This is a genomic window from Rhizobium sp. Root483D2, from assembly GCF_001426685.1.
In the GTDB taxonomy this organism is placed as follows: Bacteria; Pseudomonadota; Alphaproteobacteria; order Rhizobiales; family Rhizobiaceae; genus Pararhizobium; species Pararhizobium qamdonense.
In genome coordinates this window covers 83,410-139,342 of sequence record NZ_LMFB01000044.1, presented here as the reverse complement: position 1 = coordinate 139,342, position 55,933 = coordinate 83,410, and the positions used below count along the sequence as shown (strand labels likewise).

Here is a 55,933-nt window from a genome sequence, read left to right as displayed (position 1 = left end):
ATGACCATACTTCTGGGCGTTATCGCATGCGGGTTGCTTTCGGTGGTCTATGCCATCTGGGCGACGCGGTCGGTGCTGTCTGCCGATCAGGGCAATGCCCGCATGCAAGAGATTGCAGGCTTCATACGCGAGGGGGCGCAGGCCTATCTCACACGTCAATATATGACCATTGCCATCGTCGGTGCCGTCGTCTTTGTCGGTGCCTGGCTCCTTCTCTCCGTCACAGCCGCCATCGGCTTCCTGATCGGCGCTATTTTGTCGGGTGCGGCCGGTTTCATCGGCATGCATGTGTCGGTTAGAGCCAATGTGCGCACGGCGCAGGCTTCCTCCGTCAGTCTTGCGGCAGGTCTCGATATCGCCTTCAAGTCCGGTGCGATCACCGGCATGCTGGTGGCTGGCCTAGCACTGCTCGGCGTCACCATCTACTATCTCATCCTGACGGTCGGCCTTGGCCTTGCCGAAGGCTCGCGTGAGGTGATCGACGCTCTCGTGTCGCTCGGCTTCGGCGCCTCGCTGATCTCGATCTTCGCCCGTCTCGGCGGCGGTATCTTCACCAAGGGTGCCGATGTCGGCGGCGATCTCGTCGGCAAGGTGGAAGCGGGCATTCCCGAAGACGATCCGCGCAACCCCGCCACCATCGCCGACAATGTCGGTGATAACGTCGGCGATTGCGCCGGCATGGCGGCCGACCTGTTCGAAACCTATGCCGTCTCGATTGTTGCCACCATGGTTCTGGCGGCGATCTTCTTTGCCGGCGCGGCCAATCTCAGCCTCGTGATGAGCTATCCGCTCGCCATCTGCGGCACCTGCATCATCACCTCGATCATCGGCGCTTTCTTCGTCAAGCTCGGCTCGAACGGCTCGATCATGGGCGCGCTCTACAAGGGCCTGATCGTCACCGGCCTGTTGTCAATCGTCGGCCTTGCCGTCGCTACGTCATTGACCATCGGCTGGGGCTCGATCGGCACCGTCGAGGGCAAGGACATTACCGGCACCAACCTGTTCATCTGTGGCATTCTCGGCCTCGTGGTCACCGCGCTGATCGTTGTCATCACCGAATACTATACCGGCACCAACAAGCGGCCGGTCAATTCCATCGCCCAGGCGTCCGTCAGCGGCCATGGCACCAACGTTATCCAGGGCCTTGCCGTGTCGCTGGAATCGACGGCGCTTCCGGCGATCGTCATCGTTGGCGGCATCATCTCGACCTACCAGCTGGCAGGCCTGTTCGGCACCGGCATCGCCGTCACCGCCATGCTCGGCATTGCCGGCATGATCGTGGCACTGGATGCTTTCGGCCCGGTCACCGACAATGCCGGTGGTATCGCCGAAATGGCCGGTCTTCCCCCGGAAGTCCGCAAATCGACCGACGCGCTGGACGCGGTCGGCAACACGACCAAGGCGGTGACCAAGGGGTATGCGATCGGCTCTGCCGGTCTCGGCGCCCTGGTGCTGTTTGCCGCCTATTCGAACGACTTGAAATATTTTGCCGCCAATGGCGACAAATACCCGTATTTCGCCGATGTCGGAACGATCTCCTTTGATCTGTCCAACCCTTATGTCGTCGCCGGCCTGATCTTCGGCGGTCTCATCCCCTACCTGTTCGGCGGTATCGCCATGACGGCCGTCGGCCGTGCAGCCGGTGCCGTGGTCGAGGAAGTCCGCCGCCAGTTCCGCGAAAAGCCTGGCATCATGGCGGGAACTGACCGTCCGGACTATGGCCGTGCCGTCGATATGCTGACGAAGGCGGCGATCCGCGAAATGATCGTGCCGTCGCTTCTGCCGGTCCTGGCGCCCGTCGTCGTCTATTTCGGTGTGCTGCTCATCTCCGGCTCCAAGGCGTCTGCCTTTGCAGCCCTCGGTGCCTCGCTGCTCGGCGTGATCGTCAACGGCATCTTCGTGGCGATTTCGATGACCTCTGGCGGTGGCGCCTGGGACAATGCCAAGAAGAGCTTCGAGGATGGCTTCGTCGATAAGGACGGCACACGCCATATGAAGGGGTCGGAAGCCCACAAGGCCTCCGTCACCGGCGATACGGTCGGGGATCCCTACAAGGATACGGCAGGTCCCGCCGTCAATCCGGCGATCAAGATCACCAATATCGTGGCGCTTCTGCTTCTTGCGGTTCTTGCGGGATAAGTAGCCTGAAATTGATACTCCGCGGCACCGGAGGTGCCGCGGAGTATGAGACTGGAAACCGATCGGAACGGCAATCGCCGTACGGGCTTTCGCTTTTAGCGGTTCCGGCTGGTGCTGTTATTTCCAAACACCGAATTCGCCATGCTCTTGCCGATACCATTGCCGGAGAGAACCTGGCTGAGGAAGGTCATTTCCTTGCCGCCGGTCGGCGTCGTGCGGGAAATCATGTCGAAGACCTTGCCATCCTGCAGCGTGTAATGCGCCAGCTGCGTGACGACGCCATCCTTGTCGAAATAGACGGCGAGTACGCTCTGTTCGACCAGCTTCGGCTTCATGAAGGCGACCGGGCGCTGACGCTTCTGCGAAATGTAGTAGAACACCTCATTGTCGAAGGTCGCCGTGGTCGATGGCGTGCCAAGCGACAGGACCACCTGCTCGCGGCTGGAGCCGACAGGCGCAAGCGCCAACGTCTCCTGATCGACCACATAGCCCTGATTGAGGGTTTCGCCGGTATTCAGCATCTCGGCCGTCTTGCAGCCGGAAAGGGTGGTTACGCAAATTGCCAATGTAAAAGCGACGTTGTTCAGAAATTTCATGTCTGACCTGAAATACCGTTTCGTCAACGACATCTCCCTCAAGGTAACGCTGGCAGATGCGCCATTGCATTTCGTGCCTGCTTCGGTAAACCAGCTTCCGCAATCATGCAATAACAGGATATGCGCGCTTGCGCATTTTGAAGCAGTCAAACTTGGGCTTTATGATGATCTTCGGACTGTTCGGTAAAAAAAACGGCAATGCGGCCATAGTTAAGCGTCAATATGCGCTTTTGACCGCCGCCGCCCGCCGTCCGTATCTTTATACCGATCTTGATGTTCCAGACACCGTGATGGGCCGTTTCGAGATGCTGTCGGCATCGCTGATCCTCTATTTCCGCCGCACCCGCAGCTCGCAACGCGCCGGTCAGGAGATCGCCCAGGAGATCATCGACGCGTTCTTCGAGGATGTCGATCACTCGATCCGCGAACTCGGCGTCGGCGATGTCGGCGTGCCCAAGCGCATGAAGAAGCTGGCCTCGATGTTCTACGGCCGGCTGGAAAGCTATGCCGCTGCCTTGGAGCGCCGCGATCGCGATGAACTGGCGGCCGCCTTGAAGCGCAATTTTCATCCCGAGACAGACGATCAGGCGCTGTCGATGCTTAGCCTTGCTGACTATCTTCTGTCCGCCGAGGCCCAGCTTGCGCAGCAAGGCGAGGATGTCGTAGAAACTGGCCGGATCGACCTGCCGCCGGCGGCCGCCTGATCGTCGGCGCAAGACGCAAGGTCGGCGCTTCGCAATGGCCGCAAGCACTATCTTGGGCGGTATCGCCGCCCGAAAGGACCAGACCATGCACCATGACGAAAAGCCCGCATTTTCCTATCCCGTGAAGGTCGGCAATATCTCAGCCAACGCCGTGACGGTGCGTCTGACAGCCGACGAGGCCGAACTGAAGGCGCTGCGCGACCTTTGGAATGTGCTGGAGGTCAAGTCGCTGACATCGGAGCTGCAGATCGCGCGCTGGAAGCGGGATGGCGTCAAGATCAAGGGCCGGGTCAAGGCAAAGATCGTCCAGGCCTGCGTCGTCACGCTGGAGCCGGTGGAATCAGACATTGACGAGCCCGTCGAAGCGATCTTCGTGCCGGAAGGATCGCGGCTGGCGCGCATTGCCGCCAACGATAGCGGCGAGATGATTCTCGATCCGGAAGGCCCGGACCTTCCCGACATGTTCAGCGGCGACACCATCGATGTCGGTCTGGCCGTGACCGAACACGCGGCACTGGCCATCGACCCCTATCCGCGCAAGCAGGGCGCGAGCTTTGGCGAACGGATCGAAAGCAGCGAAAAAGACGATGTCCGCCCAAATCCCTTCGCAGCCCTCAAGGATTGGAAAAAGGACTGAGTCCGCAACGGCAGTGGCACAAATCGGTTGTCACGTCAGCGAAAAACGGTATTTTGGCCGAAATCCAGCCCGTTGGGCCGTTTTGTCCCGTGAGTGGGGCCGTTACGTCTCAAACGTCATGAAAACACGTGTGTCTCCATCGCCCAGACTGATTGCGCCGGAACGAAACATGCAGTGTGGCAGGAAAAAAGGATAGGGCACGCGTGGTCAGAATTTCTCTTGATGTGATGGGCGGCGACTTCGGTCCGCAGGTCGTCATTCCAGGCGCCGCCAAGGCGCTCGAGCGGCATCCCGATATCCGTTTTGCGCTCTACGGTCTTGAAGAGCAATGTGCTCCCCTTCTGGAAAAATATCCGAAGCTCAAGGCCAGCAGCACCTTTCATGCCTCGGAACTGGCGATCGCCATGGACGAGAAGCCGAGCCAGGCGCTGCGGCGCGGCCGTGGCAAGGCCAGCATGTGGCAGGCGATCGAGGCCGTCAACAAGGGCGAGGCCGATGTGGTCGTCTCCGCCGGCAATACCGGCGCGCTGATGGCGATGTCGGTGTTTTGCCTGCGGATGATGCAGGGCATCCAGCGCCCCGCCATCGCGGCCATCTGGCCGACGCTGAAGGGCGAAAGCATCGTGCTCGATGTCGGCGCGACGATCGGTGCCGATGCTCAGCAGCTGATGGATTTCGCCCTGATGGGCGGCGCCATGGCGCGCGCGCTGTTTGAGGTGGAGCGTCCGACGCTCGGTCTGCTCAATGTCGGCGTGGAAGAGATCAAGGGCCAGGAGCAGGTCAAGGAAGCCGGACGCCTGCTGCGTGAAGCGGGCATCGACAGCATCGATTATTTCGGTTTCGTCGAGGGTGACGATATCGGCCGCGGCACGGTCGATGTGGTGGTCACCGAAGGCTTTTCCGGCAATATCGCGCTGAAGGCTGCCGAAGGCACGGCGCGCCAGATCGCCGAATATCTGCGGGCTGCAATGTCGCGGACGCTTCTGGCCAAGATCGGCTATATCCTCGCCAAGGGCGCCTTCGACCGGCTGCGCGAAAAGATGGATCCCAGAAAGGTGAACGGCGGCGTCTTCCTTGGCCTTAATGGTGTCGTGATCAAGAGCCATGGAGGAACGGATGCGGAAGGTTTCGCAGCCGCCATCGACGTGGGCTATGACATGGTCCGCAACGGCCTGAAGGCCAAGATCGAAAACGATTTGCAAAAATACCATGCCTCGCGCCCTATCGAAGGTGCAGCGACCGGCACGGCAGACGAGGTTTGAAAAGTATGATCCGTTCTGTGGTTCGCGGTTTCGGGGCATCACTCCCGCAGCGGGTGATGACCAATCGCGAAATGGAAGACAAGGTCGACACGTCCGACGAATGGATCGTGCAGCGCACCGGGATACGCCAGCGCTACATCGCCGGCGAAGGCGAGACCACGGCGTCGCTCGGCGAAGGGGCTGCCCGCGCAGCGCTTGCCAATGCAGGCCTCACGCCCGCCGATATCGACGTGATCATCGTTGCGACCTCGACGCCCGACAACACCTTTCCGGCCACCGCCGTCAATATCCAGAACCGCCTTGGCATGCATCATGGCGCAGCGTTCGACCTGCAGGCGGTCTGTTCCGGCTTCATCTTTGCCGTCACCACCGCCGATGCCTATATTCGCGGCGGGCTTGCCAAGCGGATTCTGGTGATCGGCGCCGAAACCTTCTCGCGCATTCTCGACTGGAACGACCGCACGACCTGCGTGCTGTTTGGCGATGGCGCCGGTGCGCTGATCCTCGAGGCCCAGGAAGGCGAGGGCACGACCGCCGATCGCGGCGTCCTGACCACGCAGCTGCGCTCCGACGGCGCCCACAGGGAAAAACTCTATGTGGACGGCGGTCCCTCGACCACCGGCACGGTCGGCCATCTGCGCATGGAAGGCCGCGAAGTCTTCAAGCATGCGGTCGGCATGATCACCGACGTGATCGAGGCCGCCTTCGAGGCGACCGGCACGACGGCCGATGATCTCGACTGGCTGGTTCCGCATCAGGCCAACCGCCGCATCATCGACGGTTCGGCGAAGAAACTGGGTATTCCGCTGGAGAAAGTGGTTGTCACCGTCGATCTCCACGGCAACACTTCGGCAGCCTCCATTCCGTTGGCGCTGAATGTCGCAGCCTCCGACGGCCGCATCAAAAAGGGTGATCTCGTCCTCCTTGAGGCGATGGGGGGTGGCTTCACCTGGGGTTCCGTGCTGCTGCGCTGGTAAAAAAATGTGATATGGTGCAGACGCTTGACCGGAATGGACAAGGGCAATACTCTTTCCGGGCTAATCGATATTACAAGAAAATCGGTGGGGGAAGATGAGCGGAAAAACGGTAACACGAGCAGACCTGGCCGAATCGGTTTTTCGCAAGGTCGGTCTTTCCCGAACGGAATCGGCCGAACTGGTGGAGACCGTGATCGATGAAATCTGTAACGCCATCGTGCGCGGCGAAAGCGTCAAGCTTTCCTCCTTCGCGACGTTCCAGGTTCGCGACAAGAACGAGCGCATCGGGCGAAACCCGAAAACCGGCGAGGAAGTGCCGATTTCCCCGCGCCGCGTCATGACGTTCAAGGCATCCAACGTGCTGAAACAGCGCGTGCTCAAGGCGCATCTGCAGCGCAAGGCCAAGTTGAAACCGCAATCCCCAGCGCTCTAATTTCATCCTCAATCATTAAAGTGGTTGAAAACACGTCCTTAAGCCGTTGAAATGCGCATGATTCGTGTAATCATCCGCAACGACGGCGGTTTAGACTCGGGGTGCAAGGCCGCGAGCCGGATGCGCATGATCGATCGCACGATGCGGAATGGGGGAAGACATGGACAAGAGCCCGGATGCATTTCGCACCATCAGTGAGGTGGCCGACGATCTCGACCTGCCGCAGCATGTGCTGCGGTTCTGGGAGACGCGCTTCCTGCAGATCAAGCCGATGAAGCGCGGCGGCGGCCGCCGCTATTACCGGCCGGAAGACGTCGATCTGCTCAAGGGCATCCGCCATCTGCTTTACGATCACGGCTATACGATCAAGGGCGTGCAGAAGCTGTTGAAGATGAACGGCAACAAGTTCGTCGCGGCCATCGCCAGCGGCGACCTGGCAACGGTCGAAGCGCTGGCGGCGGCCAATATCGAAGAGCAGGTGCAGCCGAAACTCGGCAATCCCGAAGAAGACCAGATCGTCGGCCGCGCCAAGGCACCGGCCAGCCGCCGCTTCTTCTCCTTCGTGGGCGGCAATGACGAAACGCCTGAGATCTCCGTCGGAAAGACCTCCGTCGGCAAGGAGGACAGGGCGCTTTTGCAGGAAGCGCTCTATGATCTGCTCGAATGCAAGCGCCTGCTCGACCAGGTGCGCTGAGCCCGCCTCACCGCAGCGGCCGGCCTTGTGCGCCGCCGCTTTCCCCTCGTGCCGCCCTGCCGTTCATGGTAGGAACCCCGACCGAATTTGTGAGCAAGGCGAGACGATGGAAAAGCCCTGGACGAAAAGCGTGACGCTTGCCCTGGAAGGGCCGGGCAAATACGTGACCATCTCGAACACGACGGAGGCTTCCTGGGCGATGATCGAGGATTGGCCGCTGGAGGATGCACCGGCGCTCGACCGGGCACTGGGGATCTGCGCCGAGGTCGTCGAAGGCAAGCGCCCCGCAGAAGACGCGCGAAAAGCGTTTCTGGCGGCAGCCGCCGAAGCGGAAATTGCGGTTCAGGACTGACGCATCACCAAGATACTGCATAGGGAGGTCTTTTGGCCTTGCCCTCAGTCGGGTAGCTTAGTTCCGGTGAACCGGCTATCGTCTCCCCGGCATGCGATTGAGAGAGAACAGGATGAACAGGACCCTGCAGGCGAAATTTCACGGCGAGATGCTGGCGCTCTACGATCACTGCGCCCGCATCGGCTTCCGGCCAGTCCTGTTTCGCCGCCTGGTCATCCTCAAGGGCGGCGTCGAGGCTGCCAGGGAACTCGTGTTCAAGCCCGGCACCACCGGCCTGGAACGGCTCATCGAGGCAAAGAAAACCGACCTCTCGATGGAGGCGGCAATGACGAGCGCGCAGTACCGCTGTCTGTTTTCGCCGCTTGAAATCAAGGAAGCCGCCAAGCGGCTCGAAGGCATCGCCACCCGCGAACGCTCCCGGAGCCGCCTGACGGCGACAGCTTCGCCCCGTTCCAAACAAGATGCGGCCAATCAGCATGCGGCCAAACAGGATGCAGCCAAACAGGATGTGCAGGAGCCGCTGTAGCAGTTCAACTATGCTGAAACTTTCTTTGAACCGGAACCGGTTTGAGGAATTATACAGTGTCACCAACGCGAAACAGGCATGATGACCATGACGAAGAAGCAAAAGCTCGAACATTCCGATTTTTCCGGCGAATTCACCGAAGACGACATCACCGTGCTGGTCGATATCTTCCGCACGGAAGGCAGCACCGGCGGCTGGACCATGGAAGTGATCGATCAGGATGAAGGCCTGACCGTCTGGGAAGAACCCTTCGCCACCGACAAGGAAGCCTTCGAGGAATTTCTGGCCACCGTCGAACGCGATGGGATTGAATCGTTCTTGGAAGAGCCGGAGACGGATATTTCGGTTCATTGAAGCCAGACCGCCAGTCTCCCATACAACGCAGAATAAACACTTAGAGCTATCAGCACGTCTTCAGGTCGACCGATCGGCAATTCCCTGTATATTATGAAATACTCATATATAGGCTTGGCTGTGGAGGGTGAGATGGCCGTTGTCAGTGGTGGGACTGCATTTCCGATTAAATTCAACACGCTGCAGGTTGATGGCCTGTACGATTACGATCTATCGGCGGTCTCGCCGGTATCGGCAAAATATTTCGACAATGCGAAGAATTACACGCTGTTCAAGGGCAGCGGCTTCACTTTTGATGCCTCTGACGTGCCGACCGGCGGCACCGTTTCGTCGGTGCGATATGTGGTCAACGGCAGCACCGCGCTGCTGGTGACAGGGCTGAAAATTGCCGCCACCGACGTTCACGCGTTCGCGTCGCAAAACAACACGCAAGGGCTCCTGAGCCTTGCCTTGAACGGTGACGACACGCTGAACGGGACGCCGCTCGCCGACGTTCTTTCCGGTTTCGGCGGCAACGATATCCTCAAGGGCGCTGGCGGCAAGGATGTGCTTGACGGCGGTGCGGGCATCGACACGGCGCTCTATACCGACAAGACCGGGTCCGTCGTGGTAACCCTCAAGGGCGCGGCCAATACAACGGTCACCGTCGGCGGGATCGCTGAAGACACGATCCGCAATATCGAGAATATCACCGGCGGATCGGGGGCCGACAAGTTGACCGGCAATGGCGGGCACAATGTCCTGAACGGTGGCGCTGGCAACGATACGATCAAGGGCGGCGGCGGTGCCGACACGCTGATCGGTGGCCGGGGCAATGACAACCTGAATGGCAATTCCGGCTCGGATACCGTCGATTACAGTCGAGACGCCGCAAGCGGCGGAACGCGCGGCGTCACCGTCAACCTGCTCGGCAATGGAAAGCAGGGCGGCCTGGCAGCCGATACCGCCAAGGACGGGTTTGGAAATACCGACACAGTGAAGAACATACCGAATGTCATCGGAACCAAGTTCAATGATCAGATCTTTGGCGGCAACCATGCCAACGACCTGTCGGGCGGCGCGGGCAACGATTTGATCGGTGGCGGCCTTGGAAACGATGTCTTGCGCGGCGGAACCGGCAACGATACGTTTTTCTTCAACAGCCGGCTTGGGTCGGCAAATATCGACGCGATTACCGACTTCTCCGTGGCAAACGACACCATACGGCTTGAAAACGCGGTGTTCACGGCCCTCAGCGTCACCGGCAAGCTTGCCGCCGCCGCCTTTCATATCGGTTCCGCAGCTGCCGACGCGTCCGACCGGATCATCTACGATGCAACGACCGGCGCCGTCAGTTACGATAAGGACGGCACAGGTGCCGCAGCAGCCGTTCAATTTGCCACGGTCGGCCATGACCTTACGATGACCAACGCCGATTTCTTCATCGTATAGCAGCGGTGCTGCGATCTGCGGCGCATGGCGTAGCGGATTGCAGACTATCGCTGAGCGGAATGTTGGAGCGGGATTTTTACGGCAGTTTCGGCTGCCGCAGTGCCCATCCACGCTTTTTCTTCCGGTAGAAAAGAAAAAGGTAACAGGTGCTGAGCTGGGAATATCAAGGAGAAAATGGTCGGAGCGGCGGGATTCGAACCCACGACCCCTTGACCCCCAGTCAAGTGCGCTACCGGGCTGCGCTACGCTCCGAACCGAAAAGAGGCGTATATAATCGGGACTTGGCGCGCAAGTGCTGATTTTGGAAAATGCGGTAAATCGCCGGAAAAAGCGGGAGGTTTTTCGTGGTTGGGGAAATTGCGGCAAACGGGCGTGCCAGGCCGCAGATTTTCCCGATGCTTAAAGTTTTCGGCAATCCCTTGCCGCGATAATGCGCGGGCGAAAAGGGGATTTGGGATGGCGAAGACGGCGGTCAGGAAAGGTCAGAAGCGGCGCACGAGCCACAAGCAGGCCAGGACGAGCATGTGGCCGTGGTATCTGGCCGGCGTGTTGTCGGTGGGTGCAGTGCTTGGCTATGAGCACCGGGCGCAGATATTACCGATGACCGCCCCGTTCTACACCGCGTCCATCGGCAAGCAGCCGGCAGTGGAAAAACGGTCTGCCCCTGAAAGACGTGCAGAGACACCACAACACTCGGTCAGGCCTGCGCTGGCGATGCCTTCGGTGCGGCCCGTTGAGCAGCCGGCCGTTGATGTCAGCGCATTGAAGACCGTGGACGAGCCGGCAGCAGCCCGCAAGCCTGGGGCTTTTTACTTCTGCACCGAAACGCTGGAAAACTGCGTCGTCGATGGCGGCACGTTCTGGTATGGACGCAAGAAGATCCAGATCGCCGATATCCAGGCGCCCAGAATCAAACAGGCCAAATGTGACGGCGAGCGCAAGCTCGGCTCCCTGGCGAAGAAACGGCTGTGGGAAATTCTCAATGCCGGTGAGGTGCAGTTGGCCGGCGTCTCCGGTCAGAATGCCAAGGTGACCGTCGGGCAGGGACGTTCGATCGGCGATATCCTGGTGTCCGAAGGGCTCGCCCATCCGTCCGGCGGCAAGGCGGGCTGGTGCGCGCAGGGATAGTTACGTCAATCATTGCGCCCACAATGGCATGACGGCATTTCAGATTTCGACGACCATAATTTGCGAAAGGTATCGCGCCGGTGCCAGATCGCGTACCGCCCCGCGCGGGGTGACCGCCTATCTTGCTGCGGCCAGCCTGCGGTAGACGGCTTCGGTCTTGTCGATCATCTGCCCCATCGAGAAATTCGCCATCCGTGACAGTGCCGCCTCGCTCAGCTGGCGGTAGCGGGTGGGATCCGCACTTTCCACCATGGCATTGGCGAGCTTGGCGCTGTCGCCGTCATTGGGCACGATCAGGCCGCTCTTATCTTTGTCGATGGCGGTCGAGGCGCCGCCGACATCGGTGGAAACGATCGGCTTTCCCGTCGCCGCAGCCTCCAGCATGACATAGGACATCGCTTCATAACGGCTCGGCATCACAAGGACATTGAACGCCGGAACGGCCTGCGGGCCGGTAAAGGCCGAGGTCAGGCGGATGCGTTTCTGCATGCCGCTTTCGGCGATGGCCTTGCGGACCTCCTGTTCGAGTTCGCCGGAGCCGACCATAATCAGCTCGGCGCCGGGCAGTCTGGAGGCGGCGTTGCGAAAGGCCTCGATCAGGCGCTCCGGCGCCTTTTGATAGGATAACCGGCCGACAAAGCCGAAGACGAAGGCATCCGCCGCAATGCCGAAGCTCGCACGCACCGTATGCGCCATGTCGAGCGGTGGCGGCGAAACACCGTTGATGATGACGGAGAGTTTGCGCGCCGGCATGCCGAGCGACAGCGCATGCGCATATTCATCGTCGGACACGCAGACCAGGTGATCGGTGAACAGCTTGGCCAGGATGGTTTCGATCGTGGCAAAGATCAGCCGTCCGGTTCGCCCAAGCGTCGGGTCCATCGTGCGGAAGGCATGCGGGGTGTAAACGCGCGGCGCATGGACGCCGGGTAGGCGAAGGCGCGTCAGCGCGCCGGCCTTCGAGCTGTGCCCGTGCACGATGTCGAAGGGGATGCCGCCGCCGATGATGCGGCGCAAGGCGCGATGGGCGGCGAAATCCGATAGTCCGGGCGAGCGCTTCATGGCAACGGCGTGCACGGCAGGCAAGGCAAGCGATTTCAATTCGCGCACGAAAGCCTCTTCAGCCCTCAGCGGCGAATACACAGCCTCGACATGGTGGCCGCGCTGCTTCAGGCCGCGGCAGAGATCGAGAAAATGGCGGCCTGAACCGCCGCCGCTCGGCTCCAGCACCTGAAGGATGCGAAGGCCGTTTTCAACGCCGGAGTTGAAGGGGTCGATATTCATTCTGACAATCCGCCGCCGGTCCCGATATGGAGCCGATCCGTTGCTGTCTGTGTACAGGATTGACGTTAACGCAGGGTTGGCGCTGCGGCCGTGCGGCGCAATTGCGCCCGCTTGAGGCTGTTGCGATGGCGGTATTCGAGCGCGCCGCACCCCCAGATGATGCCGAGCAGCAGGAAAAAATGCCGCCAGTGATCGGTATCGATGACATTGCCGATCGCCGCATGACCGATCAGCACGATCCAGGCAATCATCAGATAGGGCTGCCAGGGGCGGTCGAGCAGAAGGAAGCGGAAGCCCATCGATACCGTCCAGATGATCAGCGTGACATAGGAGATGAAACCCAGCCAGCCGTAGGAAGTCAGCGATTTCAGCCAGATATTGTGCTCGTCCTCGGGAAACATCGTGCTGAACACCATCGGCCCAATACCGAGCGGTTTTTCCATAGACATCAGGAAGCCGATCTTGTGGCGGTCGAAACGGCCGAGGTGGCCGCCGTCATACTCCTGCACCAGCTGGGTGCGGCTGGAAAACAGATCGGCGACCTGCGGGATCTGCAGGGCAATACCGAGCGCCACGACCATCAGCAAGGCGCCGCTGAGTGTCAGGACAAGGATTTTCAGCCGGAAGGCGCCGGTGCGTTCCTTCAGCAGCATGACGAGGACGAGCGCGCAGGCGCAAAACAGATAAAGCGCCCAGGCGGCGCGCGAGAAAGAGAGGAACAGCCCGAGCGCCATGATCAAAATGGCGATGGCCTTGAGCGGCGCGGTGGCGATCCGGTCGCTCAACAGCCGGTACATGAGATAGAGCGACGGCGCGACCAGGAAGGGGCCAAAGACATTGGGATCCTGGAACGCGCCCTTGGCACGGTCGTAGAGGGTGAAATTCGCAGCCCCCGGAATGGCGCCGAAATAACCGAGAATACCCAGCAGCGAGGTGATGACGCCGGCAGCCACCCAGGCATCGAAGATCAGCTTCAGCCGTTCATGACGGGCTTCGATGATGGCGGCATAAAACACCGAGGTGAGGCAGAGGAAGCCCGATACCGCCATATACATCGGTGCCGTGGCCAGATCGCTCATGACCGTAAGCGAGAGAATGCCGCCGGTCATGAACAGGATGAGGAGGGCCAGAAGCGGTGCGACGGACCGCGAGATCTTCAGGCCGAACAAAAACCACAGGCCGATCAGCGCGACCATGAAGAGTTCGTACGGGGCGGGCTCGGCGATGACGAAGCCAGACAGGAAAACGCCAAAGGTCACCATGGCCGAGCCGAGGATGGCGACGGCGGCCAGCTGCGGGCGAAACCCCGCGGTGGACGTGGCGGCTGGCGTGCTCAATAGGCATTTTCCGTATTGAGCAGCCGGATCGGCGTCAGGAACAGGATCTTCAGGTCCAGCCACAGCGACCAGTTTTCGATATAATAGAGATCGAAGGCGGTGCGGAACTTGATCTTCTCGTCATTGTCGATCTCGCCGCGCCAGCCGTTGATCTGCGCCCAGCCGGTAACGCCAGGCTTGACCCGGTGGCGGGCAAAATATCCTTCGACCACGTCGGAATAGGTGCGGTCGGCGGTCTGGGCAAGGACTGCGTGCGGGCGCGGGCCGACCAGCGAGAGCTGGCCGCGCAGCACGTTGAAGATTTGCGGCAGTTCGTCGATCGAGGACTTGCGCAGGAAACGGCCGACGCGGGTGACGCGCGGATCGCCCTTGGTGACGGCATTGCGGGCGGTCGGGTCGCTCATATCCGTATACATCGAGCGGAACTTGTAGACGTCGATCGTCTCGTTGTTGAAGCCGTGGCGCTTCTGCTTGAAGATGATCGGGCCAGGCGAGCTCACCTTGACGGCGATTGCGGCGCCGATGAAGACCGGCCAGAGCACGACCAGGGCGACGATGCTGAAGAACACGTCGAAGATGCGCTTGGCGACCGAATCCCAGTCGGCGATCGGCTTGTCGAAAATATCGAGCATCGGCACCTGGCCGACATGCGAATAGCTGCGCGGCCGGAACCGCAGATTGTTGGCATGGGCGGCAAGGCGGATGTCGGCCGGCAGGATCCACAGCTTGCGCAGCAATTCAAGAATGCGCTTTTCGGCCGAGAGCGGTAGGGCGATGATCAGGATGTCGATGCGGGTGAGGCGGGCGAAATCGACGAGTTCGGCCACGGTGCCGAGCTTCGGATAGCCGGCGATGATGCCGGGCGAGCGGCGCTCGTCGCGGTCGTCGAAAATACCGCAGATGCGGATATCGTTGTCGGTCTGCTGTTCGAGCGAACGGATCAGGTCCTTGGCCGGCTGGCCGCCGCCGACGATGACGGCGCGGCGCTCCATGATGCCGTTGCGGGCCCAGCGGCGAATGGAAAAGGCGATGAAGGCGCGCTCCGCGATCAAAAAGACAGCGCCCAGCACATACCAGCCGCCGAAGGACAGGCGCGAAAAAGTCTCGCCGGTCTTGAGCAGGAACAGCACCAGCGTCATGGAGGCAAATGCCAGCGTCCAGCAGCCGATCAGCCGGGGGATGGCCCGTCCAGCCGAACGCAGCGTAGGCACCTGATAGCCGTCGCACAGCTGCAGGAACATCACGGTCAGCGCGGCCCCGCCTGCAATCAGCCCGCAATAGCCGAGCATTTCGTCGCTGGGCGGTGCGACATAGAGCATATGGATGGCATAGCCGATGGCAAACAGCGCGGTGAATTCAAACAGCCGCATCAGCCCGATGATCATGTTGGGGGAATAGGTATCGGTGCGGAACTGTGCGGCGATCTTGCGCGCAAGCGGGTTGAGTTCACGCTTCGGCTCGTCCTCGCGTTTCTCGCCGGGCGCGATAGTGCGGATCTCCGAAATCTTCTTGCGCAATGCGTCGGTATCGAAGGAATCCGGTTTATCGATCTGGTTCATCATATCCACCCGGGCCGTTGTGTCCCTTCGGGATAGCAGAAAGCCCCTAAGAAACGCTTACGGGGTCTTTGCCGCCGTTTTGCGCAAGCTGGCCTTTTCCGGCACAAGCTGGCGGTAGAGCCGCATGATGCTGGCCGACATCGTCGAGGTTGCAAAGGCGGTCTTGAAGGCTTCGGCCTCGGGCATGACTTTCGCCGCCCAATCCTTTTGCGTCATCGCAGCCGTCATCACATCGGCCAGGGACTGCGCATCGCCGGGGGTGGCAAGCGCGGCACTGTCTGCACCGAGCACTTCCGGTATGCCGCCGACGCGCGAAGCAATCACCGGCTTGCGGGCGGCCAGGGCCTCCAGGACGATATAGGGCATGGATTCGGCGCGCGAGGGCACGACCACGTTGCGGGTAAAGGCAAAGGCGTCGCGCGCCTTCATGGCCGGCAGCATCTCGATGCGGCGGCCGAGGCCGCGTTCCAGCATCATCTGTTCGTAATCGTCCTTCTGCGGCCCGTCGCCGATCATCATCGCCGACAGCGGCCTGCCGATATTGCGCTCGGTCCGGGCAAAGGCATCGATGAAGAGGTCCGGGCCCTTCAGATCGCGCAGCATGCCGATGTAGAGAAAATCCACGGCATCGGGCCGGGCATAGACGGTGTCGAAATCGCGGTCGTCGATGCCGTTATAAATGCGCTCGCTGCGGATGCGCGGCTTGCCGACCTTGTGCTCATAGGTCCGGCGCTCGAAGTCGCAGACGAAGACGATCGCATCCGTCAGATATTCCTGCAGGCGCTCCAGCAGGAAGACGATCTTTCCCGACGGCTTCTTGCCGTTATAGTGCAGGCTGCCGCCATGTGGCGAATAGAGGCGGGCAACGCGATACTTGTTCACCCGCAAGGCTGAGCCGATGATCCGGGCCAGAGCGCCGCCTTTGGCGCCATGACCGTGCAGGATATCCGGCTGCAAACTTCTAATTTCCTTGTAGCTTTTCCAAAGGGCCGCAAGATCTGCCGGACCGATGGAGCGGCGGATCGGTAGGCGCACGAGACCGAGCGCCAGGAACGGCCTGATCTCGTCGAAAAGCGAATCCTCGTAGCTTCCGCCCGTGGTGCTGTCGCAGACGATGCCGACCTCGTGGCCCTGCCGCGCATGCGCTTCCGCCAGATCGCGCACATGCCGGAAAATTCCCCCGATAGGCGACCTGAAACAGTGAATGATGCGCAGCGGCTCGGGATCCGGCATGCCGTCAGAACAGCCGCTCACGGACATAGATCGTGTCGCCGGCCATGATCGGGTCGGAGATCGACACGCGGCCGGTCAGAATACGGCCATTGATCTTGCGGGTGACATCCACATTGGCCTGGTTGGCGCGTGGCGAATAACCGCCGGCAACAGCAATGGCGTTTTGAACCGTCATACCCGGCACATAGGAATATTGTCCGGCCTGGCCGACTTCGCCCATGATGAAGACGGACCGGTAGCGATCCACCTCGATCGTCACGTCCGGATCGCGCAGATAGCCTTCGCGCAGCTTGCTGGCGATGGTCTTTTCCATTTCCGGCAGGGTATGGCCGCGCGACGGTACGGCACCGATCAGCGGGAAGGCGACATAGCCGGCCTGATCGACGGTGTAGCTGCCGGTGAGCCCCGCCTGTTCGAAGACGCTGATGCGCAGCCTGTCGCCGCTATCGACGCGATAGGGCTGGATGGTGGCCTCATGGAAAGCCTTGGGCGCCGGCTGGTAGCTGCTGCACCCTGAAATTGCAAGGCACAACGAGAGTGCGGCCAACACAGGGCCTGTTTTCATGCGTGCGGATGTCATCGGGCTCTCGCGTTCCAGAAACCAGTTCATGGCCTGATGTTATCGATCCATTAAGGTTAATAGCCGGTAAAGGCCGCGAAGAATTTCGCGGTAGGGCTGCAAGTCGATAGGGCGTCAAATGAAGTGCACCGTCGCAGGGGCATTAACGGTTGCGTTACCATGTTTGTTTACGGTGGCGCGAAGTTGTGAAGGTTCGAGGTAAAGCGCATGCCGGGCGTCAACGACGGTCATCAGGATGTAGATATCGATCTCGGCGGGCTTTTCCGCGCCATCTGGCGCCGGCGGGGCAGGGTGCTGTTGGCGACTGTTGCGTTTGGCGGCCTGGCCTTTATCGGCGCCAGTCTGATGAGCCCGGAATATCAGGGCGAGGCGCGGCTTTTGATCGAATCGCGCCAGGCCGAATTCAGCGGCGCCAACCAGGCGCCGCCGCAGACCGGCGACAGCCAATTCGACGAATCCGGTATTTCCAGCCAGGTGCAGGTATTGCGCTCGGCCGACCTGATCAAGCAGGTCGCCCGCGACATGAAGCTGTACGAATTGCCGGAATTCGATCCGACCACCAACCCGTCGGCGATCTCCGACGTGCTTGTCATGCTCGGCATCAAGAAGAACCCGCTCGACCTTCCTCCCGAAGAGCGCGTCCTGAAGGAATTCCAGAAGAAGCTGCAGGTCTATCAGGTGGAAAAATCGCGGGTGATCGCGATGCAGTTCACCTCGGAAGATCCGAAACTGGCCGCCGCGATCCCCAATGCCATGGCGAAGGTCTTCCTGTCGCTGCAAAGCGGCGCCAAGCTCGATTCCAACTCCGAGGCCAGCCGCTGGCTGGAGCCGGAAATCGCCAATCTGCGCGAAAAGGTTCGCGACGCCGAGGCCAAGGTTGCCGACTACCGCTCGTCATCCGATCTGCTGCTGACAGGCGAAACCGGCGGCACATTTGCGACCAAGCAGCTGAACGATATCTCGACCGAGCTTGCCCGTGTGCGCGGCGAGCGGGCCAATGCGGAGGCGCGGGCGGAAAACGTGCGCACCGCGCTCGCCAGTGGCCGGGCCGTCGATACGCTGAACGATGTCGTTGCCTCGCCGATGATCCAGCGGCTGAAGGAAACCGAATCCAACATCCAGGGCCAGATTGCCGATCTCTCGACCACGCTTCTCGACGGCCATCCGCGCCTGAAGGGACTGAAATCCCAGCTTCAGGGCATCCGGACGCAGATCATCAGCGAAACCCGGAAAATCCTCGGCAGCCTGGAAAACGAGGCGAGTGTCTCGCAGTTGCGCGAGCGCCAATTGATGGCGCAGCTGAATACGTTGAAGGCGAATTCGGCCAAGGCCGGCGAGGATGAAGTCGGCCTGCGGGCGCTGGAGCGGGAAGCAACCGCGCAGCGCCAACTGCTCGAAACCTATCTGGCACGCTACCGCGAGGCGACATCGCGCAGCGGGGAGAATGCAGCGCCGGCCGATGCGCGCGTCATATCGCAGGCGGTCGAGCCGACGGAAGTCAGCTTCCCCAAGGTCCTGCCGATCACCATTGTCGCCGCCTTTGCAGCCTTTCTCGTCAGCTGCGTGATCATTATGCTTTCCGAGCTCTTCAGCGGCCGGGCCCTGCGCCCCGTTGGCCGCCGGGAGGACGAGGTTTTCGACGAAGAGCCCGTGGAATTCCAGCCGGTTCAGCCGGTCGCGGAACCCGTGATCCGTCCGGTCCCCGTGGAAGCGGCGCCTGCCGTTGCCCGCGAACCCGTCATGGCCGCTCCGGTCGAATCGAAACCGGAACCGGCAGAGCCTGAATTTGACGCGCCGGAAGAGGACGATTTTTCGATTGCTTCGGTTGCCGATCACCTCAGCGCCGACGATGTGCGCGTCGCCATCTCCGTGTCGCCGGCGGGCGACGAGGGCTCGGTCAATGCGGTGGCACTGGCGCGGCTGGTCGCTGAAGAGGGACGCAAGATCGTCCTGATCGACCTCACCGGTTCGGCATGTCCGACACGGCTGATGACCGAGACGGCCGATCTCGCCGGGATTACCAATCTTCTGGCTGGCGAAGTTCCCTTCACGGAAACGATCCATGCCGACCGGCTGTCGGACGCGCATATCATTCCGCAGGGCGATGCCGATCCGGTGCTGGCCATGCGCGGCATCGAGCGGCTGCAAATGATCATCGATGCTTTGGCGAATGCTTATGATACGGTTCTCATCGAATGCGGCCCTGCCGATGCCGGTGCCATCAGCCGGGTGACGCGTGCGCGCGATACCAAGATCATCATCTCGGCACCATCCGTCGCCAACGAGGAAATCATCGAACTTATCACCGGTTTTGGCGAAGCGGGCTTTGGCGAGATCGTGCTGATGACGGGAACAGGCTATCCGCAGCCGGGCAATTCGGGCCGAAGGGCAGCTTGATACCGCCGGCGTTTCAGTCGCCGTCCGTTTCCGCAGCGGCCACCGCACCGGGCGCCTGCCGGCGCTGGCGCAGCCGCTGGACAAAGGCATAGGCTTTCTTGTTCTTCTTGATGCCGGATTTCAGCCGGACGGCGGCCCGATGCACCGATGCCGCCAGGCGTCCGCGTAGCGTCAAGGGAAGGACGATATCCCGCTGGACCGTCTCCACCGTGCACCAGGAGCGCTTGTAGCCCTGATCGCCGATGCCGAAATCGAACAGCTTCACGCCTTCAGCGTTGCATTTGCGGATGATCAGGTAAAACAAAAGCTCGCCGGGGCTGGCATCCGCCGCAATATCGTCGTCGATCGATCCGAACTGGCAGATGACGTGATCGCCCTTGCGCGACAGACCGGCAATGGCAACGATGCGGCCGTTCTGATCGCCGCGCAGACGGATCGCATTGAGTTCGAGCGGCTGGCCTTCACGGGCCGGTTCCACGACTGATAGAGCGTGGAAGAACGCTTGCGTTTCCTCGTCCTGAAAGACGTTGGGCAGGCCGAGCGCCTTGAAGCGTGTAGCCTTCTGCTCGAAGAACCGCGCAAGAATCTGCCGGCGTTCATCGCATGCGGTGGCAATCACATGGTCGTAACCACCCAGCGCTTCCAGCCGTTTTTCCGAAATGCGGAACTTCTTGCGCCGCCGCTTGGCGTTGAGCTGGGCGAGCGTCGCTTCGAACGTCTCCAGAAGCGGCAGCTGATAGGATGCGTTCTGGTTGCGCACGGCCGCAAATGAGGAAAGCGCATGGCGCGTCCCATGCCAGTCGAACGGCATTTTTTCCAGCGTTACGATATCGGCGACGCGCGAGAGCTTGGCCGAGAGTTCGGCAATCAGCTCTTCGGCGAGCTTCGAGCAGGTGACCGGATCGAAATCATCCGCGAACAGCCCGGTGTTGAGATTGCTGTGCGGTGAGCCGATGAACCGGGCCGTGCGGAAGAGGCGGCCGCGAACGAGTTCCAGCGGCAGGATGAAGACCGTCTTCTCGCCGATCCGGCCGCGCACCAGAAGCAACTGATTGGCATGGGTCTGCGCCCAGGCCGAGCACCAGTCGAAGCCCTGATGCAGCGAGGTCGCAGGCAAGGCTTCCAGCGCGCGCCAATCCGCTTCCAGCGCCTGCATGTTGACATGCACGCTCAGCGTCAGCCCTTCCGCACGCGCGATATCGCGTACCTGATCGCGCTGGCCCTGCCAGACATGGCGGCGGGCCTTGCGAACGGGCATGATATTGAAGTCCACGTCGGTCATGATCGCTGGCGGTTCCGGGAACGGGATGACGTCTCATCTAAGCCGAGCATGCCCTTATTTTCATTTAAATGGCACCGGCGCCGCCCGGCGGGACGCCGATTTCATCAAATGCGGTTACCGAATGGATAAGACCATCCGGCTTTGCAAGAAGAGGGGGGCGGGAGGCGAGGTGGATTCCGGACGCAGTTCTTGCTATGCCGGGCATCTGTTTTTAGGGAGAGACCGATGCGCCACTGAACGAGGTCCGGACAATTCGCGGCAAGTCCCGCGCGTTTCCAGGCCGCTCTATGTCACCAAGACCCTTGGACATAAAGGTGGAGTCTTCCCATGCCTGTTTCTAAAATCGCGCCGGATGCCGGTGCCGTCACCCCTGTCGCAGCCTTTCCGCAGATCGGCTTTCTCAAGAATATCGTGCGCTCGCCGCTAATCACGGCCGGTGATTTCAGCTATTACGACGATCCTGATGGCCCTGAGCATTTCGAGAAGAAATGCGTCCTTTATCATTTTGATTTCATCGGCGACCGGTTGCAGATCGGCCGCTACTGCGCGCTGGCGCAGGGCGTTGCCTTCATCATGAACGGCGCCAATCATGCCATGCAGGGATTTTCGACCTATCCGTTCGGCATCTTTCCCGGCGCATGGCGCGACGGGTTCGACCCCGCTGCCTATGCCAGCGGCTACCGGGGCGACACGACGGTGGGCAACGACGTCTGGATCGGCACCAAGGCGACGATCCTGCCGGGCGTGACGATCGGCGACGGCGCGATCATCGGCGCCCATGCCGTCGTGGCGAGCGATGTGCCGCCCTATAGCGTTGTGGCGGGAAACCCGGGCAGCGTGGTGAAGCAGCGTTTCAGCGATGATGTCGTCAAGCGCCTCTTGGCCATCGCCTGGTGGAACTGGCCGGTGGACAAGGTCACCCGCCATATCGCCGCGATCACCGGCGCCGATATCGAGGCGCTCGAAGGGGCGGAGTGATCTAGGCGCCGATCCAGCCGGTGGCGAGCGCGCTCGCCCATTCCTTATTTCCGCGCTCCTGCGCCAGCCGCGACATCGCCATGTGGTCGTAGGCGACGCGCCGGAAGGTCACGTCCCAGCGGCCGTCTGCATTTTCAAGGATGGCGTAGGCGGCATCCGGCGAGCCGGTTTCCACCTTGTGGAACACCGGTTCGTCATCGTCATAGCCAGGGCAGCCGACGCTGCCGGGATTGACGACAATCCGCCCGTCAGAAAGGCGGACCGCGCGGGGAATATGGGTGTGGCCGCACAGGATGACGGGATAGTCGATACCTTCGGCGAAACGCTCGATCCGCTGGCGGGCCGACATGTGGACGACGCCGTCAGCCGTCAGGTCTTCCAGCCAATAGGTGAGATCGTCCTGCGGCGTGCCGTGGCAGAGAAACAGCTCTTCGCGGTGAACGAGCGTCGGCGGCAGGGTCCGCAGCCAGTCGAGATGCTGCGGCTGCAATTCGTCATGCGCGGCGCGGTCCCACTGGCCCATTGCGGCCGGTTCCTTGGTAACCAGCCAGCGGTCGTGATTGCCCCGGATCGATGGGAAATTGCGGACTATCAGGATATCGGCGGTGCGCGCCGCGTTGAGCGGGCCGCTGAGGTGGTCGCCCAGATTGACGACGTCGTCGATTCCGTGCGCCGCAATATCGGCAAGCACGGCTTCAAGGGCCAGGTCGTTGCCGTGGATATCGGCGATCACTGCAATTTTCATATACCTGTCCTTAGGCTTAACCCTGCTTTTCGGCTCAACGCGGCTTTGCGGGTTTTTCCATCCACTTAATGATCAGCATGGCGGGCAGGATCCACAACAGGCCGGTGAAGAAGAAATAGGCCAGATGCACCCACCACGGCGAGGTGCCAAGCAGAAGCGAGGCAAAGGTGGTAGCCGCCAGCGCATAGACGATGACGAGGATGATGATCAGGACGGTGCCGATCAGTTTTCTCAGGCGTACGGGCATTGATGTCTTTCCGGTTGGCGTTTTCGCCGGACAAATTGCCGCGACGGCATGCCGCAAAGGGGTAAGCCTTGTTTTGCATGCTGCTCTGGTGCAAATCAACGGCTTTGATGCATGCGCCCCCGGACAATTCGCCTTAAGAAGGCACGGGGCCTTGCGTTTCGATGATGGAGGCCACGATGGCAAGCACGGATTTGGCGACGCAGCAGCGTCTCATGCGCGAGATCGATACGGTCAGCCGCAACCGGACCCAGATCAGGATCTGGCTGGGCATCGTGGTGCTGGTTCTGTTCGGGCTGGTGCTGGTCGGCGGCGCGACGCGTCTGACGGAATCCGGCCTGTCAATTACCCAGTGGAAACCGATCCACGGCGTGATCCCGCCGCTCAATGCTGCCGAGTGGCAGGAGGAATTCGAGCTCTACAAGCAGATCCCGCAATATGAGCAGCTGAACAGCGACATGACGGTGGAAGGATTCAAGACCATCTTCTGGTGGGAATGGGCACACCGGCTTTTGGCCCGCTCGATCGGCCTGATCTTTGCCCTGCCGCTGGCCTTCTTCTGGATTCGCGGCCAGATCGAGCCCCGGTTGAAGCTGCCGCTGCTCGGCATTCTGGCGCTCGGCGGTTTTCAGGGTTTCATCGGCTGGTGGATGGTCTCCTCCGGCCTTGCCGATCGCACCGAGGTCAGCCAGTACCGGCTGGCCACCCATCTTATCATCGCCTGTCTGATCTTCGTCTCCTGTATCTGGATCGGCAGGGGACTGGCGCCACATGCGAATGATCCGGCGCCGACGAAAAGCTCGAAGAAAATGGCTGCGATCATCGCCTGCATGGCGCTGTTTCAGATCTATCTCGGTGCGCTGGTCGCCGGTCTCGATGCGGGCTTTTCCTACAACACCTGGCCCTTGATGGATGGCGCATGGGTCCCCGCCGACCTGTTCATCCAAAAACCGTTCTGGATCAACCTGTTCGAAAATCCAAAAACTGTGCAGTTCGTCCACCGGATCGGCGCCTATGTGCTGTTTGCCTTCGTGGCGATGCACATGATCGCCTCGCTGCGCAACGCGCCGGAAACGACGCATGCGCGGCGCTCCATTCTTTTGTTCATGCTGGTAACGATCCAGGCGCTGATCGGGATTGCGACGCTGATCCTGCAGGTTCCGGTCGGCTGGGGTGTCGCCCATCAGGGCGGCGCGCTCGTCGTGCTCGGCTTTGCCGTCGCGCATTGGCGGGCTTTTTCGGGCGAATATCCGCGTCCGCTGGAAATCGCGGTCCGGAACTGATCAGCGCATCAGCCCATCGAGGGCGGGCATGCCGAGAACGGCGGAGGCACCGATCAGCACATAGCAGATGGTCCGGAACGTCGATGGTCTTGCCAGTCCAAAGAGGCGCGAACCGGCGTAGAGGCCGCTGGCATAGAGCGGCACGATGACCAATGTCAGCGCAAAGACCTGTTCGACGAACAGCCCGCCAATCACATAGGTAACTGCCGTCAGCGCCGAGGAAACAACGAAATAGAGCATCAGATTGGAACGGATCACCAGCACGTCGGTCGCGCCGCTCAGCCAGTAGGCAACCACCGGCGGGCCGCCCAACTGAGCCGCGCCGCTGAAAACGCCGGCGATGCCGCCGACACCGGCCGTCAGCGCGGCGCGCGGCTGTCCCTGATAGCGCCAGCCCGAAACGAGCAGGATCAGCATCAGCGCCCCAAGAACAGTGATCGCCCAGCGCAGATACAAGGGATCAGCCAGGGCAAGAGCCGTGGTGCCGAGCGGCACGCCGATCAGGGCGCCGGAGGCCATGGTGAAGACTTCGCGCCGGTTGGCGGACCGCCATGCGGCAGGCAGCATGCCGGCGGCAGCGATCGTGTCGATCAGCAGAAGCACCGGCGAAATGATCTTCGGGCCGACGATCGATCCGCCGATGGGAATGAGAATGAGGGCAGCGCCAAAGCCGGAAAACCCGCGCGCCATACCGGCGATGAAGCTGCAGGCCAGCAGCGCATGGAGGCCATGCTCCGGCAACGCGGCCGCGACCCTTGCCAGAAGGGCCGCGAAGAAACCCGTGTCGCCCATGTCAGGTCCCTGTCTTTGAACGATTGCGGCCGTACGGCCGGGCGGGGATGGACCGTCCCAGCCGGAGATTTCATCACGCCGACAGCATGAGATCCATGTTCTGTACCGCAGCGCCCGATGCGCCCTTGCCGAGATTGTCGAGCAGGGCGACGAGATTGACCTGTTCGCCGCCGCTTGATCCGAACACGTAGAGCTTCATCGTGTCCTTGCCGGCTAGTTCGACGGCATCGACGCGCGACAGTTTGGCGCTGACATCGAGCGGCACGACCTCGACGATCGACTGTCCGAGATAATGGGCAGATAGCGCCGCATGGATGGTCTCAAGCGTTGCGCCATCTTCCAGCTGATCGAGGAACAGTGGCACCTGGACGATCATCCCCTGCGGGAAGCGGCCGACCGAAGGCGAGAAGATCGGCGCGCGATCCAGCATGCCGTGGGTCTGCATTTCCGGCACATGCTTGTGCTTGAGCGTCAGGCTGTAGAGGAAATTGGGCGAATCGATGGGGTCCGGATTGGCCGGGTCTTCCATCTGCGCAATCATCTGCTTGCCGCCGCCGGTATAGCCGGAGACCGCGTTGACCGTGATCGGATAGCCCTGCGGCAGGATACCGGCCTGGCGCAGCGGACGGATGAGGCCGATGGCGCCTGTCGGATAGCAGCCTGGATTGGCGACGAGGCGGGCCTCGCGGATTTTCGCCGCTTGCGCCGCATCCATTTCGGCAAAGCCATAGGCCCAGTCCGGCGCGACGCGATAGGCCGTCGAGGTGTCGATGATGCGCACCTTGTTGTTGCCTTCGAGCATCGAGACCGCCTGCTTGGAGGCGTCGTCCGGCAGGCAGAGGATGGCGATATCGGCGCTGTTCAAAAGATCTTCGCGAATGGCGGCATTGCGGCGTTCTGCTTCCGGAATGGACAGCAGCTCCACATCGGAACGGCCCGCCATGCGGGTGCGGATCTGCAGGCCCGTTGTGCCGTGTTCGCCATCGATGAAGATCTTCGGTTTCATGGTTTTATCCTGTCCTGCCAAGGAATTATCGGAGTGTCCGGAATCACTTTGGCATGCAATTGAATCAGTTTGACAACACAGCGGGGCAGGCCTTTATCCGCGCCGCTCCGCCAGCTGTTCGGCATGAAGGCCGAGCATATACATCGCGATGGTTGAGCCCGCAATGGCGGTGATATCGGCGTGGTCATAGGCGGGCGCCACCTCGACCACATCGGCGCCCTTGATGACCAGCGCACCAAGCTTGCGGATGACCGACAGGATCTTTGCCGAGGATGGGCCCCCTGCGACCGGCGTTCCGGTCCCCGGTGCGTAGGCCGGGTCCAGGCAATCGATATCGAAGGTGAGATAGGCCGGGCGGTCGCCGACATGATGCAGAATGACATCGGCAATCTCGCCGGCGCTCATGTCCTCGAGATCGTAGCCATAGAGGATGCGGATGCCGCAATCGTCAGGTGCATGCGTGCGGATGCCAAGCTGGATCGAGCTTGCAGTGTCGATCAGGCCTTCGCGTGCGGCGCGGCCCACGAAGGAGCCGTGGTCGATGCGGCCTTTCTCGTCGGCCCAGGTATCCTGATGCGCATCGAATTGCACAAGGGCAAGCGGGCCATGAACTGCGGCATGGGCGCGCAACAGCGGCAAGGTGACGAAATGATCCCCACCCAGCGTCAACAGGAAGGCACCAGCCTTCAGGATCTTTGCCGCCTCGCGCTCGATGGTCGCCGGGGTGCGGCTGTGATTGCCATAGTCGAGCAGGCAGTCGCCGTAATCGATCGTCGCCATGTCGGCAAAGAGATCGCGGTCGAACGGATATTGCGGATCATTGTCGAAAATCGCCGAGGCGCGGCGGATCGCCTGGGGCCCGAAACGGGCGCCGGGGCGGTTTGAGGTCGCGGCATCAAACGGGATGCCCCAGACGACGGCATCGACGCCCTTCAAGCTCTTGGTGTACCGGCGCCGCATGAACGACAGGATGCCGGCATGGGTCGGGTCGGTGGCCGCACTTTTCAGCGATGTGGCGGTGATGGCGTGGTCTATCGTCTTGTTGGCCATGATCGGTTCCGTCTGTTGAGTGTCAGACGTTGAACAATCGGCGGCTGGAAGGCAAGACCCTGCAGAGGACTGCAACCGGATAATCTTGCCGTCATGAGGCTTTGGCTTCGAAGGCCGGGGCAAAGTCGCCCAGCGATTTGGCCTTGTCGATCATGCCGCCAATATCCTGCCCGACGATCGTTTCGAGATCGGCAAAGCTGTCGATGACATAATAGATCGGCTGCACGATATCGATGCGGTAGGGGGTTCTGAGAACACTCATCAGGTCGAACGGCCGGAATTCGCAAGCGGTGCCGTCCATTGCAGCTTTCGCTTCGCTTGGCGACGAGACGATGCCCGCACCAAAACAGCGGCGACCCTGCGGCGTGTTGATCAGGCCGAATTCGACGGTGAACCAGAAGATGCGGAACAGGTGCCAGGAATAGCCTTTGCCAAGACGGACGGCCGCTTCGCCGAAATGGCGCACGAAATTGGCATAGCTCTGGTTGGTGAGCAGCGGGCAATGGCCGAAGACCTCGTGAAACAGATCCGGTTCCTCAATATAGTCGATATGCTCGCGGCGGCGCAGGAAAGTGGCCAGCGGAAACTTGCCCTGCGACAGCAATTCGTAAAAGCGCGAGGGAGGAATGAGAGCGGGCACGCCTTCGACGCCGAAACCGGTCGTCTCCTTAAGGCGGCGATCGACATCGCCAAGCTGCGGCACCCTGTCCGGCCGCAGTCCGAGCATCTTCACTCCATCGAGATAGTCCCGGCAAGCCATGTTGGCGAGCAGCGCCATCTGCCGGTCATAGAGTTCGCCCCAGATGGCGTCTTCCTCGGCCGTATAGGGATAGACCCCACCGGGGCCTGGCAGTTTGGCGGTATAGCTGCTTTCCTTGGTCATCGCGCCGATCCTCCCAGATGCGTAACTCCTCGCAATTATGCTTCAGAAACGACGGATTTTTCTTTCTTTCGAACGCGATAACGCCATAATCACGGCAGGATTTTTCGGGGATTGATACAATCATGAAAGAATCTGGGAGCTTCCATCGCAAGCTTTTGCAGCTCGTCCAGGCCGATGGCAGCCTGTCGCTGGCGGAACTGGCCGAAAAGGCCGGCATGTCGCAGAGTTCGGCATGGCGCAAGGTTCAGGAACTGGAAGCCGACGGCGTTATCCGCAAGCGCGTGACGCTGCTCGATCCCGGAAAGCTCGATCTGAAACTCTGCGTTATCGCGCATGTGACGCTGGAGGATCACCACGAGGAGGCGGTGGCCTCGTTTGCCGCCGTTGTCTCGGAGCGGCCGGAGATCATGGAGTGTTATGCGCTATCAGGCGCCTTCGACTATATGCTGAAAATCCGGGCGAGCGATGTGGAAAGCTACGAGGCTTTCATGACGCGCCATCTGATGCGCAACCCGCATGTGCGCACGGTCGTGTCGAGCTTCGTGCTGCGGGAGCTGAAGTTTTCAACTGAGTTGCCCTTGTAGCGCAGGCCGCCTTGAAGCGGCGGCAAAGAAAAAGGCGGGACAAAGCCCGCCTTCTCCAAATCGAAATTTTCGAAACGATTAACGCTTCGAGAACTGGAACGAACGGCGGGCCTTGGCCTTGCCGTACTTCTTACGCTCGACGACGCGGCTATCGCGGGTCAGGAAGCCACCCTTTTTCAGAACCGTGCGCAGGCCCGGTTCGAAATAGGTGAGAGCCTTCGAAATGCCGTGACGAACGGCACCGGCCTGGCCGGAAAGACCGCCGCCTGCAACCGTTGCATCGATATCGAACTGGCCGTCACGGGCAGCAGCGAAGATCGGCTGGCGCAGGATCATCTGCAGAACCGGACGTGCGAAATAAGCCGCAAATTCCTTGCCGTTGACGGTGATCTTGCCGGAGCCCGGCTTGACCCAGACGCGGGCAACGGCGTTCTTGCGCTTGCCGGTCGCGTAGGAGCGGCCCTGGGCGTCGACCTTGCGGACATGAACCGGAGCCGAAGCGGTTGCTTCAGTCGCCGTGCCGAGGTCTTTCAGAGAAGAGAGATCAGCCACGATTAGGCGCTCCTTGTGTTCTTGCTGTTCAGCGCTGCAACGTCGAGCGTCACCGGCTGCTGTGCTTCATGCGGATGGTTTGTGCCTGCGTATACGCGCAGGTTCTTCATCTGGCGACGGCCAAGCGGGCCACGCGGAACCATGCGCTCGACAGCCTTCTCGAGAACGCGCTCCGGAAAGCGGCCTTCGATGATCTGGCGCGCGGTGCGCTCCTTGATGCCGCCCGGATAACCGGTGTGCCAGTAGTACTTCTTGTCGGTGTACTTCTTGCCGGTCAGGACAGCCTTCTCAGCGTTGATCACGATGACATTGTCACCATCGTCAACGTGGGGCGTGTAGGTGACTTTATTCTTGCCGCGCAGGATGTTGGCGATGATGGAAGCGACGCGACCAACAACGAGGCCTTCGGCGTCGATGAGGATCCACTTCTTCTCCACCTCTGCAGGCTTCTGAACGAAGGTTGACATGTTGAAACTCTTTCGTTTGAACCCGATGCGTTGCCGCCGGGCGTTTCTTGTTGCTTGAATTGGCAAGCGTGAAGCCGGCCAAAAATGAAAGCGGCCCCAAGGGACCGCGATCTGGTGCGGCTTATACGCAAAGGATGAAATGCGGTCAAGATTGCCGGTCTGACCGCCTTGAAAAATTACCTCGTAAAAACAAAGGCTTAATAATGTGGTATTTTAATACCACAAATTACTTCGGCGGAATCGAATAGGTTGCCGTGGCATGGGCGACCATGTCATCGCCATCAAGCTCCGAAATCGCGGCGTCCAGCACCGCGAGCCGCTTGCCGAGCTTCAGGATGCGGCAGATGCATTTCAGTGGCCCAAGCTCGGGTTTCCTGAGAAAGTTGATGTTGAGATTGGTGGTGACGGCGAGAGCCACCGGGCCAATATGGGCAAGCAGCGTGATATAGGCGGTCACGTCAGCGAGCGCGAACAATGTTGGCCCTGAAACGGTGCCGCCGGGGCGCAGGTGCTTCTCTTGTGGATCGAGCCGCATCGTAGCCGAGCCCGGACCCGTTGCGATCACCTCGAAGATCTTGCCATCGGTATGAACTTCGGAAAAATCCGTTTCGAGGAAGCGATTGAGATCGGCGACGGTAAGGATCGGCTCCAGAGGCATGGTTCACTCCCAATATAGAGTCCTTTTAGCGGTCCTCCGGTCATGGCAGCAAGCCGGACGAAAGTCCTATCGGCCGCTTGAAACGGCGTCTGCGGCAGCGTACCAAGCGGTGATCCGGACAAGCCGTGACGACAGTTGAGACGAAGGAAAAGAGAGATGGCGGATATCGTTCCCTTGCACAAGGAAGAACCCAGAGGCCCGGTGCTCAGCGAGATCTCCGGCAATGTCCTGCGGCTGACGCTCAACAATCCTCCGGCCAACGTCCTGTCCATCGCATTGCTTGAAGCGCTGATTGCGGAGCTGGATGCGGTTGCCCCATCCGAAGACATCCGTGTTGTGATCCTGGCCGCTTCCGGCTCGCTGTTTAGTGCCGGTCATGACCTGAAAGAGTTGACGGTGCATCGCGCGGATGAGGACCAAGGTAGGGCCTTCTTCGAAAAATCGCTGCGGCTCTGCGCTGATCTCATGCTGAAAATCAACCGGTTGCCGCAGCCGGTCATCGCCGAGATCGACGGCCTGGCAACGGCGGCCGGCTGCCAGCTGGTCGCAAGCTGCGATCTGGCAATCTGCACCGACAGTTCGACCTTCTGCACGCCCGGCGTCAATATCGGCCTGTTCTGCTCGACGCCAATGGTTGCGGTATCCCGTGCCGCCCATCCCAAGCAGGCCATGGAAATGCTGTTGACCGGCGAAACCATCGACGCCTCGACCGCCAAGGATTTTGGCCTCGTCAACCGCATCGTGCCGAAACAGTATCTGCAGCAGGTGGTCAACAAATACGCCGCCGTCATCGCCTCGAAATCGCCGCAAGCGCTGAGGATCGGCAAGCGGGCATTTTATCAGCAGGCCGAGATGAGCATCACCGAGGCCTATGATTTTGCGACAGGCGTCATGGTGGAGAATATGCTGAAGTCTGACGCGAAGGAGGGGATCGACGCCGTGCTCGGCAAGCGGACGCCGGAGTGGAAGCCGGATTAACGCAGCGCGCTGCACGATAGACATGCATCGTAACGCGTAGTATCTTTGACCGATGATCAAATCGATCGCCAATAGCGCGACACGGCAATTTACCGAGAGCGGAAAATCAAAGTTTTCAGGCTTGGATGCCGGCAAGGCAAAAATGCGGCTGGTCATGTTGCAAATGCCCGGTCGCTTGATGATCTGGCTCCTCTGAAATCGGTTGGCTTGCATAAGTTGTCGGGCGATCGAAAAAACCAATGGGCCATGACCATCAATGGGCCTTGGCGGCTGTGTTTCCGATTTGAAGATGGGCACGCTTATGACGTGGAAATCGTCGATTACCACTGAAGGAGACTGGAATGTTCGAGGTTCACCCAGGCGCGATGCTAAGAGAAGAATTGGATGCGCGCAGCATGACAGGCAACGCGTTGGCCCTCGCGTTGCGCATAAACTCCGGACGGATTTCCGAAATTCTGACTGGAAAACGGGCTATTTCCGCCGATACCGCCTTGAGGCTCGGTCAGTTCTTTGGAAATGATCCTCAGTTCTGGCTCGGACTTCAGGCCACGTATGATCTCGCGGTCGCGTCGCGGCAAAACGGGGATCGGATCAAGGCCGAAGTTCTTCCTGCAAAATCGGCCGCCTGAACTTGGCGTCAATCATCGCTCAAGCCAGCTTCAGCATCAGCGCCCCCAGCGCAATGAGGCAGGCAGCAACGATGCGGAAGATGCTGACGCGTTCCTTCAGGAAGACGATCGAGATGACGATGGCAAACAGGATCGATGTTTCGCGCAACGCCGCCACCGTTGCCACCGGCGCTTTTGTCATGGCCCACAGCGCCAGGCCATAGGCGCCGATCGAGCCGCCGCCGCCGATCAGCCCGCGCCACCATTGATGGCGTACGTGGAAAAGCACCGGCGCAAAGCCGCGTTTTGCAAAAGCCCATGCAAACAGAAGCACCGGCGGCAGGAGCGCCATCCACAGTGTGTAGGAGATGGGATTGAGCGCCAGCCGCGCACCGATCCCGTCGACATAGGTATAGCAGGCAATCACCACGGCATTGGCCAGCGCCAGAAGGATGGCGCGCTTGCCGCCCTTGCGCGCTTCGAAAGCGAGCGTCAGCACGCCGGTCGAGATCGTCAGGACGCCGGCAATCGCGCCGCTCGACAGGTTTTCGCCGATGATCGCCCCACTTGTCGCCGCCACCAGCAACGGTGCCACGCCGCGCATCAGCGGATAGACGAGGCCGATATCGCCGGCGCGGTAGGCAGCGGCGACAAGCTGGAAATAGGCGAACTGGAACAGCGCCGAAACCAGAATGAACGGCCAGGCATCCGGATGCGGCAGCGGCATGAAGGGGAGGAAGGGCAGGGCGACGACGGCGGCACCCAGCGCAATCATCGCCGCATCGAGCGACTTTTCCGATCCGGCCTTGACCAGTGCATTCCAGGTCGCATGCAGGAGCGCTCCAAACAGAACGAGAGCGATGACGTCGAGAGGCACGGGAAACCTTTGGAAATGCGAGAAAGACGGCGGATCGGCTGAGGAAACGGCGCAGCGTCCGAGTTTTGCGGCGGCAATTGCCGAAAAGCAATCCGATTTTCCGGCAAGGCCGGATGAAGGCCAGATTTGGTGACATCCTAGCCATTTTATAAGCCGCTGATTTACATGCAGGCGCGAACGTGATCGGTTGAAACCTCCAAAGGCCGTCCCATGTATCGGCACACAGAGTATAGAGGCCGGAATTCAACGATGAATCATGATGTCTATCCCGACTATTATCTCTCCGATATTTTGCGCGCGACGAAAACGATTGCCCTGGTCGGCGCATCGCCCAATGCGGAGCGGCCGAGCTACCGCGTGATGGCGTTCCTGCTGCGCAAGGGCTACACGGTTTTCCCGGTCAATCCGGGCCAGGCGGGCAAGGAAATCCACGGCCAGACGGTTTACGCCACGCTTGCCGATATTCCCGAACCGGTCGATATGGTCGATGTGTTCCGCGCCGCAGATGCGCTTCCGGCCCTGGTCGATGAAATCCTCGCCTTGAAAGACCGGCCCCAATTCATATGGACGCAACTGGCCGTGCGCGACGACCAAGCTGCGGCAAAGGCTGAGGAAAACGGCATCAAGGTGGTGATGGACCGCTGCCCGGCGATCGAGTATCCGCGGCTGGTCGGCTGATTTTGCAACCGTGGGCTCAAGGATTTGGAATTCCTTGCTCGCGCGGCCTGCAAATCAGGCAAAACAGTCTTTGACCGCACGGTACTGCCTCTGAAATAGTGCGCCGAACTTGACCAAGGGAGGACACATCCATGACCAACAAACCCGGTTTCAACACGCTTGCGATCCACGCCGGAGCGGCGCCGGACCCGACGACGGGCGCGCGGGCAACGCCGATCTACCAGACGACCAGCTTCGTTTTCAACGATACCGACCACGCCGCCTCGCTGTTCGGCCTGCAGGCCTTCGGCAATATCTACACGCGAATCATGAACCCGACCCAGGCGGTGCTCGAAGAGCGCGTTGCGGCCCTTGAAGGCGGCACGGCAGCGCTTGCTGTCGCGTCCGGCCATGCGGCGCAGCTTCTGGTCTTCCACGCGATCATGAGCCCCGGCGACAACTTCCTTGCAGCCCGCCAGCTCTATGGCGGCTCGGTCAACCAGTTCGGCAATGCCTTCAAGTCGTTCGACTGGCAGGTGCGCTGGGTGGATACCAACGATATCGCCTCGTTCGAAAGCCAGATCGACGACCGCACCAAGGCGATCTTCATCGAGAGCCTGGCCAATCCCGGCGGCACTTTCGTCGATATCGCCGCCATTTCCGCCGTCGCCAAGAAGCACGGCCTGCCGCTGATCGTCGATAACACGATGGCAACGCCCTACCTGATCCAGCCGATCGAGCACGGTGCCGATATCATCGTGCATTCGCTGACCAAGTTCATGGGCGGCCATGGCAATTCGATGGGCGGCGTGATTGTCGATGGCGGCACGTTCGACTGGTCGAAATCCGGAAAATATCCGATCCTGTCGGAACCGCGCCCGGAATATGCCGGCATGGTGCTGCATGCGACCTTCGGCAATTTCGCCTTCGCCATCGCCTGCCGGGTTCTGGGCCTGCGCGATTTCGGCCCGGCCATTTCGCCGTTCAACGCCTTCCTGCTCCTGACCGGCATCGAGACGCTGCCGCTCAGAATGCAGCGCCATTGCGATAATGCGCTGGCAGTTGCCACATGGCTGAGCAGCCATGACAAGGTGGCCTGGGTGAAATATGCCGGTCTTGAAAGTGACGCCAATCACGGACTGCAGCAGAAATATTCCAAGCGCGGTGCCGGCGCCGTGTTCACCTTCGGCCTGAAAGACGGATACGAGGCCGGAAAGCGCTTTGTCGAGGGCCTGGAAATGGTCTCGCATCTCGCCAATATCGGTGACACACGCTCGCTGGTGATCCACCCGGCTTCGACCACGCACCGGCAGTTGACGCCGGAACAACAGACGGCGGCCGGCGCTGGCCCGGAAGTCGTGCGCCTGTCGGTCGGGATCGAGGATGTCGCTGATATCATCGCCGATCTCGAACAGTCGCTGGCGAAAGCCTGATCCCTTCAAAGATGGCCGGTTCGCCGGCCATCTTGTTCATGCGGAGCATCCATGACCCACGCGCTGATTTTCGATCCTGCATCGCTTGAGCCCGAGGCGGGCGCGCCGGCGCCTGACCGCTTGATTTCCGGCACGCCGCAATTCCGCACCTGGAATTTCGAGGAAACTGACGGCGGCATCTATGCCGGCATCTGGGAGGCAACGCCGGGCAAGTGGCGTATCGTCTATGACGAATGGGAATATTTCCACATCCTGTCCGGCATCTCGATCGTGACGGAAGACGGCGGTGCCGAAACGCACCTGAAGGCCGGCGACAGCATGATCCTCAGACCTGGCTTCAAGGGAACCTGGGAAGTGATTGAAACGACTCGCAAGGATTATGTCATCCGGGTCTAGTATTCCCGCCCGGGTGGATGACGTCTCTAATACTGCACACTTCATATTGTCGAATATTGTCGAATATTTTTCAGGAGAAATCTCATGTCCCACGCCGATAAACCCGTCTGGTTCATCACCGGTTGCTCAACCGGTTTTGGCCGGCAACTGGCACAGCAGACCCTCTCGCTCGGTTACCCGACCGTCGTGACCGCCCGCAATCCGGCGCAGGTCGAAGACCTTGTTACCGGCAACGAGGACAAGGCTCTGGCCTTGCAGCTCGATGTCACCAAGCCGGATGAGGTCGAGGCCGCAGTCCAGGCGGCACTCGCCCGCTTCGGCCGCATCGACGTCCTCGTCAACAATGCCGGTATCGGCTATTTCGGCTCGGTCGAGGAAAGCGAGCTGGACGAAGTCCGCCGCATGTTCGAAATCAACGTCTGGGGTCTTGCCGCCGTCACGCGGGCGGTTCTGCCTGCCATGCGCCAGCAGCGGTCCGGCACCGTCGTCAACATATCCTCGATCGGCGGCATTCGCGGCGGCCCGGCCGTCGGCTTCTACAACGCCACCAAATTCGCCGTCGAAGGCCTGTCCGAGGCTCTGTCGCTTGAGACAGCGCCGCTCGGCATCAAGGTCCTTTTGGTGGAGCCGAGCGGTTTTAGAACCGATTGGGCCGGACGCTCGGCCAATGAAGCGCCGCAGACGATCAACGACTACAGCGGCACGGCCGGCAAGAATGCCGCAGGCATCCGCGAACGCAACGGCAAGCAGCCGGGCGATCCGGAGCGGGCCGTCAAGGCGATCATCAAGGCCGTCGAAGCCGAAAAACCACCGCTGCGTCTGCTCCTGGGCAAGGCGGCTCTGGCTGGCGGGCGCGGCAAGATCGAGACGTTGCGCCGCGATTTCGAGGCCTGGGCCGACGTTACAGAAGCAGCGGATTTTCCGGAGTGATGAAAAGGCTCGGCGCAGCTTGTATGCTGCGCCGCCCCTTCACCATTCAAGCTCAAGCCGCTCCAACCCGTGGAAATGATAGCTGTCCTTGACATGCGGTTCGGCCGCAAGCCGTAGGTTAGGCAGCCGTTCGAACAGGATCGGCAGCGACAGTTTCAGTTCCAGCCGTGCCAAGGGCGCGCCTATGCAGAAATGAAGCCCGGCACCGAATGACACGTGCGCGCCCTCGTTGCGGCCGGGACGGAAGGTGAGGGGATCGGAGAATTTCTTCGGATCGACATTGGCAGCTCCGAGCAACAGGCCGATCTTGTCGCCCTTCTTCAAGGTGATGCCGTCTTCGAGCTCGATGTCGGACAGGACATAGCGCTGGAAGATATGCAGCGGCGCGGCATAGCGCATCGTCTCCTCGATGGTCCGTTCGGTGGTGGTATCGCTGGAGAACACGTCCTTTGGCGATGTGCCGGTTTCCAGCAGGGTGTGCACGGCATTGCCCAGCTGATGCACGGTGGCCTCATGTCCGGCGTTCAAGAGAAGCACCGCCGTGGATATCAGCTCGTCGTCGGACAGCCGCTCGCCGTCTTTCTCCGTGGTGATCATATGGGTCAGGAGATCGTCGGCCGGATTTTGCCGCTTCCAGCCGATAATCCCCTTTAAGTATTCGGCAAACTCGGCCGACGCCCGGTTTGCATCCTGTTCGGTCTCCAGCGACGGATTGAACACATACATTTTCACCATGCGGTGCGACCAGTCGAGCAATTTGGGCGCCATGTCTGTGGGCACGCCGAGCATCCGGGCGATCACGGTCACCGGAACGATCTCGGCGTAAGCTTTCAACAGCTCCACATGCCCGTCCTGCTCGAAACCGTCGATAAGGGAATGGGAAAGGGCTGCAATATCCGGCTTCAGCTGCTCGATCTGGCGCGAAACAAAGGCGCGGTTGACCAGCGTGCGCAGCCGCGTATGGGCGGGTGGTTCAAGCTCCAGCAGCGAATGGGCCTCCAGACGGTCGAAATCCGCAAGATGCGGCTTGGGCTCGGGCAGGCCCAGCTCCTCGCGGGTTGCCACATGCAGGATCTGCCGGCCGAAACGCCGGTCGCGCAACAGGCTGTTCACCTGGTCGTAGCCCGCAAAATACCATTGCTGTTGCTCTTCCCAGAAGAAGGACGGACATTGGGCATGCAGGTCGGCGTAGGCGGAAAGCGGGTTCGTGTAGAAAGCCGGATCGCGCACGTCGATACGGGCGGTTCGCGTGTCCGGCTGGATGGTAATGGCTGAAGCTATCGGCATTGTGCATTCTCACTGGATGAAACGGCGTCTGGCGCTTGTGATTTATGGCCAGTGCTGCGAACCCGACAAGCAGATTGTCATGCCGCTACAAGATTTCCCCACCCGCAAAATCGCATCTCATCCCGTGAAATGCGCCGATCTGGCGGATGCCGTCTTGCCTTGCGGTGCGACATGTCTATGTCTTGGTTGGTGAACGGCAACGACCAGAGAGAGACTATGGCTTCGTCGCATACCAGCCTGTCAGCGGGCATTCTGGCCGCCATCCGCGGAAAACGCGTATCCCTGGCGGGCAGGGATCCGGCAGGCGACCGTGGCGACACCGTCATTGCCTCCTACAATATCCACAAATGCGTCGGTACCGACAATCGTTTCGACCCCGGCCGCATCACCGACGTGATCAGTGAAATTGGCGCCGATATCATCGCGCTGCAGGAGGCCGACCAGCGGTTTGGCGAGCGTGCGGGCCTGCTCGATCTTGAGCGGCTTCACCGTGACTGTCACCTGATCGCGGTGCCGATCGCAGCCTTTTCCGCCAAGGGCCATGGCTGGCACGGCAATGTGCTGCTGTTGCGCGAAGGTGCCGTCGCCAAGGTCCATCAGCTGAAGCTGCCGGGTGTCGAGCCGCGCGGCGCGCTGGTCGTTGATCTCGACTTGAAGGCCGGGCCGCTCCGGATCATTGCCGCGCATTTCGGCCTGCTCCGGCATTCCCGCGCCCGCCAGGCGGCGGCGATCATCGCCGCTATCAGCGAGGCGGAAGAGCGGCCGACGCTGTTGATTGGCGATCTCAACGAGTGGCGGATGGGCCGCCGCTCGGCGCTGAGTTCGCTGAGCCCGGTCTTTGATCACGCCGCCACCGCCGTGCCGAGTTTTCCCTCGCGCTTTCCGCTTTTGGCCCTCGACCGGGTGATGGGAAGCCCGCATAATCTGGTCACAGCCGTCGAGGTCCACAACACGCCGCTGTCGCGCGTTGCCTCCGATCATCTGCCGATCAAGGCCTATATCGATCTGAAGGCCGCGCTGGGCGAGGCAAAGCCGGCGCAAGCGGTCTCCGCCGCACAACCATGACCAACAGGCCGTCCTAGCATGCGTGCCCATATCGTCGCCCTGTCTGTTTCCGTGTTCGCTCTTCTGGCGCTGGTTGCCGTCTATGCCTATGGCCGTTTCGGGCGCCGCTTGCAGGGGCCGGCATCGGCAGCCTTGCAGCCGCAGGACGGGGAGACGGAGCTGGACCGGCTGGCACAACCGTTTCTCGGCGAAAACCCGGGCCTCAACGGCATTTCGCTGGTCTCCGACAATATGGCTGCTTTTGCGCTGCGGGCGATATCGGCGCGCAGGGCAGGGCGCAGCCTTGATCTGCAATATTATTACTGGAAGAACGATCTGACCGGGCGGATGCTGATCCGCGAGGTGCTGGCCGCTGCTGATCGCGGCGTCAAGGTGCGGCTGCTGCTGGATGATATCAATGCCGGGCTGCACGACCGCATGTGCCTGTCGCTGGATGGCCATGCCAATATCGAGGTACGGCTGTTCAATCCGAGCCGGGCGCGCACCGACCGCTTGAAGCGCGGGCTGGAAATGATGATGCGGCCTTTCCGGGCGACGCGGCGCATGCACAACAAGCAGTGGATCGCCGATGGCCGGGTCGTGATCGCCGGCGGGCGCAATATCGGCGACGCCTATTTCGATGCCGATGAGCTGTCGAATTTCCGCGATCTCGATGTCTGGATGCTGGGGCCGGTCGCCGACGAGGCCGCAACGGTCTTTGACCGCTACTGGAACAGTTCCGTCGTGGTGCCGATCGGGTCGTTGCGCACGCCGCGCGCCCATTATCTGCCGGCGTTCCGGACGAAGCTGGAGAAAATCGCTCAAACGCCGGGTGGGCGGCATTATCTGGCCCATGCCGGAAAGGCGATACCTGACGGCGCCCTTTTGCCGGATGGCGCGGTCCTGCATTGGACGAGCGCTGCCATGCTGGTGTCTGATCCGCCCGAAAAAGCGTTTCTGCAGAAGCGCAACAACTGGGTCATGCGCGAACTGATGCCGGCGCTGACCTCCGCGCAGCATGGCGTGCGGGTAATTTCCCCCTATTTCATTCCCGGCGCGCAGGGCATTGCCGAGATCACGCGGCTGGTCGAGCGGCATGTCAAGGTCGAGGTTTTGACCAATTCGCTCGCCGCCACCGACGTCGCTGCGGTTCACGGCGCCTATGCCAATTACCGCAAGGCATTGCTGAGGGGCGGGGCGGTGCTGTTCGAGCTGAAAGCGACGCATGAACCGGGCGATCCGCAGCGGATGTCGCTGTTCGGCTCGCGCGGTGCAAGCCTTCACACCAAGGCCTTCACGGTCGATGGAAAAACCGGTTTTGTCGGCTCGATGAATTTCGATCCGCGCTCGGCATCGCTGAATACGGAAATGGGTGTGCTCTTTACGCACCCTGCTCTGGTGCGGGAGGTGGAGGCGATCTTCGATGCGGAAACCAGCCCGGACAACAGCTTCCGCCTGTCGCTCGACGGCGGGCGGCTGCGCTGGCATGATCGGCAGGGCGACGAGGCGCGCGTGCTTCGCCGCGAGCCGGAAGCCGGCTTCTGGCGCCGCCTGATTGCCGGTGTCATCGGCGTCCTGCCGATCGAATCGCAACTGTGATCCGCATTTACCGATTTTTCACTCAGAATGCGCCAAAGCCTGTGTGGAACAGCATAAATCCCCGATTGCCCCTATCCCGCTCATTCGCAGCCGCTAAAGGGTAGGGTGGGCGCTTGACGTGGCAAGGTTGCGGTTCAAAACGTGTATTAACGTTATGAAGACTTCGCGACTTGAAGTGGGGTACTTGGACACTCTATGTATGGACAAGAGATATTCCCGATGATTCCCGGTGCGCGAAAGGGTTTGCGCGCCAGATAGACAAAGGTTTGACATGAGAAATCCCGTTGATACCGCTATGGCTCTGGTGCCGATGGTCGTTGAACAGACCAATCGCGGCGAGCGCTCCTACGATATCTTTTCGCGTCTCCTGAAAGAGCGCATCATCTTTCTGACGGGTCCTGTGGAAGACCACATGGCAACGCTGATCTGCGCGCAGCTGCTGTTCCTTGAGGCTGAAAACCCGAAGAAGGAAATCGCCCTGTACATCAATTCGCCGGGTGGCGTCGTCACCGCCGGCATGGCGATCTACGATACGATGCAGTTCATCAAGCCGGCCGTCTCGACGCTGTGCATCGGCCAGGCCGCGTCCATGGGCTCGCTGCTTCTGGCTGCCGGCCACAAAGATATGCGTTTTGCGACGCCGAACGCCCGCATCATGGTTCACCAGCCGTCTGGCGGCTTCCAGGGCCAGGCATCCGATATCGAACGGCATGCCCGCGACATCCTGAAAATGAAGCGCCGTTTGAACGAAGTTTACGTCAAGCACACAGGCCGCACCTTGGAAGAGGTTGAACAGACGCTTGATCGTGACCACTTTATGACTGCTGATGAAGCGCTCAGCTGGGGTGTTGTCGACAAGGTCATCACCTCGCGTGAGGCCATGGAAGCCGCGTCAGAAGCGTGAAAACAAGCTTTTGTGTGCGGATAGATGCATTTGTGACACAATTGTAACCGTCATGGGGCTTTATCCGCAGGCCAAAGCCGTTAATATCGACCGTTAATGCTATGTTGAAGTTTGAAGTCCTAGCATTCGGTATTCGGTGGGAGATTCGTTGCTGCCGGACATCAAACGTGGTTGTTTGAAGCCGGTTCGTACTCCCGAGAGCGCCGTGATTTTGCGCCATCAAAGCGGAAAATGTGCGGAGCGGGTTGAGTAGTCCGTTTCACCTTCTCTCAAGGTGTCCGGCGTGCTGGAAGGAAAGTGATATGAGCAAGGTCAGCGGTAGCAACGGCGGTGACTCCAAGAATACCCTATACTGCTCCTTCTGCGGAAAGAGCCAGCACGAGGTCCGCAAGCTGATTGCCGGACCGACAGTGTTCATCTGCGATGAATGCGTCGAATTGTGCATGGACATCATCCGCGAAGAGAACAAGACATCGATGGTCAAATCCCGCGATGGCGTTCCGACGCCGCAGGAGATCATCAAGGTTCTCGACGAATACGTCATTGGCCAGCAACAGGCCAAGCGCATCCTGTCGGTTGCCGTCCACAACCATTACAAGCGCCTGGCCCATGCCGCCAAGGGCACCGACGTTGAGTTGGCGAAATCCAACATCATGCTCGTCGGCCCGACCGGTTGCGGCAAGACCTATCTGGCGCAGACCTTGGCCCGCATCATCGACGTGCCGTTCACCATGGCCGATGCCACGACGCTCACCGAAGCCGGTTATGTCGGCGAGGACGTCGAAAACATCATCCTGAAGCTCCTGCAGTCGGCCGACTACAATGTCGAGCGTGCGCAGCGCGGCATCGTCTATATCGACGAAGTCGACAAGATTTCGCGCAAGTCCGACAATCCGTCGATCACGAGGGATGTTTCGGGCGAGGGCGTGCAGCAGGCACTGCTGAAGATCATGGAAGGCACGGTCGCATCCGTTCCTCCGCAGGGCGGCCGCAAGCATCCGCAGCAGGAATTCCTGCAGGTTGACACGACCAACATCCTGTTCATCTGCGGCGGCGCATTTGCCGGTCTCGACAAGATCATCTCGGCGCGCGGCGAAAAGACCTCGATCGGCTTTGGTGCTTCGGTGAAGTCACCGGAAGACCGCCGCGTCGGCGAAGTGCTGCGCGAACTGGAGCCGGAAGATTTGGTGAAGTTCGGCCTCATCCCGGAATTTATCGGCCGTCTGCCTGTCCTGGCGACGCTCGAGGATCTCGACGAGCCGGCGCTCATCCAGATCCTGTCGGAACCGAAGAACGCGCTGATCAAGCAGTACCAGCGCCTGTTCGAGATGGAAGACGTCGAGCTGACGTTCCATGAGGACGCGCTGCGCGAAATCGCCAAGCGAGCCATCATCCGCAAGACCGGTGCCCGTGGCCTGCGCTCGATCATGGAGAAGATCCTGCTCGACACCATGTTCGAACTGCCGACGCTGGAAGGCGTTCGCGAAGTGGTCATCTCCGACGAGGTGGTCAAGGGCTCCGCCCGCCCGCTCTACATCTATTCGGAGCGCTCGGAAGAAAAGGCCAACGTTTCGGCCTGACCTGACTTCGGCCGGAGCTGATTTTGGCTTGACCTGATTCGGCTTGACCGGAGGACATCGATATCCAGAGCAAGGCCCGCCATGTGCGGGCCTTTTTCATGTTGGATGATGCCGGATATCCGTGTTGTACCTCCAAATCGGGAGAGGCGGTGCCGAAGGTGCAGGGCAGCCCTGCGCATTTTGCATCACGGCGCACTGACGGCCTTCCCAAGGGAGGTTGCGGCAGAACCGTTAATCCGTCGAATCAGCGATTGCTAAAAGCGAGCAACAACGCGATTATGTTACGATTCTGTGTCGGCGTGTCCCGGCACGAAGCGTGTGCGTTAACTCCCGCGGCAAGGTCCGCAACAGTCAGATGCCGTTTACTATCCGACTACGCCGCCTCCCAGGTCTGTAGTCGGCAAAGGGTTGAAAACAGACGTCACACACTCCACCTGACAGTGGAAAGAATGAGGACCCGATGCGCTCTTGAAGGCTTCGGGGAACGGGCCCGGAAACGGGACGGAAAGGAAATGACATGACGAGCAAAACGTCTCCGGCAATCGAGAGCGCGACCTATCCGGTTCTGCCGCTGCGCGATATCGTGGTGTTCCCGCATATGATCGTGCCGCTCTTTGTTGGCCGTGAAAAGTCGATCCGTGCGCTGGAAGAAGTGATGGGTACCGACAAGCAGATCATGCTTGCCACCCAGATCAACGCCAGCGACGACGATCCGGAACCGGCAGCCATCTATCAGATCGGCACCATCGCCAATGTGCTGCAGCTGCTTAAGCTGCCCGACGGGACCGTCAAGGTTCTGGTCGAAGGCCGTGCGCGCGCCGAGATCGACGGCTATACCGGCCGTGAAGAATTCTATGAAGCCATGGCCCATCCGCTTTCCGAGCCGGAAGAAGACCCGGTCGAGATCGAGGCGCTCAGCCGTTCGGTCGTCTCGGAGTTCGAGAGCTATGTGAAGCTCAACAAGAAGATTTCTCCGGAAGTCGTCGGCGCTGCCAGCCAGATCGAAGACTATTCGAAGCTGGCCGACACCGTTGCCTCGCATCTGTCCATCAAGATCGTCGAGAAGCAGGAAATGCTCGAGACGACCAGCGTCAAGCTGCGCCTTGAAAAGGCGCTCGGCTTCATGGAAGGCGAGATTTCGGTTCTGCAGGTCGAAAAGCGCATCCGCTCGCGCGTCAAGCGCCAGATGGAGAAGACCCAGCGCGAGTATTACCTGAACGAGCAGATGAAGGCGATCCAGAAGGAGCTCGGCGACGGCGAGGAAGGCCGCGACGAGATGGCCGAGCTGGAAGACCGCATCACCAAGACCAAGCTTTCCAAGGAAGCCCGTGAAAAGGCCGACGCGGAAGTCAAGAAGCTGCGCCAGATGAGCCCGATGTCGGCGGAAGCCACCGTCGTACGCAACTATCTGGACTGGCTGCTGGGCATTCCGTGGTCGAAGAAGTCGAAGGTCAAGACCGATCTCAACCACGCCGAACAGGTGCTGGAACTGGATCATTTCGGCCTCGACAAGGTCAAGGAACGGATCATCGAGTATCTGGCGGTTCAGGCACGTTCGCAAAAGATCAAGGGGCCGATCCTCTGCCTCGTCGGCCCTCCGGGCGTCGGCAAGACCTCGCTTGCCAAGTCGATCGCCAAGGCGACCGGCCGCGAATATATCCGCATGGCACTCGGCGGCGTCCGTGACGAAGCCGAAATCCGCGGTCACCGCCGTACCTATATCGGCTCGATGCCCGGCAAGGTCATCCAGTCGATGAAGAAGGCAAAGAAGTCCAACCCGCTCTTCCTGCTCGACGAAATCGACAAGATGGGCCAGGATTTCCGTGGCGATCCGTCGTCGGCTCTGCTTGAGGTGCTCGATCCGGAACAGAACTCGACGTTCATGGACCACTATCTGGAGGTCGAATATGACCTCTCGAACGTGATGTTCATCACGACGGCCAATACGCTCAACATCCCGGCGCCCTTGATGGACCGCATGGAAGTGATCCGTATTGCCGGCTACACGGAAGAAGAAAAGCTGGAAATTGCCAAGCGGCACCTGTTGCCGAAGGCGATTGCCGATCACGCGCTTCAGCCGAAGGAGTTCTCGATCACCGACGGTGCCCTGTCGGCGATCATCCAGACCTATACCCGCGAAGCCGGTGTGCGTAGCCTTGAGCGCGAACTGATGAAGGTCGCCCGCAAGGCCGTCACCGAAATCCTGAAGGGCCGTACCGGCAAGGTCGAGGTGACTGCCGAGAACATCAACGACTATCTTGGTGTTCCGCGCTACCGCCACGGCGAAGCCGAGCGTACCGACCAGGTCGGTGTTGTCACCGGTCTTGCCTGGACGGAAGTCGGCGGCGAGCTTCTGACGATCGAAGGTGTCATGATGCCCGGCAAGGGCCGCATGACGGTGACCGGCAACCTGCGCGACGTGATGAAGGAATCGATTTCGGCTGCGGCATCATACGTCCGCTCGCGCGCGATCGACTTCGGCATCGAGCCGCCGCTGTTCGACAAGAGCGATATCCACGTGCACGTGCCGGAAGGCGCGACACCCAAGGACGGTCCGTCCGCCGGTGTGGCCATGGCGACCGCGATCGTGTCAATCATGACGGGTATTGCCGTCAACAAGGACGTGGCGATGACGGGTGAAATCACCCTGCGCGGCCGTGTCCTGCCGATTGGTGGCCTGAAGGAAAAGCTGCTCGCAGCGCTTCGCGGCGGCATCAAGAAGGTGCTGATCCCGGAAGAAAACGCCAAGGATCTGGCGGATATTCCAGACAACGTGAAGAACAATATGGAGATCATTCCGGTCTCGCATATTGGCGAGGTTCTGCAGCATGCGTTGCTGCGGGTGCCCGTCGCAATCGAGTGGGATCCGGCCAAGCAGGCCGTGCCGATCGCAGCCGCCGACCCGGTTGACGAGGCCGGAACGGCGATTGCTCACTAATCGCTTGACTTGAGCGCAAACTGGTGCCCTTCGCAGGTTGTGCACTGATTTGCAGCGGAAACAGTGGAAGACCGGCATTTTTGCCGGTCTTTTTTATGTAAAACCCTGCGCAAAGCCTTGCATTCCATGGGATTCGGAGCGATTGGGTTTGCCAAGGCGAGGGCGGCGCGTATGCTGCTCCCGGCTTGAAAATTGAGTCGTTTCGAACCAGTATTGAAAGGGGTGGAAACATGAACAAGAATGAGCTCGTGTCCGCAGTTGCCGAAAAGGCCGGACTCTCGAAGACAGATGCATCTTCTGCAGTTGACGCAATCTTCGACGTTATCCAGGCAGAACTGAAGAACGGCGGCGACGTTCGTCTCGTCGGCTTCGGCAATTTCTCGGTCAGCCGCCGCGAAGCATCCAAGGGCCGTAACCCGTCCACTGGCGCAGAAGTTGATATCCCAGCCCGCAACGTGCCGAAGTTCTCGGCCGGCAAGGGTCTCAAGGACGCCGTGAACTAAGTTTCATGTTTTGTCTGCAGCACCGTGGCGAAGACGCCAACGGTTCGAAAGCAGGTTGATTTGAGGCCCGGGTTTTCCCGGGCCTCTTTTCGTTTGCGGGCTTTGCCAGGCCGCGTTCTGGCCACCGAATTCTAATATGCACTAGCTGTCATGCGGGTGTTACACAGCGCGATCAAAACCCCCTGCGTATTCATTCACCAGGAGGGACATCCCGTGAAGACATTTTCGCTCACCGCAGCACTCGCTGCCGTGCTGGCTGCCTCAACCGCCTCGGCGGTCAGCGCAGAGCCCGTATTCAATCGCATCGCGTCCTTCGCCGTCGCCGGCAATCTGCCTGAAGGGGCGGATGCCAAGTCCGTCACCTCGGCTGAAATCATCGCCGCGAGCGAAGACGGCAACACGCTGATCTATTCTGACAGCCCGAACAAGGCGATCGGCATCATCGATATCACCGATGCCAAGGCCCCGAAGGCCGGTGGCTCCATCGCGTTCGACGGCGAGCCGACCTCGGTGACCATCGCCGCCGGCAAGGCGCTCGTCGCGATCAACACGCGCGAAAGCTTCGTCAAGCCATCCGGCATCCTGGCCCAGGTCGATATCGCCTCCAAGGCCGTCGATACGACCTGCGATCTCGGCGGTCAGCCGGACTCGATCGCCCTGAACAAGGACAAGACGATCGCCGCGATCGCGATCGAAAACGAGCGCGACGAGGACGTCAATGACGGCGACCTGCCGCAGCTGCCGGCAGGCGACCTCGTCATCCTGTCGCTCAAGGACGGCGTTGTCGATTGCGGCTCGATCAAGCATGTCACCCTGACCGGTCTTGCCGATGTCGCAGGCGATGATCCGGAGCCGGAATTCGTCGCCTTCAATGGCCAGGACGAGATCGCCCTGACGCTTCAGGAAAACAACTATATCGTCATCATCGATGGCAAGACCGGCACCGTGAAAAGCCATTTCTCCGCCGGTACCGTCAGCCTTGAAGGCATCGACACCAAGAAGGACGGCGCGCTGAAGTTTACCGGCGAGCTGAAGGACGTCGCCCGCGAGCCGGATGCGGTGAAATGGCTGGACGACAATCGTCTCGTCGTTGCCAATGAAGGCGACTGGAAGGGCGGCGCGCGCGGCTTTACCATCTTCGACAAGACCGGCAAGGTTCTCTATGAGAACGGCGCGGCTTTCGAGCGCGAGATCGCCAAGATCGGTCACTATCCGGATGCCCGCAACAAGAAGGGCGTCGAGCCGGAAGGTCTGGAAGCCGCCAAGTTCGGCGAGGACAACCTGTTCTTCGTGCTGGCCGAGCGCGCATCCATCGTCGGCGTCTACAAGGATACCGGCGCTGAACCGCAGCTTCTGCAACTGCTGCCGTCCGGCATCGGCCCGGAAGGCGCCGTCGCCATTCCCGGCCGCAACCTGTTCGTGACCGCCAACGAAACCGACCTCGTCGAAGATGGCGGCGCCCGTTCGCATGTCATGATCTATGAGCGTGCGGAAGGCGAGGCCGCCTATCCGCAGATCGTCTCCACCGAAAAGGATGGCGAGCTCATCGGCTTCGGCGCCCTTTCGGGTCTGGCTCCGGTCAAGGACCAGGCGGGTCATCTCTACGCGGTCAACGATTCGGTCTATGCGTCGCAGCCGACGATCTTCACGATCGATGCCACTGCAAAGCCAGCGAGGATCACCGACGCACTGCGCATCACGCGTGCGGGTGCCGCAGCCCAGAAGCTCGACATCGAAGGCCTGGTGCCGGATGGTGAAGGCGGCTTCTGGCTGGCGTCCGAAGGCGATGCCGACAAGCTCTACAGCCACGCCATCATTCATGTGAATGAAAAGGGCGCCATCGAAAAGGAAATCGCCATCCCCGCCGAGCTGCGTGCCGGCGAGAAGCGTTTCGGCTTCGAGGGCATCACCAGCGTTGGCGAAGGCGATGACAAGGTTCTGTGGATGGCCGTGCAGCGCGAATGGGGCGACGACGAAAAGGGCTTCGTGAAGCTCGTTTCCTACAAGCCCTCCTCGAAGGAATGGGGCGCCGTGCGCTATCCGCTCGAAAAGACGGATGCGGGCTGGGTCGGCCTTTCCGAAATCACCGTCAGCGGCGAGCACGCCTATATCATCGAGCGCGACAACCTGATCGGCGATGCGGCCAAGCTGAAGAAGCTCTACCGCGTCGCTCTCGCCGACCTGAAGCCGGCCAAGCTCGGCGGCGAACTGCCTGTGGTCAAGAAGGAAGAGGTCCGCGACCTGATTCCCGACCTCAAGTCAGCCACCAACGGTTACGTCGTTGACAAGGTCGAAGGCTTCACCATCGATGCCGCCGGAAACGGCTACATCGTCACCGACAATGACGGTGTCGATGGTTCTTCGGGCGAAACGCTGTTCTTCTCGATCGGTACGATGAACGCAATGTAATTGCGGCGGTACTGGTAACGGAAAAGGCCGGGACATGATGTCCCGGCCTTTTCTATTTGAACCTGATGCAAGCAGCGAAAAACGCGCTACCCGGCGGATGTGCCGCTGTTTGCCTCGTTTTCCTTGCGCGTGCGGATTTCATCGGCCTTGGCCACCAGCCGGCTGACGATATCGTGCATCTGGTCGAGCTGCTGGTCGTCGAGCGCTGAAAAAATCTCCTCGATCAGCTGCTTGCGCGGATGTTCGGCTGCTTCCAGAACGACGCGGCCGACATCGGTTATCGAAACGATCTTTGCGCGGCGGTCTTCCGGATCGGGCTTGCGCATTACCAGCTTGTCGCGCTCCAGCCCGTCGATGGCTTCCGTCACCGTGCGCGGCGCAAAATTCAGCGCACCGGCAATATCGGTTGACCGGCAAGGGCCGAGCTTGCTGAGGAAAAACAGGAACTTGCTGCGTGCCAAGGACACGCCTTCCTCCGTCATCGATTCGTTAATGAGGCGGTGAACGCGATGATAGAGCTCAAAGAGCTTGTCGGAGACTTCGAATGTGGATTTCATGATGTCTCATATGGATATTATGAGGTGCCATGTCAAATGACGGTATTGTTGACGGGGCCGTCAAGTCTATTCTCGGGCCTTTTCACCAGGCCCTTGTATCAGCCCAATAATGTTGCTGGACCGAAAGGTCTGAATAGACCTTGGAGCAGGTGATCGGCGGCATTGACGCGGGGGCGGACGCCGGGCCATGGTCGGCCATGCCCTTTCGTTTCGTCCATACCGCCGACCTTCATCTCGATTCACCGTTGCGCAGTCTTGCGCTGAAAAATCCGGAACTCGCCGATCTCGTGCGAGGCGCGACCCGGACGGCGCTGGCGCGCATCGTCGACCTGTGCCTTGCGGAAAATGTCGATGCGCTGCTGATTGCCGGCGACCTCTATGACGGCTCGCAGACCTCGATGAACACGGCGCTTTATCTCTCCGGCGAATTGCGGCGTCTGGAAGCGGCCGGAATTGGCGTGTTCCTGATCCGAGGCAACCATGATTCGCAATCGGCGATGACGCGCGAGCTGACCTTCCCCGCCAATGTCCATGTGTTTGCCGGCCGGGCGAAACCGGTTCTGGCCAAGGCGCTCGGCGATGGCCGCGGCGTCCATATCCACGGCATCAGTTTTGCCAACCCGCATGCGCCCGACAGCCTTTTGCCGTCGTTCCATCCGCCGGTTGCCGATGCCGTCAATATCGGCCTGCTGCACACCAGTCTGGCGGGGACACCGGGCCACGACCCCTATGCGCCCACCAGCGTGGCGGAGCTTTCACGGCACGGGTTCGACTATTGGGCGCTCGGCCATGTGCACCTGCGCCAGGTTCATGCGCAGGCGCCGCTGATCGTCATGCCCGGCATGCCGCAGGGGCGCGATATCAACGAGGCCGGGCCAAAGACGGTGACGCTGGTCACCATTGACGACGACGGGACGTTCGCGCACCGCGAACATCCAATCGGACAGGCGGTGTTTGAGCGCTTGGCCATCGACCTTACCGGCGCGCAGGACTGGCGCCAGATGCTGGAAAAAGTGGGTGACGCTCTGGCATCTCTGCGAAACGAGGCGGGCGCCGATCATCTGATTCTGAGAATCGCGCTGACCGGGACCACGCCGCTCGCCTGGAAACTCAGGCGCGATCCCGATTTTCTCCTGGCGGAAATCACCAATCTTGCCGCCGGCCTCAACGGCTGCTGGGTCGAGAAGGTCGATATTGCCTGCCGGGGTGTTGAAACGGGCACGGCTTTGACCGGCCCAGATCCCGTGGAGGAACTGGCAGACCTGATCCGCACCGACGTGTTGGCCTCCCACGCCTTTCGCCTGGAAGCGGCCGCCCTGGTCGATGAGCTGTTGCTGCAGCTACCCCGCGAATTGCGCGACAGTCTCGCCGGCGATGAGCAGGCGGCCGGAATTCTCACGCAAGCCCTGGCGCTGGCCGGTAGCGATGATGTCCTGGCCTATCTGCATGGCAGTGATGCGGAGGCGGATCGCTGATGCGCCTCAATCGTCTCGATCTCATCCGCTATGGCAAATTCACTGGACGCAGTCTGGATTTTGGCGAGGCACGTCCCGGCCGGGCGGATTTTCATCTTGTCTATGGTCCGAACGAAGCGGGAAAATCGACGCTGTTTTCGGCTTTTCTCGATCTCTTGTTCGGTATCGAGCGCCTGAGCGGCTATGGCTTCCTGCACCCCTACGCGACGATGCGCGTGGGTGGCGTCATCGAGACCGGCGGCAAGGTCCATTCCGTCTCGCGCGTCAAGCGCAATCAGAACTCGCTTCTGGGGGCGGATGACCAGCCGCTGCCGGACAACCTGTTTTCCGCAGCCCTCGGCTCGATCGACCGGGCGACCTACCAGATGATGTTCTCGCTCGATGATGACAGCATCGAAAAGGGCGGCGAAAGCATCCTGAAGAGCGAGGGGGAACTGGGCGCTCTCCTGTTTTCGGCAAGCTCTGGCCTGCCGGACAGCAGCGCCATCCTGTCAGGATTGAAAGCGCAGGCGGATGCCTTCTACAAACCGCAAGGCCGCAAGCACAAGCTGGCGGAACTCAAGGCCGAACTGGATGCGCTGAAGGACGAAAAGGCGGCTATCGACATCAACGCGCGCGAGTTTTCAAGCTTGCGCAAGCTGCGCGACGCCGCTGCCGAGCGCCATCAGTCGGCGGAAACCGCACGGGCCGGGTTGCGTGTGTCCTTCGATCAGGCGCGCGACCGGATCGAGGCTTTGCCGCTTCTGGCGCGGTTGCGCGGCCTGCGCACCGAGCTTGCCGGTTTCGCCGACCTGCCGGAGCCACCGGCCGACTGGCATGCGCTGCTGCCGCAGTTGCAGCGCGAGGAAACCGGCATCGATGCCAGGCTGGCGCAGCTGGATGCCGATATCGACCGCAGAGCCACCGAAATCGCCGCCATCGAGCGGGATGTGGTTACGCTGGCGATATCAGCCGATATCCGCGATCTCGACCATTCGGGCCTCGAAGCCCGCCACCGCACAGCTGCCAGCGATATGCCCAATCGGCTCGACGAGCGGGCCAAGATCGCTGCGGATATTGCGGTGCGCGTGGCCCGCCTTGGCCGGACTGCCGAGACCGAGGCCACCACCCTTATCCTGCCCGCTGCGTTGACCGGCCGGCTGCAGGATCTCGCCCAGAAGCATGCCGCCCTGAAGGAGCGCCTGGATGCGGCGCTGCGGGAAAAGACGCTGGCCGAGGCCGAGACCGCCGAGGCGTTGCGGACACAGGCGGCACTTGCCAGCGAAGGCTCAGCGCATACAGCCGATCCGGCGCCGCTCGCGGACAGGCTGCGCACCCTGCGCCAGAATGATTGCCTGCTGCGGCAGCAAACGGCAGATCGACAGATGGCTACGCTCAGCGATCTTCTGGCCGACAAGCTTTCAACGCTGTCGCCGGCGCAGCTCGATGCGGACAGTGTGGCAGCGGTGTCCATTCCGGATGAGACCGACATTGCCGAGTGGACGGCGCGGCGCACGGCGCTGACGGAACAGCTGAAACGGCTGGATGACAAGATTGCCGAGGAAACCGCGCTGACGGCCGCCGAAGAGGCCAAGCTAGAGGAACTGACGCGCACCGGCGGCTTTGCCGCCGATGATGCCGCCTTGACGTTGCGCGCGCAGCGCGACGAGGCCTGGCAGGCGCATGTGGCGCAACTGGACAGCGGCAGCGCCAGTGCGTTCGAAACCGTGCTCAGGACAGACGACGCGGCGACGGCGCTCCGGCTGGCGCGCGCGCAGGACCTTGCACAGGCAAGAGGGCTTTCGCTCTCCATCGCGGAGCGCAACGGCAAGCTTTCTGTATTGCGCCAGCAGCATGAGGCAACGCTTGCAGCCATCGCCACCCTTCGCGCGGAGATTTCGGCCTCGGCCATCGATTGCGGTTTGCCTGCAGAGACCAAGCTCAACCAGCTGGTTTCATGGCTTGGGCGTAGACTGGCTGTGCTGGAGGTTCGAAACCAGCTTCGGTCGGCACAGCAGGATGCGCGGCTCGCGGCAGCCGATGAAACCAACGCCCTGGAACGTCTGACGCAGACGCTGGCAGAGAGCGGCGTTTCGAACGGCGTGCCCGCGCGGCTGGAAGATGCCCTGGCCTTCGCCGAGCGTATCATCGAGACCTTGCAGACAGCCCAACGGGCACATGCCACGGCTGCGGGAGCGGTGGAACGGGCGCAGACGCTTCTGCGCACGCGCACGGCCGCATGGTCGTCGGCCGATGCGGAGATGGCGCAGTGGACCGGAGACTGGCAGGAGGCGATCGGCACGACGTGGCTGGCGGAGGCTGCAACGCCGTTGTCGCCGCAGGAAATAGCCCCCGTTTTGATCATCCTTCAGGACCTCGACAAGCTGATCCAGCGCAAGGTGGATCTCGATCATCGCATCGATGGCATGCGCAAGGACCAGCTGGCCTTTGCCGCGATGATCGCCACGCTCACTGGGCGGCTTGCCATGACCGGCGCGGACGAGCCGCTGCTTGCCGCGCAGACGATTCGCGACAGGCTGGCGGCTGGCGAACGGCAAGAGACGCTGTTCCGGCGCCTTTCGGACGAGAACGATGCCCGCATCACGGAACGGCGTGTGCTGGGCGAGGCGCGCGAGCGCCATGATGCGCAAAAACGCGGCATGCTTGATCTCTTTGAAAGCAGCGCGCTGCTGGAGGTCGCAGCCCATCTGGAAACGGTGAAAACGCGGCAGCGCCTGCGCGAGCGGATTGCCGAGGTCGAAGCCGATCTAGCAGCCCGTCTTGGCGTCGGCCGCGCCGAGGAGGCGGAAATGCTGTTGAGCGCCGTCGATGCCGACGGATTACGCCTGGACGTAGCCTCGCTCCAATCCCGGCTTGAGCAAGCCGAGCGGGAAGGAGCCGAATTGCATGCCGAACGGCGTGATGCGGAAAAGGCGCTCGCCGCCATCGGCGGCAGCGATGCCGCAGCCCATATCGAGGAAAAGCGCCGCACGGTGCTGGCTGATATCGAGGAGCGGGCCACCGCCTATCTGCGGCTGCGTATGGGTATCCTTGCCGGTGAGACGGCACTTCGCCTGTATCGCGAGCGGCATCGCAGCGCCATGATGCGCCGGGCCTCGACGGCGTTCAGCATCATCAGCGGCGGCGATTACCAGGGGCTGGCGACGCAGGCCGAAAAGGGCGAGGAATTCCTGATCGCCAATGCCGCCGGCGGCGGATCGAAACTGGCGCGGGATCTCTCCAAGGGCACGCGGTTCCAGCTTTATCTGGCGCTGCGCATGGCCGGCTATCATGAGATCGCCGCCACCCGCGAATCGCTGCCCTTTGTCGCCGACGACATCATGGAGACCTTCGATGATGGCCGCGCCGAACATGCCTTTTCGCTGATGGCCGATATGGCCGGGGTCGGACAGGTGATTTATCTCACCCACCACCAGCATCTCTGCGATATCGCGCGCAAGGCCTGCCCGGATGTGACGGTTCATACGCTGTGATCTCCGGGCCAGCCCGAGCCGGGCTCTTGACGGCGGGGGAGACATCCGGCTGCAACGCGCTATGGTGCCGTTATGACGGCCGCTCTGTTGGCGGCAGATATCAGGGAGAATTGCCATGGACATCAAGGCCTGTGGATCACGTCCATCCGTCCGCCCGCCTGCGGACTATTTTACCGGCACTGTCCGCCAGGACCCGATACATGACGCGCCGGAGCCCGCGCGGATACGGTGCGTCTCAGTCACCTTCGAGCCCGGCGCCCGCACGGCCTGGCACACACATCCGCTTGGTCAGACCCTGATCGTCACCGCCGGCTGCGGCCTGGCACAGGTGTGGGGCGAGCCGGCCGTTGAAATCAGGGCAGGGGATACCGTCTGGTTTCCGCCGGGCGAAAAGCACTGGCACGGCGCATCCAGCACAACATCGATGACCCATATCGCCATCCAGGAAGCGCTTGACGGCAAGGCGGTGGATTGGCTGGAACAGGTGAGCGACGCGCAATATCAGGCGAAATAGCTGCCCTGCACCCGCCGGACAAGGAAACGGTGCATGATTCCTGCCGTTTCCTCGTTGCAATGGGTGGGGGAACACCGCTATCTGACGTTACGAGCATTCCGGCAAAGCGCGGTGCGGTTTTCTGTCCGGAAGAGCCTGAAACAAGAAGATCAAGTATTTTCGCTGTTTGTGGACACGCGAAAATGGTCGTCCGCCCCGGAAGGTCTGGCCGGGGACTGCCGCGTAAGGGTTTTGCCGATGTATAATTTTCATGTTGGGCAGAAAGTCGTCTGCATCGACGACAAGTTCAAGAACGTCTCGATCGATCAGGGCATCCGCAAGGGGCAGATCTACACGATCCGCTGGGTCGGCCCTTACAAGCATTATATCGACGGCGAGTTCATCGGCGTGAAGCTGGCCGAGATCGACCGCGGCAATGATGACGGCCCGGAAGGCTACGGCGCAGCCGACATGCCCTATCGCGCAACGCGTTTCCGCCCGCTTTTGAAGGATCGTCTGTCGGCACTGAAAAATCTTCTGGCTCCAACGCCGAAGGGCGAAAAGCCCTATGCGCCGGAGGCTCCGGAAGAGCCCAAGCGCAAGGCGCCGGTCCGCAAGAAGGAAGAGGTCTAACCGCGAGGGCTTACGCGTCATTGATGACGCGACGGCCCCGTGCACTCAACATCCCGCTAACCGGCACCCGTCATTGTCCGTCGGTGGGGTCAGCTGGGGTCGCTGACCGTTTCCCTGCGCACAAGCCGCAAGGAGCGGTCGGGCTGGATGATATAGGTTTCCTCGGCCGGCTTGCCGTATTGGTCTTTCAACTGATGATGAACGACGCTGCCGACGGGCGCTTTCGTCAGTTTGGTTGCCGGCTGGCCGCCATAGGTGATGCTGCCGGGGATCGGGCTTATTTCCGGAATGGCGTTACAGGCGGCAAGGCCTGCGGCAAGCGTGGCCGCCAGAATGACTTTCCTCATATGCTATGTCCTTCACCCCGATCGCCAGTGCCGGTTCTCTTCCTTGAAGCCGGGTTGGCCGTTTTTGCTCGCAGACAGATGGCAACGGCCTTGTGCAATGACAAGAGCCTTCAATGCCGCTGTTTAAGGAAGCGCGCAAAAACCCTCAATATTGGGGTATGATTTCAACAATGACGTGAGGGATAAGTGGTGGGCGATGAGAGACTCGAACTCCCGACATCCTCGGTGTAAACGAGGCGCTCTACCAACTGAGCTAATCGCCCTTCGCGAAGCAGAAGCGTTGTCTGCCGCGTCGGTGGCCGTGATCTATGCGTATCGGCAGAAAACCGCAAGAGCGGAATGGAAGATTTTTTCAATTTTTTTTCCAAACTCCCGGCATCGCCGGATGCCGCCCGGCAAATCGGATGTGGAAAACCTTGGGGTCCGTGGCGGGAGGCAAAGGAGAGGGCGGATGGGGCAGAATATGGTGGAAGCGGAAGCACTTCCCCGGCATGCCGGAATTTTTCAAGGGCGCTTTTTCCAGCGTGTGGAAACAATTCGATGGCTGTCACGGATTTGTCTCCAAACCTGCTTGACACCCAAAGACGAACCTCGTAGTTAGCCGCTCATCGAAACGGCCTAGCCGGTTCGAGCGGATGCAAAAGCATCTGGACGACTTGAAATGA

Annotated in this window: 55 protein-coding genes and 2 tRNA genes; 35 read left to right on the top strand and 22 right to left on the bottom strand. The window is 60.8% G+C overall.

The genetic code is table 11. The annotated features are described in order from the left end of the window. Positions 1-2,139: a sodium-translocating pyrophosphatase gene (locus tag ASD32_RS27815; protein WP_060641268.1), complete on the top strand. Its 2,139-nt coding sequence runs from the start codon at positions 1-3 to the stop codon at positions 2,137-2,139. Positions 2,140-2,234: 95 nt separating this feature from the next. Here ASD32_RS27815 and ASD32_RS27810 read toward each other — a convergent pair whose 3' ends face one another. Next, a complete protein-coding gene (locus ASD32_RS27810) occupies positions 2,235-2,768 on the bottom strand; it encodes an outer membrane protein assembly factor BamE (protein ID WP_060641267.1) in 534 nt (177 codons plus the stop codon). Between the two features lie 131 nt (positions 2,769-2,899). Between ASD32_RS27810 and ASD32_RS27805 the strand changes: the two genes are divergently transcribed. From ASD32_RS27805 to ASD32_RS27760, 10 genes are all read left to right on the top strand, one after another. Continuing rightward, a complete protein-coding gene (locus tag ASD32_RS27805) occupies positions 2,900-3,439 on the top strand; it encodes a ubiquinol-cytochrome C chaperone family protein (RefSeq protein ID WP_060641439.1) in 540 nt (179 codons plus the stop codon). Positions 3,440-3,524: 85 nt separating this feature from the next. Next, entirely contained in the window at positions 3,525-4,076 is a 552-nt protein-coding gene (locus ASD32_RS27800; protein WP_060641438.1) for a DUF177 domain-containing protein, read from the top strand. Positions 4,077-4,279: 203 nt separating this feature from the next. Further along, positions 4,280-5,338, top strand: coding sequence for a phosphate acyltransferase PlsX (gene plsX / locus ASD32_RS27795; RefSeq protein WP_082546963.1), 1,059 nt, complete (start codon positions 4,280-4,282; stop codon positions 5,336-5,338). A 5-nt stretch (positions 5,339-5,343) separates the two neighbouring features. Further along, positions 5,344-6,315, top strand: coding sequence for a beta-ketoacyl-ACP synthase III (locus tag ASD32_RS27790; RefSeq protein WP_060641265.1), 972 nt, complete (start codon positions 5,344-5,346; stop codon positions 6,313-6,315). A gap of 94 nt (positions 6,316-6,409) precedes the next feature. Next, positions 6,410-6,748: an integration host factor subunit alpha gene (locus ASD32_RS27785; RefSeq protein WP_060641264.1), complete on the top strand. Its 339-nt coding sequence runs from the start codon at positions 6,410-6,412 to the stop codon at positions 6,746-6,748. A gap of 160 nt (positions 6,749-6,908) precedes the next feature. Further along, positions 6,909-7,442, top strand: a complete 534-nt coding sequence (locus ASD32_RS27780; protein WP_060641263.1) for a MerR family transcriptional regulator — start codon at positions 6,909-6,911, stop codon at positions 7,440-7,442. A 106-nt stretch (positions 7,443-7,548) separates the two neighbouring features. Continuing rightward, positions 7,549-7,794 (top strand): DUF982 domain-containing protein, encoded by a 246-nt coding sequence (locus tag ASD32_RS27775; protein WP_060641262.1) that lies wholly within the window; start codon positions 7,549-7,551, stop codon positions 7,792-7,794. A 112-nt stretch (positions 7,795-7,906) separates the two neighbouring features. Further along, positions 7,907-8,320, top strand: a complete 414-nt coding sequence (locus ASD32_RS27770; RefSeq protein ID WP_060641261.1) for a hypothetical protein — start codon at positions 7,907-7,909, stop codon at positions 8,318-8,320. A gap of 87 nt (positions 8,321-8,407) precedes the next feature. Then, positions 8,408-8,674, top strand: a complete 267-nt coding sequence (locus ASD32_RS27765; protein WP_060641437.1) for a hypothetical protein — start codon at positions 8,408-8,410, stop codon at positions 8,672-8,674. A 132-nt stretch (positions 8,675-8,806) separates the two neighbouring features. Then, the gene (locus ASD32_RS27760) at positions 8,807-10,105 is read left to right on the top strand and encodes a calcium-binding protein (protein ID WP_060641260.1); all 1,299 of its coding nucleotides are present in this window, start codon (positions 8,807-8,809) and stop codon (positions 10,103-10,105) included. A 175-nt stretch (positions 10,106-10,280) separates the two neighbouring features. Here the strand turns inward: ASD32_RS27760 and ASD32_RS27755 are convergent. Next, positions 10,281-10,357 (bottom strand) — tRNA-Pro (locus tag ASD32_RS27755). A 204-nt stretch (positions 10,358-10,561) separates the two neighbouring features. On the opposite strand from ASD32_RS27755, the gene ASD32_RS27750 reads away from it, so the two are divergent. Further along, complete coding sequence (locus tag ASD32_RS27750) at positions 10,562-11,233, top strand: hypothetical protein (RefSeq protein WP_060641259.1); 672 nt, start codon at positions 10,562-10,564, stop codon at positions 11,231-11,233. Positions 11,234-11,350: 117 nt separating this feature from the next. Here ASD32_RS27750 and ASD32_RS27745 read toward each other — a convergent pair whose 3' ends face one another. The 5 genes from ASD32_RS27745 to ASD32_RS27725 form a co-directional block, all read right to left on the bottom strand. Beyond that, a complete protein-coding gene (locus tag ASD32_RS27745) occupies positions 11,351-12,517 on the bottom strand; it encodes a glycosyltransferase family 4 protein (protein ID WP_060641258.1) in 1,167 nt (388 codons plus the stop codon). A gap of 65 nt (positions 12,518-12,582) precedes the next feature. After that, on the bottom strand, positions 12,583-13,854 hold the full coding sequence (locus ASD32_RS27740; protein ID WP_060641257.1) for an O-antigen ligase family protein: 1,272 nt from the start codon (positions 13,852-13,854) through the stop codon (positions 12,583-12,585). After that, the gene (locus ASD32_RS27735) at positions 13,851-15,413 is read right to left on the bottom strand and encodes an undecaprenyl-phosphate glucose phosphotransferase (RefSeq protein WP_060641435.1); all 1,563 of its coding nucleotides are present in this window, start codon (positions 15,411-15,413) and stop codon (positions 13,851-13,853) included. Before ASD32_RS27735 ends, ASD32_RS27740 begins: the two co-directional genes overlap by 4 nt. Before the next feature lie 57 nt (positions 15,414-15,470). Further along, positions 15,471-16,646: a glycosyltransferase family 4 protein gene (locus ASD32_RS27730; protein ID WP_060641436.1), complete on the bottom strand. Its 1,176-nt coding sequence runs from the start codon at positions 16,644-16,646 to the stop codon at positions 15,471-15,473. Positions 16,647-16,650: 4 nt separating this feature from the next. Beyond that, a complete protein-coding gene (locus ASD32_RS27725; RefSeq protein ID WP_244490297.1) occupies positions 16,651-17,211 on the bottom strand; it encodes a polysaccharide biosynthesis/export family protein in 561 nt (186 codons plus the stop codon). Between the two features lie 222 nt (positions 17,212-17,433). Between ASD32_RS27725 and ASD32_RS27720 the strand changes: the two genes are divergently transcribed. Next, a complete protein-coding gene (locus tag ASD32_RS27720; protein ID WP_060641256.1) occupies positions 17,434-19,623 on the top strand; it encodes an exopolysaccharide transport family protein in 2,190 nt (729 codons plus the stop codon). 13 nt (positions 19,624-19,636) lie between these two features. Here the strand turns inward: ASD32_RS27720 and ASD32_RS27715 are convergent, their stop codons facing one another. Then, positions 19,637-20,905 carry a GNAT family N-acetyltransferase gene (locus tag ASD32_RS27715; RefSeq protein WP_060641255.1) on the bottom strand — a complete coding sequence of 423 codons (1,269 nt, stop codon included), beginning with the start codon at positions 20,903-20,905 and terminating at the stop codon, positions 19,637-19,639. A gap of 327 nt (positions 20,906-21,232) precedes the next feature. Here ASD32_RS27715 and ASD32_RS27710 point away from each other — a divergent pair, with 327 nt between their 5' ends. After that, positions 21,233-21,883, top strand: coding sequence for a CatB-related O-acetyltransferase (locus ASD32_RS27710; RefSeq protein WP_060641254.1), 651 nt, complete (start codon positions 21,233-21,235; stop codon positions 21,881-21,883). Position 21,884: 1 nt separating this feature from the next. Here the strand turns inward: ASD32_RS27710 and ASD32_RS27705 are convergent, their stop codons facing one another. Both ASD32_RS27705 and ASD32_RS27700 read right to left on the bottom strand, forming a co-directional pair. Next, the gene (locus ASD32_RS27705; RefSeq protein WP_060641253.1) at positions 21,885-22,628 is read right to left on the bottom strand and encodes a metallophosphoesterase family protein; all 744 of its coding nucleotides are present in this window, start codon (positions 22,626-22,628) and stop codon (positions 21,885-21,887) included. A 34-nt stretch (positions 22,629-22,662) separates the two neighbouring features. Beyond that, a complete protein-coding gene (locus ASD32_RS27700; RefSeq protein WP_060641252.1) occupies positions 22,663-22,875 on the bottom strand; it encodes a DUF2842 domain-containing protein in 213 nt (70 codons plus the stop codon). A gap of 176 nt (positions 22,876-23,051) precedes the next feature. Here ASD32_RS27700 and ASD32_RS27695 point away from each other — a divergent pair, with 176 nt between their 5' ends. After that, positions 23,052-24,155, top strand: a complete 1,104-nt coding sequence (locus ASD32_RS27695) for a COX15/CtaA family protein (protein ID WP_060641433.1) — start codon at positions 23,052-23,054, stop codon at positions 24,153-24,155. On the opposite strand, the gene ASD32_RS27690 is transcribed toward ASD32_RS27695, so the two are convergent. The 4 genes from ASD32_RS27690 to ASD32_RS27675 form a co-directional block, all read right to left on the bottom strand. Next, the gene (locus tag ASD32_RS27690) at positions 24,156-24,947 is read right to left on the bottom strand and encodes a sulfite exporter TauE/SafE family protein (protein ID WP_060641251.1); all 792 of its coding nucleotides are present in this window, start codon (positions 24,945-24,947) and stop codon (positions 24,156-24,158) included. 73 nt (positions 24,948-25,020) lie between these two features. Next, a complete protein-coding gene (gene argC, locus ASD32_RS27685; protein ID WP_060641250.1) occupies positions 25,021-25,953 on the bottom strand; it encodes an N-acetyl-gamma-glutamyl-phosphate reductase in 933 nt (310 codons plus the stop codon). 93 nt (positions 25,954-26,046) lie between these two features. Then, the gene (gene speB / locus ASD32_RS27680) at positions 26,047-27,003 is read right to left on the bottom strand and encodes an agmatinase (RefSeq protein WP_060641249.1); all 957 of its coding nucleotides are present in this window, start codon (positions 27,001-27,003) and stop codon (positions 26,047-26,049) included. A 91-nt stretch (positions 27,004-27,094) separates the two neighbouring features. Further along, positions 27,095-27,886: a phenylalanine 4-monooxygenase gene (locus ASD32_RS27675; protein ID WP_060641248.1), complete on the bottom strand. Its 792-nt coding sequence runs from the start codon at positions 27,884-27,886 to the stop codon at positions 27,095-27,097. A 122-nt stretch (positions 27,887-28,008) separates the two neighbouring features. On the opposite strand from ASD32_RS27675, the gene ASD32_RS27670 reads away from it, so the two are divergent. Next, positions 28,009-28,470: an Lrp/AsnC family transcriptional regulator gene (locus ASD32_RS27670; protein ID WP_060641247.1), complete on the top strand. Its 462-nt coding sequence runs from the start codon at positions 28,009-28,011 to the stop codon at positions 28,468-28,470. Positions 28,471-28,548: 78 nt separating this feature from the next. On the opposite strand, the gene rpsI is transcribed toward ASD32_RS27670, so the two are convergent. From rpsI to ASD32_RS27655, 3 genes are all read right to left on the bottom strand, one after another. Beyond that, on the bottom strand, positions 28,549-29,022 hold the full coding sequence (gene rpsI / locus ASD32_RS27665) for a 30S ribosomal protein S9 (RefSeq protein WP_060641246.1): 474 nt from the start codon (positions 29,020-29,022) through the stop codon (positions 28,549-28,551). Between the two features lie 2 nt (positions 29,023-29,024). Continuing rightward, positions 29,025-29,489 (bottom strand): 50S ribosomal protein L13, encoded by a 465-nt coding sequence (gene rplM / locus ASD32_RS27660; RefSeq protein WP_060641245.1) that lies wholly within the window; start codon positions 29,487-29,489, stop codon positions 29,025-29,027. 226 nt (positions 29,490-29,715) lie between these two features. Beyond that, a complete protein-coding gene (locus tag ASD32_RS27655) occupies positions 29,716-30,147 on the bottom strand; it encodes a PaaI family thioesterase (protein ID WP_060641244.1) in 432 nt (143 codons plus the stop codon). 156 nt (positions 30,148-30,303) lie between these two features. On the opposite strand from ASD32_RS27655, the gene ASD32_RS27650 reads away from it, so the two are divergent. From ASD32_RS27650 to ASD32_RS27645, 4 genes are read left to right on the top strand one after another with little or no spacing between them, the layout of a single operon-like run. Next, positions 30,304-31,125 (top strand): enoyl-CoA hydratase, encoded by an 822-nt coding sequence (locus ASD32_RS27650; RefSeq protein ID WP_060641243.1) that lies wholly within the window; start codon positions 30,304-30,306, stop codon positions 31,123-31,125. A gap of 52 nt (positions 31,126-31,177) precedes the next feature. Beyond that, positions 31,178-31,321, top strand: a complete 144-nt coding sequence (locus tag ASD32_RS30910; protein ID WP_156383403.1) for a hypothetical protein — start codon at positions 31,178-31,180, stop codon at positions 31,319-31,321. Between the two features lie 11 nt (positions 31,322-31,332). Then, positions 31,333-31,455, top strand: a complete 123-nt coding sequence (locus ASD32_RS30905) for a type II toxin-antitoxin system RelE/ParE family toxin (protein WP_348270755.1) — start codon at positions 31,333-31,335, stop codon at positions 31,453-31,455. A gap of 11 nt (positions 31,456-31,466) precedes the next feature. Further along, positions 31,467-31,754 carry a HigA family addiction module antitoxin gene (locus ASD32_RS27645; protein ID WP_060641242.1) on the top strand — a complete coding sequence of 96 codons (288 nt, stop codon included), beginning with the start codon at positions 31,467-31,469 and terminating at the stop codon, positions 31,752-31,754. A 19-nt stretch (positions 31,755-31,773) separates the two neighbouring features. Here the strand turns inward: ASD32_RS27645 and ASD32_RS27640 are convergent, their stop codons facing one another. After that, complete coding sequence (locus tag ASD32_RS27640) at positions 31,774-32,610, bottom strand: EamA family transporter (protein WP_060641241.1); 837 nt, start codon at positions 32,608-32,610, stop codon at positions 31,774-31,776. 249 nt (positions 32,611-32,859) lie between these two features. Between ASD32_RS27640 and ASD32_RS27635 the strand changes: the two genes are divergently transcribed. The 4 genes from ASD32_RS27635 (at position 32,860) to ASD32_RS27620 (ending at position 36,026) form a co-directional block, all read left to right on the top strand. Further along, the gene (locus tag ASD32_RS27635) at positions 32,860-33,288 is read left to right on the top strand and encodes a CoA-binding protein (RefSeq protein WP_060641240.1); all 429 of its coding nucleotides are present in this window, start codon (positions 32,860-32,862) and stop codon (positions 33,286-33,288) included. Between the two features lie 131 nt (positions 33,289-33,419). Then, entirely contained in the window at positions 33,420-34,700 is a 1,281-nt protein-coding gene (locus ASD32_RS27630; RefSeq protein WP_060641239.1) for an O-acetylhomoserine aminocarboxypropyltransferase, read from the top strand. A gap of 51 nt (positions 34,701-34,751) precedes the next feature. Beyond that, positions 34,752-35,096 carry a cupin domain-containing protein gene (locus ASD32_RS27625; protein WP_060641238.1) on the top strand — a complete coding sequence of 115 codons (345 nt, stop codon included), beginning with the start codon at positions 34,752-34,754 and terminating at the stop codon, positions 35,094-35,096. An 84-nt stretch (positions 35,097-35,180) separates the two neighbouring features. Further along, positions 35,181-36,026 (top strand): oxidoreductase, encoded by an 846-nt coding sequence (locus ASD32_RS27620; protein WP_060641237.1) that lies wholly within the window; start codon positions 35,181-35,183, stop codon positions 36,024-36,026. Positions 36,027-36,065: 39 nt separating this feature from the next. On the opposite strand, the gene ASD32_RS27615 is transcribed toward ASD32_RS27620, so the two are convergent. Continuing rightward, entirely contained in the window at positions 36,066-37,313 is a 1,248-nt protein-coding gene (locus ASD32_RS27615; RefSeq protein WP_060641236.1) for a cytochrome P450, read from the bottom strand. A 216-nt stretch (positions 37,314-37,529) separates the two neighbouring features. Between ASD32_RS27615 and ASD32_RS27610 the strand changes: the two genes are divergently transcribed. From ASD32_RS27610 to ASD32_RS27580, 7 genes are all read left to right on the top strand, one after another. Next, positions 37,530-38,378 carry an endonuclease/exonuclease/phosphatase family protein gene (locus ASD32_RS27610; RefSeq protein WP_060641235.1) on the top strand — a complete coding sequence of 283 codons (849 nt, stop codon included), beginning with the start codon at positions 37,530-37,532 and terminating at the stop codon, positions 38,376-38,378. Positions 38,379-38,396: 18 nt separating this feature from the next. Then, positions 38,397-39,956 (top strand): phospholipase D family protein, encoded by a 1,560-nt coding sequence (locus ASD32_RS27605; RefSeq protein WP_060641234.1) that lies wholly within the window; start codon positions 38,397-38,399, stop codon positions 39,954-39,956. Positions 39,957-40,227: 271 nt separating this feature from the next. Continuing rightward, on the top strand, positions 40,228-40,860 hold the full coding sequence (gene clpP, locus ASD32_RS27600; RefSeq protein ID WP_060641233.1) for an ATP-dependent Clp endopeptidase proteolytic subunit ClpP: 633 nt from the start codon (positions 40,228-40,230) through the stop codon (positions 40,858-40,860). A gap of 302 nt (positions 40,861-41,162) precedes the next feature. After that, entirely contained in the window at positions 41,163-42,440 is a 1,278-nt protein-coding gene (clpX, locus tag ASD32_RS27595; protein WP_060641232.1) for an ATP-dependent Clp protease ATP-binding subunit ClpX, read from the top strand. Positions 42,441-42,957: 517 nt separating this feature from the next. Further along, positions 42,958-45,378: an endopeptidase La gene (gene lon / locus ASD32_RS27590; protein WP_060641231.1), complete on the top strand. Its 2,421-nt coding sequence runs from the start codon at positions 42,958-42,960 to the stop codon at positions 45,376-45,378. A gap of 230 nt (positions 45,379-45,608) precedes the next feature. Then, positions 45,609-45,881 carry a DNA-binding protein HupB gene (hupB, locus tag ASD32_RS27585; RefSeq protein WP_037107702.1) on the top strand — a complete coding sequence of 91 codons (273 nt, stop codon included), beginning with the start codon at positions 45,609-45,611 and terminating at the stop codon, positions 45,879-45,881. Between the two features lie 213 nt (positions 45,882-46,094). Continuing rightward, entirely contained in the window at positions 46,095-48,290 is a 2,196-nt protein-coding gene (locus tag ASD32_RS27580; RefSeq protein WP_060641230.1) for an esterase-like activity of phytase family protein, read from the top strand. A gap of 86 nt (positions 48,291-48,376) precedes the next feature. Here ASD32_RS27580 and ASD32_RS27575 read toward each other — a convergent pair whose 3' ends face one another. Continuing rightward, entirely contained in the window at positions 48,377-48,847 is a 471-nt protein-coding gene (locus ASD32_RS27575) for a MarR family winged helix-turn-helix transcriptional regulator (RefSeq protein WP_060641229.1), read from the bottom strand. Between the two features lie 197 nt (positions 48,848-49,044). Between ASD32_RS27575 and ASD32_RS27570 the strand changes: the two genes are divergently transcribed. The 4 genes from ASD32_RS27570 (at position 49,045) to ASD32_RS27555 (ending at position 54,921) form a co-directional block, all read left to right on the top strand. Further along, positions 49,045-50,322, top strand: coding sequence for an exonuclease SbcCD subunit D (locus ASD32_RS27570; RefSeq protein WP_060641432.1), 1,278 nt, complete (start codon positions 49,045-49,047; stop codon positions 50,320-50,322). After that, on the top strand, positions 50,322-53,795 hold the full coding sequence (locus tag ASD32_RS27565; RefSeq protein ID WP_060641228.1) for an AAA family ATPase: 3,474 nt from the start codon (positions 50,322-50,324) through the stop codon (positions 53,793-53,795). The genes ASD32_RS27570 and ASD32_RS27565 overlap by 1 nt, the downstream gene beginning before the upstream one ends. Positions 53,796-53,910: 115 nt before the next feature. After that, entirely contained in the window at positions 53,911-54,309 is a 399-nt protein-coding gene (locus ASD32_RS27560; RefSeq protein WP_060641227.1) for a cupin domain-containing protein, read from the top strand. Positions 54,310-54,546: 237 nt separating this feature from the next. Continuing rightward, positions 54,547-54,921: a hypothetical protein gene (locus ASD32_RS27555; protein ID WP_060641226.1), complete on the top strand. Its 375-nt coding sequence runs from the start codon at positions 54,547-54,549 to the stop codon at positions 54,919-54,921. An 89-nt stretch (positions 54,922-55,010) separates the two neighbouring features. Here ASD32_RS27555 and ASD32_RS27550 read toward each other — a convergent pair whose 3' ends face one another. Both ASD32_RS27550 and ASD32_RS27545 read right to left on the bottom strand, forming a co-directional pair. Beyond that, positions 55,011-55,268: a lipoprotein gene (locus ASD32_RS27550; RefSeq protein ID WP_060641225.1), complete on the bottom strand. Its 258-nt coding sequence runs from the start codon at positions 55,266-55,268 to the stop codon at positions 55,011-55,013. A 187-nt stretch (positions 55,269-55,455) separates the two neighbouring features. Next, positions 55,456-55,531 (bottom strand) — tRNA-Val (locus ASD32_RS27545). Positions 55,532-55,933 lie beyond the last annotated feature (402 nt).

Coding starts and splice junctions, on each gene's coding strand:
- ASD32_RS27815 (WP_060641268.1), top strand. CDS start 1: ATGACCATACTTCTGGGCGTTATCGCATGCGGGTTGCTTTCGGTGGTC.
- ASD32_RS27810 (WP_060641267.1), bottom strand. CDS start 2,768: ATGTCGTTGACGAAACGGTATTTCAGGTCAGACATGAAATTTCTGAAC.
- ASD32_RS27805 (WP_060641439.1), top strand. CDS start 2,900: ATGATCTTCGGACTGTTCGGTAAAAAAAACGGCAATGCGGCCATAGTT.
- ASD32_RS27800 (WP_060641438.1), top strand. CDS start 3,525: ATGCACCATGACGAAAAGCCCGCATTTTCCTATCCCGTGAAGGTCGGC.
- ASD32_RS27790 (WP_060641265.1), top strand. CDS start 5,344: ATGATCCGTTCTGTGGTTCGCGGTTTCGGGGCATCACTCCCGCAGCGG.
- ASD32_RS27785 (WP_060641264.1), top strand. CDS start 6,410: ATGAGCGGAAAAACGGTAACACGAGCAGACCTGGCCGAATCGGTTTTT.
- ASD32_RS27780 (WP_060641263.1), top strand. CDS start 6,909: ATGGACAAGAGCCCGGATGCATTTCGCACCATCAGTGAGGTGGCCGAC.
- ASD32_RS27775 (WP_060641262.1), top strand. CDS start 7,549: ATGGAAAAGCCCTGGACGAAAAGCGTGACGCTTGCCCTGGAAGGGCCG.
- ASD32_RS27770 (WP_060641261.1), top strand. CDS start 7,907: ATGAACAGGACCCTGCAGGCGAAATTTCACGGCGAGATGCTGGCGCTC.
- ASD32_RS27765 (WP_060641437.1), top strand. CDS start 8,408: ATGACGAAGAAGCAAAAGCTCGAACATTCCGATTTTTCCGGCGAATTC.
- ASD32_RS27760 (WP_060641260.1), top strand. CDS start 8,807: ATGGCCGTTGTCAGTGGTGGGACTGCATTTCCGATTAAATTCAACACG.
- ASD32_RS27750 (WP_060641259.1), top strand. CDS start 10,562: ATGGCGAAGACGGCGGTCAGGAAAGGTCAGAAGCGGCGCACGAGCCAC.
- ASD32_RS27745 (WP_060641258.1), bottom strand. CDS start 12,517: ATGAATATCGACCCCTTCAACTCCGGCGTTGAAAACGGCCTTCGCATC.
- ASD32_RS27735 (WP_060641435.1), bottom strand. CDS start 15,413: ATGAACCAGATCGATAAACCGGATTCCTTCGATACCGACGCATTGCGC.
- ASD32_RS27730 (WP_060641436.1), bottom strand. CDS start 16,646: ATGCCGGATCCCGAGCCGCTGCGCATCATTCACTGTTTCAGGTCGCCT.
- ASD32_RS27725 (WP_244490297.1), bottom strand. CDS start 17,211: ATGAAAACAGGCCCTGTGTTGGCCGCACTCTCGTTGTGCCTTGCAATT.
- ASD32_RS27720 (WP_060641256.1), top strand. CDS start 17,434: ATGCCGGGCGTCAACGACGGTCATCAGGATGTAGATATCGATCTCGGC.
- ASD32_RS27715 (WP_060641255.1), bottom strand. CDS start 20,905: ATGACCGACGTGGACTTCAATATCATGCCCGTTCGCAAGGCCCGCCGC.
- ASD32_RS27710 (WP_060641254.1), top strand. CDS start 21,233: ATGCCTGTTTCTAAAATCGCGCCGGATGCCGGTGCCGTCACCCCTGTC.
- ASD32_RS27705 (WP_060641253.1), bottom strand. CDS start 22,628: ATGAAAATTGCAGTGATCGCCGATATCCACGGCAACGACCTGGCCCTT.
- ASD32_RS27700 (WP_060641252.1), bottom strand. CDS start 22,875: ATGCCCGTACGCCTGAGAAAACTGATCGGCACCGTCCTGATCATCATC.
- ASD32_RS27695 (WP_060641433.1), top strand. CDS start 23,052: ATGGCAAGCACGGATTTGGCGACGCAGCAGCGTCTCATGCGCGAGATC.
- ASD32_RS27690 (WP_060641251.1), bottom strand. CDS start 24,947: ATGGGCGACACGGGTTTCTTCGCGGCCCTTCTGGCAAGGGTCGCGGCC.
- argC (WP_060641250.1), bottom strand. CDS start 25,953: ATGAAACCGAAGATCTTCATCGATGGCGAACACGGCACAACGGGCCTG.
- speB (WP_060641249.1), bottom strand. CDS start 27,003: ATGGCCAACAAGACGATAGACCACGCCATCACCGCCACATCGCTGAAA.
- ASD32_RS27675 (WP_060641248.1), bottom strand. CDS start 27,886: ATGACCAAGGAAAGCAGCTATACCGCCAAACTGCCAGGCCCCGGTGGG.
- ASD32_RS27670 (WP_060641247.1), top strand. CDS start 28,009: ATGAAAGAATCTGGGAGCTTCCATCGCAAGCTTTTGCAGCTCGTCCAG.
- rplM (WP_060641245.1), bottom strand. CDS start 29,489: ATGTCAACCTTCGTTCAGAAGCCTGCAGAGGTGGAGAAGAAGTGGATC.
- ASD32_RS27655 (WP_060641244.1), bottom strand. CDS start 30,147: ATGCCTCTGGAGCCGATCCTTACCGTCGCCGATCTCAATCGCTTCCTC.
- ASD32_RS27650 (WP_060641243.1), top strand. CDS start 30,304: ATGGCGGATATCGTTCCCTTGCACAAGGAAGAACCCAGAGGCCCGGTG.
- ASD32_RS30910 (WP_156383403.1), top strand. CDS start 31,178: ATGATCAAATCGATCGCCAATAGCGCGACACGGCAATTTACCGAGAGC.
- ASD32_RS27645 (WP_060641242.1), top strand. CDS start 31,467: ATGTTCGAGGTTCACCCAGGCGCGATGCTAAGAGAAGAATTGGATGCG.
- ASD32_RS27635 (WP_060641240.1), top strand. CDS start 32,860: ATGAATCATGATGTCTATCCCGACTATTATCTCTCCGATATTTTGCGC.
- ASD32_RS27630 (WP_060641239.1), top strand. CDS start 33,420: ATGACCAACAAACCCGGTTTCAACACGCTTGCGATCCACGCCGGAGCG.
- ASD32_RS27625 (WP_060641238.1), top strand. CDS start 34,752: ATGACCCACGCGCTGATTTTCGATCCTGCATCGCTTGAGCCCGAGGCG.
- ASD32_RS27620 (WP_060641237.1), top strand. CDS start 35,181: ATGTCCCACGCCGATAAACCCGTCTGGTTCATCACCGGTTGCTCAACC.
- ASD32_RS27615 (WP_060641236.1), bottom strand. CDS start 37,313: ATGCCGATAGCTTCAGCCATTACCATCCAGCCGGACACGCGAACCGCC.
- ASD32_RS27610 (WP_060641235.1), top strand. CDS start 37,530: ATGGCTTCGTCGCATACCAGCCTGTCAGCGGGCATTCTGGCCGCCATC.
- ASD32_RS27605 (WP_060641234.1), top strand. CDS start 38,397: ATGCGTGCCCATATCGTCGCCCTGTCTGTTTCCGTGTTCGCTCTTCTG.
- clpP (WP_060641233.1), top strand. CDS start 40,228: ATGAGAAATCCCGTTGATACCGCTATGGCTCTGGTGCCGATGGTCGTT.
- clpX (WP_060641232.1), top strand. CDS start 41,163: ATGAGCAAGGTCAGCGGTAGCAACGGCGGTGACTCCAAGAATACCCTA.
- lon (WP_060641231.1), top strand. CDS start 42,958: ATGACGAGCAAAACGTCTCCGGCAATCGAGAGCGCGACCTATCCGGTT.
- hupB (WP_037107702.1), top strand. CDS start 45,609: ATGAACAAGAATGAGCTCGTGTCCGCAGTTGCCGAAAAGGCCGGACTC.
- ASD32_RS27575 (WP_060641229.1), bottom strand. CDS start 48,847: ATGAAATCCACATTCGAAGTCTCCGACAAGCTCTTTGAGCTCTATCAT.
- ASD32_RS27570 (WP_060641432.1), top strand. CDS start 49,045: ATGCCCTTTCGTTTCGTCCATACCGCCGACCTTCATCTCGATTCACCG.
- ASD32_RS27565 (WP_060641228.1), top strand. CDS start 50,322: ATGCGCCTCAATCGTCTCGATCTCATCCGCTATGGCAAATTCACTGGA.
- ASD32_RS27560 (WP_060641227.1), top strand. CDS start 53,911: ATGGACATCAAGGCCTGTGGATCACGTCCATCCGTCCGCCCGCCTGCG.
- ASD32_RS27555 (WP_060641226.1), top strand. CDS start 54,547: ATGTATAATTTTCATGTTGGGCAGAAAGTCGTCTGCATCGACGACAAG.
- ASD32_RS27550 (WP_060641225.1), bottom strand. CDS start 55,268: ATGAGGAAAGTCATTCTGGCGGCCACGCTTGCCGCAGGCCTTGCCGCC.